65 protein-coding genes, 2 tRNA genes and 1 other RNA gene (2 of these 68 cut by a window edge) are annotated in these 53,978 nt (G+C 61.8%); 33 read left to right on the forward strand and 35 right to left on the reverse strand.

Annotated features, from left to right (window positions below; genetic code table 11):
- Together QMG46_RS13235 and QMG46_RS13240 are read left to right on the forward strand one after the other, a co-directional pair.
- Window positions 1-1,163: the 3' portion of a formylglycine-generating enzyme family protein gene (locus QMG46_RS13235; protein ID WP_281848297.1), read on the forward strand. The gene continues 781 nt to the left of window position 1, outside the view; 1,163 of the gene's 1,944 nt are visible here — the last part of the coding sequence; its start codon lies off the left edge, out of view; its stop codon occupies window positions 1,161-1,163.
- A gap of 182 nt (window positions 1,164-1,345) precedes the next feature.
- Window positions 1,346-1,573 (forward strand): hypothetical protein, encoded by a 228-nt coding sequence (locus QMG46_RS13240; RefSeq protein ID WP_281848298.1) that lies wholly within the window; start codon window positions 1,346-1,348, stop codon window positions 1,571-1,573.
- Window positions 1,574-1,799: 226 nt separating this feature from the next.
- On the opposite strand, the gene QMG46_RS13245 is transcribed toward QMG46_RS13240, so the two are convergent.
- From QMG46_RS13245 to QMG46_RS13270, 6 genes are all read right to left on the reverse strand, one after another.
- Complete coding sequence (locus tag QMG46_RS13245; protein WP_281848299.1) at window positions 1,800-2,099, reverse strand: putative quinol monooxygenase; 300 nt, start codon at window positions 2,097-2,099, stop codon at window positions 1,800-1,802.
- The gene (locus QMG46_RS13250) at window positions 2,096-2,815 is read right to left on the reverse strand and encodes a glutathione S-transferase family protein (protein ID WP_281848300.1); all 720 of its coding nucleotides are present in this window, start codon (window positions 2,813-2,815) and stop codon (window positions 2,096-2,098) included. Before QMG46_RS13250 ends, QMG46_RS13245 begins: the two co-directional genes overlap by 4 nt.
- A 53-nt stretch (window positions 2,816-2,868) precedes the next feature.
- Window positions 2,869-3,597, reverse strand: a complete 729-nt coding sequence (locus QMG46_RS13255; RefSeq protein ID WP_281848301.1) for a cytochrome c biogenesis CcdA family protein — start codon at window positions 3,595-3,597, stop codon at window positions 2,869-2,871.
- The gene (locus QMG46_RS13260; RefSeq protein ID WP_281848302.1) at window positions 3,597-3,983 is read right to left on the reverse strand and encodes a thioredoxin family protein; all 387 of its coding nucleotides are present in this window, start codon (window positions 3,981-3,983) and stop codon (window positions 3,597-3,599) included. Before QMG46_RS13260 ends, QMG46_RS13255 begins: the two co-directional genes overlap by 1 nt.
- A gap of 453 nt (window positions 3,984-4,436) precedes the next feature.
- Entirely contained in the window at window positions 4,437-4,892 is a 456-nt protein-coding gene (locus QMG46_RS13265) for a DUF3455 domain-containing protein (RefSeq protein WP_281848303.1), read from the reverse strand.
- Window positions 4,893-5,187: 295 nt separating this feature from the next.
- Entirely contained in the window at window positions 5,188-5,673 is a 486-nt protein-coding gene (locus QMG46_RS13270) for a hypothetical protein (protein ID WP_281848304.1), read from the reverse strand.
- Between the two features lie 367 nt (window positions 5,674-6,040).
- Between QMG46_RS13270 and QMG46_RS13275 the strand changes: the two genes are divergently transcribed.
- The 4 genes from QMG46_RS13275 to QMG46_RS13290 all read left to right on the forward strand — a co-directional run bounded on the left by QMG46_RS13275 (window position 6,041) and on the right by QMG46_RS13290 (window position 8,258).
- Entirely contained in the window at window positions 6,041-6,472 is a 432-nt protein-coding gene (locus tag QMG46_RS13275) for a P-loop NTPase family protein (protein ID WP_281848305.1), read from the forward strand.
- 473 nt (window positions 6,473-6,945) lie between these two features.
- Window positions 6,946-7,437 (forward strand): hypothetical protein, encoded by a 492-nt coding sequence (locus tag QMG46_RS13280; RefSeq protein ID WP_281848306.1) that lies wholly within the window; start codon window positions 6,946-6,948, stop codon window positions 7,435-7,437.
- A gap of 99 nt (window positions 7,438-7,536) precedes the next feature.
- Window positions 7,537-7,845 (forward strand): hypothetical protein, encoded by a 309-nt coding sequence (locus QMG46_RS13285; RefSeq protein ID WP_281848307.1) that lies wholly within the window; start codon window positions 7,537-7,539, stop codon window positions 7,843-7,845.
- A gap of 167 nt (window positions 7,846-8,012) precedes the next feature.
- Complete coding sequence (locus QMG46_RS13290) at window positions 8,013-8,258, forward strand: hypothetical protein (protein ID WP_281848308.1); 246 nt, start codon at window positions 8,013-8,015, stop codon at window positions 8,256-8,258.
- Window positions 8,259-8,276: 18 nt separating this feature from the next.
- Here QMG46_RS13290 and QMG46_RS13295 read toward each other — a convergent pair whose 3' ends face one another.
- The 24 genes from QMG46_RS13295 to QMG46_RS13415 all read right to left on the reverse strand — a co-directional run bounded on the left by QMG46_RS13295 (window position 8,277) and on the right by QMG46_RS13415 (window position 28,384).
- Window positions 8,277-8,504 carry a hypothetical protein gene (locus QMG46_RS13295; protein WP_281848309.1) on the reverse strand — a complete coding sequence of 76 codons (228 nt, stop codon included), beginning with the start codon at window positions 8,502-8,504 and terminating at the stop codon, window positions 8,277-8,279.
- A gap of 317 nt (window positions 8,505-8,821) precedes the next feature.
- Window positions 8,822-9,352: a hypothetical protein gene (locus tag QMG46_RS13300; RefSeq protein WP_281848310.1), complete on the reverse strand. Its 531-nt coding sequence runs from the start codon at window positions 9,350-9,352 to the stop codon at window positions 8,822-8,824.
- 184 nt (window positions 9,353-9,536) lie between these two features.
- Window positions 9,537-10,040, reverse strand: coding sequence for a hypothetical protein (locus QMG46_RS13305; protein WP_281848311.1), 504 nt, complete (start codon window positions 10,038-10,040; stop codon window positions 9,537-9,539).
- Window positions 10,037-10,300 (reverse strand): hypothetical protein, encoded by a 264-nt coding sequence (locus QMG46_RS13310; protein ID WP_281848312.1) that lies wholly within the window; start codon window positions 10,298-10,300, stop codon window positions 10,037-10,039. The genes QMG46_RS13305 and QMG46_RS13310 overlap by 4 nt, the downstream gene beginning before the upstream one ends.
- Window positions 10,301-10,941: 641 nt before the next feature.
- Window positions 10,942-11,027, reverse strand: a tRNA-Leu gene (locus tag QMG46_RS13320).
- Between the two features lie 25 nt (window positions 11,028-11,052).
- A complete protein-coding gene (locus tag QMG46_RS13325) occupies window positions 11,053-11,631 on the reverse strand; it encodes a cysteine dioxygenase family protein (RefSeq protein ID WP_281848313.1) in 579 nt (192 codons plus the stop codon).
- Between the two features lie 67 nt (window positions 11,632-11,698).
- Window positions 11,699-12,799, reverse strand: a complete 1,101-nt coding sequence (locus tag QMG46_RS13330; RefSeq protein WP_281848314.1) for a homoserine O-acetyltransferase MetX — start codon at window positions 12,797-12,799, stop codon at window positions 11,699-11,701.
- Window positions 12,799-13,833, reverse strand: a complete 1,035-nt coding sequence (locus QMG46_RS13335; protein ID WP_281848315.1) for a tetratricopeptide repeat protein — start codon at window positions 13,831-13,833, stop codon at window positions 12,799-12,801. The genes QMG46_RS13330 and QMG46_RS13335 overlap by 1 nt, the downstream gene beginning before the upstream one ends.
- Window positions 13,830-14,276 (reverse strand): cytochrome c-type biogenesis protein, encoded by a 447-nt coding sequence (locus tag QMG46_RS13340; RefSeq protein ID WP_281848316.1) that lies wholly within the window; start codon window positions 14,274-14,276, stop codon window positions 13,830-13,832. Before QMG46_RS13340 ends, QMG46_RS13335 begins: the two co-directional genes overlap by 4 nt.
- A complete protein-coding gene (locus QMG46_RS13345) occupies window positions 14,276-14,818 on the reverse strand; it encodes a DsbE family thiol:disulfide interchange protein (RefSeq protein WP_281848317.1) in 543 nt (180 codons plus the stop codon). The genes QMG46_RS13340 and QMG46_RS13345 overlap by 1 nt, the downstream gene beginning before the upstream one ends.
- Window positions 14,815-16,791, reverse strand: a complete 1,977-nt coding sequence (locus QMG46_RS13350) for a heme lyase CcmF/NrfE family subunit (RefSeq protein WP_281848318.1) — start codon at window positions 16,789-16,791, stop codon at window positions 14,815-14,817. The genes QMG46_RS13345 and QMG46_RS13350 overlap by 4 nt, the downstream gene beginning before the upstream one ends.
- Before the next feature lie 88 nt (window positions 16,792-16,879).
- Window positions 16,880-17,350 carry a cytochrome c maturation protein CcmE gene (gene ccmE, locus QMG46_RS13355; RefSeq protein ID WP_281848319.1) on the reverse strand — a complete coding sequence of 157 codons (471 nt, stop codon included), beginning with the start codon at window positions 17,348-17,350 and terminating at the stop codon, window positions 16,880-16,882.
- A gap of 24 nt (window positions 17,351-17,374) precedes the next feature.
- Window positions 17,375-17,572, reverse strand: coding sequence for a heme exporter protein CcmD (gene ccmD, locus QMG46_RS13360; protein ID WP_281848320.1), 198 nt, complete (start codon window positions 17,570-17,572; stop codon window positions 17,375-17,377).
- Window positions 17,569-18,327 carry a heme ABC transporter permease gene (locus tag QMG46_RS13365; protein ID WP_281848321.1) on the reverse strand — a complete coding sequence of 253 codons (759 nt, stop codon included), beginning with the start codon at window positions 18,325-18,327 and terminating at the stop codon, window positions 17,569-17,571. The genes ccmD and QMG46_RS13365 overlap by 4 nt, the downstream gene beginning before the upstream one ends.
- A gap of 4 nt (window positions 18,328-18,331) precedes the next feature.
- Window positions 18,332-19,018, reverse strand: coding sequence for a heme exporter protein CcmB (ccmB, locus tag QMG46_RS13370; RefSeq protein ID WP_281848322.1), 687 nt, complete (start codon window positions 19,016-19,018; stop codon window positions 18,332-18,334).
- Between the two features lie 165 nt (window positions 19,019-19,183).
- Window positions 19,184-19,810, reverse strand: coding sequence for a cytochrome c biogenesis heme-transporting ATPase CcmA (ccmA, locus tag QMG46_RS13375; protein WP_281848323.1), 627 nt, complete (start codon window positions 19,808-19,810; stop codon window positions 19,184-19,186).
- 53 nt (window positions 19,811-19,863) lie between these two features.
- The gene (locus QMG46_RS13380; RefSeq protein WP_281848324.1) at window positions 19,864-20,262 is read right to left on the reverse strand and encodes a DUF3293 domain-containing protein; all 399 of its coding nucleotides are present in this window, start codon (window positions 20,260-20,262) and stop codon (window positions 19,864-19,866) included.
- Window positions 20,255-21,658 carry an FAD-dependent oxidoreductase gene (locus QMG46_RS13385; protein WP_281848325.1) on the reverse strand — a complete coding sequence of 468 codons (1,404 nt, stop codon included), beginning with the start codon at window positions 21,656-21,658 and terminating at the stop codon, window positions 20,255-20,257. Before QMG46_RS13385 ends, QMG46_RS13380 begins: the two co-directional genes overlap by 8 nt.
- Window positions 21,659-21,833: 175 nt before the next feature.
- Complete coding sequence (gene phaR, locus QMG46_RS13390) at window positions 21,834-22,331, reverse strand: polyhydroxyalkanoate synthesis repressor PhaR (RefSeq protein ID WP_281848326.1); 498 nt, start codon at window positions 22,329-22,331, stop codon at window positions 21,834-21,836.
- A 101-nt stretch (window positions 22,332-22,432) separates the two neighbouring features.
- Window positions 22,433-23,986: a DHA2 family efflux MFS transporter permease subunit gene (locus QMG46_RS13395; RefSeq protein ID WP_281848327.1), complete on the reverse strand. Its 1,554-nt coding sequence runs from the start codon at window positions 23,984-23,986 to the stop codon at window positions 22,433-22,435.
- A 54-nt stretch (window positions 23,987-24,040) separates the two neighbouring features.
- Entirely contained in the window at window positions 24,041-25,249 is a 1,209-nt protein-coding gene (locus tag QMG46_RS13400; RefSeq protein ID WP_281848328.1) for an HlyD family secretion protein, read from the reverse strand.
- Window positions 25,236-26,768 carry an efflux transporter outer membrane subunit gene (locus tag QMG46_RS13405; RefSeq protein ID WP_281848329.1) on the reverse strand — a complete coding sequence of 511 codons (1,533 nt, stop codon included), beginning with the start codon at window positions 26,766-26,768 and terminating at the stop codon, window positions 25,236-25,238. Before QMG46_RS13405 ends, QMG46_RS13400 begins: the two co-directional genes overlap by 14 nt.
- A complete protein-coding gene (locus QMG46_RS13410; RefSeq protein ID WP_281848330.1) occupies window positions 26,765-27,289 on the reverse strand; it encodes a MarR family winged helix-turn-helix transcriptional regulator in 525 nt (174 codons plus the stop codon). The genes QMG46_RS13405 and QMG46_RS13410 overlap by 4 nt, the downstream gene beginning before the upstream one ends.
- Window positions 27,290-27,598: 309 nt before the next feature.
- Window positions 27,599-28,384 carry a TatD family hydrolase gene (locus QMG46_RS13415; RefSeq protein ID WP_281848331.1) on the reverse strand — a complete coding sequence of 262 codons (786 nt, stop codon included), beginning with the start codon at window positions 28,382-28,384 and terminating at the stop codon, window positions 27,599-27,601.
- Window positions 28,385-28,585: 201 nt separating this feature from the next.
- Between QMG46_RS13415 and QMG46_RS13420 the strand changes: the two genes are divergently transcribed.
- Together QMG46_RS13420 and QMG46_RS13425 are read left to right on the forward strand one after the other, a co-directional pair.
- A complete protein-coding gene (locus tag QMG46_RS13420; RefSeq protein ID WP_281848332.1) occupies window positions 28,586-29,152 on the forward strand; it encodes a glycine zipper 2TM domain-containing protein in 567 nt (188 codons plus the stop codon).
- A gap of 12 nt (window positions 29,153-29,164) precedes the next feature.
- Window positions 29,165-29,644, forward strand: a complete 480-nt coding sequence (locus tag QMG46_RS13425) for an outer membrane lipoprotein (RefSeq protein WP_281848333.1) — start codon at window positions 29,165-29,167, stop codon at window positions 29,642-29,644.
- 100 nt (window positions 29,645-29,744) lie between these two features.
- Here QMG46_RS13425 and QMG46_RS13430 read toward each other — a convergent pair whose 3' ends face one another.
- Both QMG46_RS13430 and QMG46_RS13435 read right to left on the reverse strand, forming a co-directional pair.
- On the reverse strand, window positions 29,745-30,188 hold the full coding sequence (locus tag QMG46_RS13430) for a cell wall hydrolase (protein ID WP_281848334.1): 444 nt from the start codon (window positions 30,186-30,188) through the stop codon (window positions 29,745-29,747).
- A gap of 461 nt (window positions 30,189-30,649) precedes the next feature.
- Window positions 30,650-31,447, reverse strand: a complete 798-nt coding sequence (locus QMG46_RS13435; RefSeq protein ID WP_281848335.1) for a CAF17-like 4Fe-4S cluster assembly/insertion protein YgfZ — start codon at window positions 31,445-31,447, stop codon at window positions 30,650-30,652.
- Between the two features lie 142 nt (window positions 31,448-31,589).
- On the opposite strand from QMG46_RS13435, the gene QMG46_RS13440 reads away from it, so the two are divergent.
- The 15 genes from QMG46_RS13440 (at window position 31,590) to QMG46_RS13510 (ending at window position 45,090) form a co-directional block, all read left to right on the forward strand.
- The gene (locus QMG46_RS13440) at window positions 31,590-31,757 is read left to right on the forward strand and encodes a DUF1674 domain-containing protein (RefSeq protein WP_281848336.1); all 168 of its coding nucleotides are present in this window, start codon (window positions 31,590-31,592) and stop codon (window positions 31,755-31,757) included.
- An 88-nt stretch (window positions 31,758-31,845) separates the two neighbouring features.
- Complete coding sequence (gene sdhC / locus QMG46_RS13445; protein ID WP_281848337.1) at window positions 31,846-32,241, forward strand: succinate dehydrogenase, cytochrome b556 subunit; 396 nt, start codon at window positions 31,846-31,848, stop codon at window positions 32,239-32,241.
- Window positions 32,238-32,648, forward strand: a complete 411-nt coding sequence (sdhD, locus tag QMG46_RS13450) for a succinate dehydrogenase, hydrophobic membrane anchor protein (protein ID WP_281848338.1) — start codon at window positions 32,238-32,240, stop codon at window positions 32,646-32,648. The genes sdhC and sdhD overlap by 4 nt, the downstream gene beginning before the upstream one ends.
- Before the next feature lie 6 nt (window positions 32,649-32,654).
- Entirely contained in the window at window positions 32,655-34,442 is a 1,788-nt protein-coding gene (gene sdhA, locus QMG46_RS13455; protein WP_281848339.1) for a succinate dehydrogenase flavoprotein subunit, read from the forward strand.
- Between the two features lie 75 nt (window positions 34,443-34,517).
- Complete coding sequence (locus QMG46_RS13460; protein ID WP_281848340.1) at window positions 34,518-35,303, forward strand: succinate dehydrogenase iron-sulfur subunit; 786 nt, start codon at window positions 34,518-34,520, stop codon at window positions 35,301-35,303.
- A gap of 61 nt (window positions 35,304-35,364) precedes the next feature.
- A complete protein-coding gene (locus QMG46_RS13465) occupies window positions 35,365-35,613 on the forward strand; it encodes an FAD assembly factor SdhE (protein ID WP_281848341.1) in 249 nt (82 codons plus the stop codon).
- A complete protein-coding gene (locus QMG46_RS13470; RefSeq protein ID WP_281848342.1) occupies window positions 35,585-36,121 on the forward strand; it encodes a protein YgfX in 537 nt (178 codons plus the stop codon). Before QMG46_RS13465 ends, QMG46_RS13470 begins: the two co-directional genes overlap by 29 nt.
- Window positions 36,122-36,281: 160 nt before the next feature.
- The gene (locus QMG46_RS13475) at window positions 36,282-37,526 is read left to right on the forward strand and encodes a lipoprotein-releasing ABC transporter permease subunit (RefSeq protein WP_281848343.1); all 1,245 of its coding nucleotides are present in this window, start codon (window positions 36,282-36,284) and stop codon (window positions 37,524-37,526) included.
- 4 nt (window positions 37,527-37,530) lie between these two features.
- Window positions 37,531-38,253, forward strand: a complete 723-nt coding sequence (lolD, locus tag QMG46_RS13480; RefSeq protein WP_281848344.1) for a lipoprotein-releasing ABC transporter ATP-binding protein LolD — start codon at window positions 37,531-37,533, stop codon at window positions 38,251-38,253.
- Window positions 38,254-38,330: 77 nt separating this feature from the next.
- Window positions 38,331-40,640, forward strand: a complete 2,310-nt coding sequence (locus QMG46_RS13485) for a DNA internalization-related competence protein ComEC/Rec2 (RefSeq protein WP_281848345.1) — start codon at window positions 38,331-38,333, stop codon at window positions 40,638-40,640.
- A 102-nt stretch (window positions 40,641-40,742) separates the two neighbouring features.
- On the forward strand, window positions 40,743-41,402 hold the full coding sequence (locus QMG46_RS13490) for a MotA/TolQ/ExbB proton channel family protein (protein WP_281848346.1): 660 nt from the start codon (window positions 40,743-40,745) through the stop codon (window positions 41,400-41,402).
- Between the two features lie 5 nt (window positions 41,403-41,407).
- Window positions 41,408-41,854: an ExbD/TolR family protein gene (locus QMG46_RS13495; protein ID WP_281848347.1), complete on the forward strand. Its 447-nt coding sequence runs from the start codon at window positions 41,408-41,410 to the stop codon at window positions 41,852-41,854.
- The gene (gene msbA, locus QMG46_RS13500) at window positions 41,851-43,623 is read left to right on the forward strand and encodes a lipid A export permease/ATP-binding protein MsbA (RefSeq protein WP_281848348.1); all 1,773 of its coding nucleotides are present in this window, start codon (window positions 41,851-41,853) and stop codon (window positions 43,621-43,623) included. Before QMG46_RS13495 ends, msbA begins: the two co-directional genes overlap by 4 nt.
- A 58-nt stretch (window positions 43,624-43,681) precedes the next feature.
- The gene (gene lpxK / locus QMG46_RS13505; protein ID WP_281848349.1) at window positions 43,682-44,614 is read left to right on the forward strand and encodes a tetraacyldisaccharide 4'-kinase; all 933 of its coding nucleotides are present in this window, start codon (window positions 43,682-43,684) and stop codon (window positions 44,612-44,614) included.
- Between the two features lie 77 nt (window positions 44,615-44,691).
- Window positions 44,692-45,090, forward strand: a complete 399-nt coding sequence (locus QMG46_RS13510; protein WP_281848350.1) for a DUF6165 family protein — start codon at window positions 44,692-44,694, stop codon at window positions 45,088-45,090.
- A 170-nt stretch (window positions 45,091-45,260) separates the two neighbouring features.
- Here the strand turns inward: QMG46_RS13510 and QMG46_RS13515 are convergent, their stop codons facing one another.
- Window positions 45,261-46,301, reverse strand: coding sequence for a glycosyltransferase family 9 protein (locus QMG46_RS13515; protein ID WP_281848351.1), 1,041 nt, complete (start codon window positions 46,299-46,301; stop codon window positions 45,261-45,263).
- 40 nt (window positions 46,302-46,341) lie between these two features.
- On the opposite strand from QMG46_RS13515, the gene QMG46_RS13520 reads away from it, so the two are divergent.
- From QMG46_RS13520 to QMG46_RS13565, 10 genes are all read left to right on the forward strand, one after another.
- Window positions 46,342-47,073: a 3-deoxy-D-manno-octulosonic acid kinase gene (locus QMG46_RS13520; protein ID WP_281848352.1), complete on the forward strand. Its 732-nt coding sequence runs from the start codon at window positions 46,342-46,344 to the stop codon at window positions 47,071-47,073.
- The gene (locus QMG46_RS13525; RefSeq protein WP_281848353.1) at window positions 47,070-47,828 is read left to right on the forward strand and encodes an MBL fold metallo-hydrolase; all 759 of its coding nucleotides are present in this window, start codon (window positions 47,070-47,072) and stop codon (window positions 47,826-47,828) included. Before QMG46_RS13520 ends, QMG46_RS13525 begins: the two co-directional genes overlap by 4 nt.
- A gap of 24 nt (window positions 47,829-47,852) precedes the next feature.
- Window positions 47,853-48,359: a DinB family protein gene (locus QMG46_RS13530; RefSeq protein WP_281848354.1), complete on the forward strand. Its 507-nt coding sequence runs from the start codon at window positions 47,853-47,855 to the stop codon at window positions 48,357-48,359.
- Window positions 48,360-48,449: 90 nt separating this feature from the next.
- Window positions 48,450-48,542: transfer RNA gene (locus QMG46_RS13535), tRNA-Ser, on the forward strand.
- Window positions 48,543-48,578: 36 nt separating this feature from the next.
- An RNA gene (gene ffs / locus QMG46_RS13540) (signal recognition particle sRNA small type) lies at window positions 48,579-48,675 on the forward strand.
- A gap of 87 nt (window positions 48,676-48,762) precedes the next feature.
- Window positions 48,763-50,436 (forward strand): DNA polymerase III subunit gamma/tau, encoded by a 1,674-nt coding sequence (dnaX, locus tag QMG46_RS13545; protein ID WP_281848355.1) that lies wholly within the window; start codon window positions 48,763-48,765, stop codon window positions 50,434-50,436.
- Window positions 50,437-50,476: 40 nt separating this feature from the next.
- Window positions 50,477-50,800, forward strand: coding sequence for a YbaB/EbfC family nucleoid-associated protein (locus QMG46_RS13550; RefSeq protein ID WP_281848356.1), 324 nt, complete (start codon window positions 50,477-50,479; stop codon window positions 50,798-50,800).
- Between the two features lie 105 nt (window positions 50,801-50,905).
- On the forward strand, window positions 50,906-51,508 hold the full coding sequence (recR, locus tag QMG46_RS13555; protein ID WP_281848357.1) for a recombination mediator RecR: 603 nt from the start codon (window positions 50,906-50,908) through the stop codon (window positions 51,506-51,508).
- Between the two features lie 2 nt (window positions 51,509-51,510).
- Window positions 51,511-51,912, forward strand: a complete 402-nt coding sequence (locus QMG46_RS13560; protein ID WP_281848358.1) for a GNAT family N-acetyltransferase — start codon at window positions 51,511-51,513, stop codon at window positions 51,910-51,912.
- Window positions 51,913-51,933: 21 nt separating this feature from the next.
- Window positions 51,934-52,278, forward strand: coding sequence for a histidine triad nucleotide-binding protein (locus QMG46_RS13565; RefSeq protein WP_281848359.1), 345 nt, complete (start codon window positions 51,934-51,936; stop codon window positions 52,276-52,278).
- Window positions 52,279-52,431: 153 nt separating this feature from the next.
- On the opposite strand, the gene QMG46_RS13570 is transcribed toward QMG46_RS13565, so the two are convergent.
- Entirely contained in the window at window positions 52,432-53,013 is a 582-nt protein-coding gene (locus QMG46_RS13570; RefSeq protein WP_281852892.1) for a Slp family lipoprotein, read from the reverse strand.
- A gap of 49 nt (window positions 53,014-53,062) precedes the next feature.
- Window positions 53,063-53,978, reverse strand: partial view of a transglutaminase TgpA family protein gene (locus tag QMG46_RS13575; RefSeq protein WP_281848360.1) — the final stretch only. It continues 1,055 nt past the right edge of the window; only the last 916 of its 1,971 coding nucleotides appear in the window; its start codon lies beyond the right edge, outside the window; it ends in the stop codon at window positions 53,063-53,065.

Here is a 53,978-nt window from a genome sequence, read left to right on the forward strand (position 1 = left end):
CGGCCGTGGCGCAGAACGATTTCAACGGCGCCGAGCAGGCCCTGACCCAGGCGGCCGATGTACAGCCCGATTCGCCGCAGCTGCGGGACGTGCAGGGGCGGGTGGACGGCATGCGCAAGCAGCGTGGCAGTACCTTGATGATCCAGGCGCGCTCTGCCCTCGATGCCGGCAACCTGAGCCTGGCCGAGCAATTGGCCGGCCAGGCGCAGGCCATCGGTGCCGATGCCGACGCGCTCAAGGACTTCAACGAGCGCCTGACCAACGCACGCCTTTACGCCAGCTTCAAGCCCGGCCAGACCTTTACCGATCGTTTTGCCGATATTCCCGGCCAGGCGCCGTCGATGGTGGTCGTGCCGACCGGCAATTTCGCCATGGGCGCTGCAGACAACGACGATGGCCGCAACGACAGCGAGACGCCCCAGCATGAGGTCGTGCTCGACAAGGGTTTTGCGATGGGCCGTACCGACGTCACGGTGGGCCAGTTTCGCGAATTCGTGAAGGCAAGCGGGTATCAGCCCGATTCGCAGCGTCTGGGTGGCGCCAGCGTCTATGACGAACGCAGCGGCTCGATGCGCGACGATACCGGCGCGAGCTGGCAATCGGACTACGCGGGGCACAATGCCGACGACAAGCTGCCCGTCGTGAACGTGTCCTGGAACGATGCCAGGGCTTACGCCGAATGGCTCAGCCAGCGCACCGGGAAAAAGTATCGCCTGCCCAGCGAGTCGGAGTTCGAGTACGCGCTGCGCGGTGGTACAACGACGAAATACTGGTGGGGCGACAGCATCCCCAAGAGCAGGGTCGAGAACCTTACCGGCGGCAACGACCGCTCCTCCAATGGTCGCCGCTGGAGCAACGCGTTCGCAGGTTACCGCGACGGTTTCTGGGGGCCGGCGCCGGTGATGAGCTTTGCGGCCAACCCGTTCGGTCTTTACGACATCAACGGCAACGTATCGGAATGGGTGCAGGACTGCTGGCACGACAACTACATTCGTGCCCCGCGCGACGGCAATGCCTGGCTTAATCCGGGCTGCAGCACACGGGTCATCCGTGGCGGTTCCTGGGGCAGTTCGCCTGACCAGGTACGTTCGGCGTATCGGCAAGGGGCGGACGCCTCGGTGCGAAGCGGGCGCGTAGGATTTCGCGTCGTACGCGAGCTCTAAACTGTCGAGTCAGCTTTAACCGGGCGTAAACGTGCAACGGAGTTACTATCCCGGTGTAACAAGGTTCTGCCAGACTGGCTCTGTCGCGTTTCCGCGAGATCGCCCCGAACACAAGGACCTCCCCGTCCACCCCTGTGGCTCGGCTTGGCCGTCTCTCCTCCAGACGTATTCGAGGTGGCGCCATGGTTCCGGAAAAAATACGGCTCTTCGTGCCTTTCACCGCCGACACCCCGTGGGTCGTCCGTGGCGAAGCCGCTCGCATGGGTACCTTCGCCAGCCGAGCGGAAGCGGTATCGGCGGCGATTGCGATGCGCTCGCGCCTGGTTCGCGCCCATGGCCGTGCGCATCCGCCGGTAAGAATCCAGGAAAGCGACGGCAGCTGGCGGGACGTGGTTGAAGCCGAGGCGTAAGGAACCGCGTCACGGCACCGCGTTACTTGCCTACATGCCACGTAGGGCAGTACCTACAGAAACCACTATCGATCCCGGGCTTAATGGATGTGCCTGCGGAGAGCTTTTCGAGGCGATTCCTCTCGAAGTTCCGCACGCGCCCCCCGGTGATCGCCCCCCGGTCACCCCTTAGGCGCTCTGGTTTTCAGAGCGCCTTTTTTGTGTTCGATGTTTATCCGACAACTGATCAAGGCAGCTTGTCGGCCAGCACCTGTGCCTTGCGGATATTCGGGGCTTCGGAAAGCAATTCGCTGGCGTTGGCCATCAAGGCCGCCGCCACGGCACCATTCAAATGTGCATCGCGCCCGCTTTCCTCGTCGAACGCATCGAAGATCGCAAACGTGTGCTGATCCAGGCGTATCGCGAACCAGGCCACCGTAGCGGGTTCGGCATTCACCAACGCCTGTGCGCTGGCGAGAAAGGCGGCAACGTCTTCTTCCTTGCCGGGCTTGGCTTTGAGTTCGACCGAGAGTGCATAACGTGTCATGGCGTCGATTCCTTAGAGAGGGCGGGTGGGTAGTTGGACGGAAAAAGCGCGCGCCGCGCTTCGTCGTCCATATCTTTCTTGAAGAGATGATCCCGAGCGACGCCACGTGCCCGCGCGGCCGCGGGACGGGCATCGATTTCTTCGAACCAGCGTTGGATATGCGGGAATGCGGCCAGGCCACCGCCGTCACCGGGCAACACGCGTGGTGCCCGGTCGATCCAGCCCCAGCCTGCGATATCCACGATCGAATAGGCGTCGCCGACGATATAACGCCGCTCGCGCAAGTGATCGTCGAGCACCTGATAGTGGCGTTCCGCTTCGCGGCGGTAACGATTGACCGCGTAGGCAGGTTTGTCCGGTGCACTGTGCTGGAAGTGCACGGCCTGACCGGAAAACGGGCCCAGACCACTAGCGATGAAAAACAGCCACGACAGCAACTCGCCACGATCGCCGGGCGTACCTATTAACTGTCCAGCTTTTTCGCCGAGATAAAGCAGGATCGCATTCGAATCGAAGACCCGTACCTCGCCGTCGACGCCATCGGTATCGACGATGGCCGGCAGCTTGCCGTTGGGGTTGATGGCGCGAAACGCGGGAGCGTGCTGCTCGCCCTTGCTGGTATCGACCGGTATGACTTCATAGGGGAGGCCAAGCTCTTCGAGCAGCAGGGCGACTTTGGCGGGGTTGGGCGTCGGGTGGTAATAAAAGCGGATCACGGCGTACGTCCTTCAGTCGTTGAACGATCCCGAGCAAGAACAACGTCGCTCGATCAGAGCGACGTCGTAAAGCGTGTCAGCCATTCCGGGCTGATCGACACCAGAAACGCTTCGAGATGTCGATCCAGGCCGGTCAGTATCAATACGCCAAACAGGATGAAGAAGGCGCCCATGGCGATCTTCACACCTTTGCCCCAATTCGCCAGCGAGCCGCGTACGCGCAACATGGTGGCGTTGGAAAGCGTACCCAGGACCAGTAGCGGCATGCCTGCGCCGAGGCCGAACAATGCCATCAGCAAGGCGACGTGGCCGAGGTCGCGTCCCTGTGCTGCCAGCGTGCTTGCAGCTCCCAGGGTCGGGCCGACGCAGGGGCTCCACACCAGGCCGAGCAACAAGCCGATCAGGAACTGGCTCCACGGGCCTTCGCCCTTGATATTGCCCAGCGCCTTCTGGCCGCCCGAACCCACGCCCGAAGTGATGCGCGCAAACCACTCCTGCAGACGCGGGATCACCATCACCAGACCAAAGGCCACCATCAGGGCGGCAGCCACGCGACGGAAGGTTTCCGAATCCAGGCCGATCGACACGCCGATCGTCGCGATAAAGATGCCGACGACGGAGAACGACAACGCAAGCCCGCCCGCGAGCGCCACCACGCCGAGCCGGCTTCGCGACAGGGCGGAGGCGATCAGGATGGGCAGGATCGGCAATACGCAGGGCGACAGCAGCGATGCGGCGCCGGCCAGAAAACCCAGCGCATAAGTGCCCGCAGTGAAATCCATTACAACGCCTCTTGCAGCGTCGCGCGGATCGCCGATTCCTGTGTCTGACCGGTGGAGCGGGTCACTTCATGGCCCTGCTTGAACACCACGAAGGTCGACTGCTGGGCGATGCGCAAGGATTTCTTCAGCGCGCTTTCCTTGTCGAAGTCGGCAACAAACACCGTCACCGGCTTGAACTGCGGCTCCTGCACCAGCCGATCCAGAATGGGCTTCTGCGCGCGGCAGGTCGGGCACCAGTCGGCATGCAGATACACCACGGTGGGCTTACCGGCAGCCACGGCCTGATCGAACTGCTGCTGATTGAACGGCACCTCGTCGGCGAGGACGTGGCCGGCGAAAGCCAGACCAATCAAAGCCAACAGCGTTCTGACGATGGGTTTATTCATGGTGGTGCTCCTTGCACGGTCATCGAGATATCGCGGGACAGGTCGTCCCGTGCAAGGAGTATTCGTGGGGATGGGCGGTTGGGTTACAGGCGGCGTCTGCCAAGCTTGGAACCTGGCCGGTTCTTGTGTCATGTGCCAGCTACTTTAAGGTCTTGCCGACCCCTTCCTACCCGTCATTCCGGCGCAGGCCGGAATCCACTCCTCAGCATGGACGCCTTGCCATAAGTCGTCTGACAAGCGAGGACTGAGGAATGGATCCCGGCCTCCGCCGGGATGACGACAGAACTGAGGTTGTCTGGCCCTTTAGCGAGGGGAGGGGGCCTCCAAAAAAACCTTCCTACTGTCGTCCCGGCGAACGCCGGGACCCAGCGCCTTACCCTTCAACGCACCAAAGACACTGGGCCCCGGCCTTCGCCGGGGCGACGATGAATACCGAGGTTTTTTGAGCTCGCTTTAGTGCCCAAAAAACAAATACGAAGCCTTATAAGGCACACGCACCTCCGCACCCACATGCGAAGCATCACACCCAGCAGCCGGCGCCACACCACCCTCAGTACGCGTGCGCACCACATAATCCACATTCGCCAACACACCATTCCCCGCATGCGACTTCGCATGCAGCACGATCCAGGGAATCGCACCGGCCTGCGGCGAAGGCGACACACTCACCGGCTCACCCACCACCGAACTACCATCCGTCCACTGCCAGGTCGGCCCAGCAAAATGATGCACAACAGCCTGACCTTGCGCATCGCGCAGCGTCGCATCCGGCGCCTTTAGCACCCAACTGACACCCGTGTCAGTTTGCTTGCAGGTATAGATCTGTACACCTTCAGCGGAAAGCTCAATAGCAGACGGCTTTGCCGCTGAGCCTTCGGCATGAATGCCGGCGCACAGACCAAAAAACATCACTGCCGATCCGATCCACTTCGTTTGCATGAGTGCGTGCCTGGGCATTGGGGAAAACGTATTAACACCAAATTCCACCCATCCGTCCAATCCAAATTTCGGATCGATGCGATAGCTGCTTGCTATGTGCGACGCAAGAAATGACTGGCCTGTGTCAATGCAACGATAGCTGCCAATTAACGTTGCATTCCAGGTGCGATCCGCTGCTGCTGAAATTACTGCTGTTGTTGCTGGGTGTTTTCCTGATGCTGTTGGAACCGCTGCATCGCCTGCGGCCCATTCTCTGCCGGACTCTCTATCTATTGAAGTACTTCTTTTTCAGGACAGCTCCTGAAGAATCGAAGATGTAGGTCACGGCCATCTTGTCGCCGGGCACAGAATACGGAGGGATATCTCCAACATAGTCGGGGGCGAGCGTAACCTCAATGGTGCTCTCGCGGCTGACGATGCCCAAGTGAAACTTCTGCACTTTTGGCATATCAGCTCGATACATCTGCGTTGCCGACGTAATTGCAGAAAGCTGTTCCCGAGACAGCACACACCCCTTTTTGGAACAATCGACAGTCTCCGGAAGCGTATCCAGGGGAACACCCGTAACCGGCGGAAGGTTCATAGCTGCAACCTGATCTTGAGTCGCCACGCACAACTTTTTGGAGCAATCCACGGGCGCAGGTGTCGTTGAAGGCTGCGCCTTATTCGGCGGTGGAGTCTGGGCATCGGCAAAACAGCCTGATCCACAAATCGCAAACGCGAAGATGCCTCGCCACAGATATGTATTCACTTCATGCCCCTATCGAAAAGACCAGTACGTTCAGATCACTCACTCTGCCAACTGTTGCGCTTTTGGTTGCGATTCGTCCGGGTACTGATGAGACGTGGGAGTTTTCCAGGGGCGGCCGCTTAACTTAACTACCCTCGCCCCCTTTGCGGGCAGGAGTAGGGGCATAACATTGCTGTCCGGCAACGTTCTGGTCAAACTGGAGACGACCATTTTCATCCCGATAGCGGGTAAAAAGGGCGTCGATTGGATATCGATATATAGGAGGTGAACGTGCTGCTGTCAGAGCTGGGGGCACGCATTTGCATCCTGGGGCCGTCGAACAGCGGCAAATCGACACTCGCCGTGGCCAATTGCACGAAAACATGGCATGAAAGTGGTTCATCTCGACCAGCTTCACCACATGCCCGACACGGACTGGCAGCCGCGTCCGGCCGACGAGTTTCGCGTCTTGCATGATGATGCGATCGCCGGCGAACAATGGGTCATGGAGGGGAATTACTCCGCGTACATGCCGCAACGATTCTTGCGCGCAACGGGAGTGATCCTGCTGGACTTGTCCACGCCAGTCAGCCTGTTTAGGTATATGCGGCGCACGCTGTTTGAAGCCAATAGAGCAGGTGCGCTGGAAGGAGGTCACGACAGCATCAAGTGGAGCATGCTCCATTACATCGCAGTGACCACTCCAAAGAATCGCCGACGCTATGCAGATATTTATCGCCAAATCAGCTTGCCAAAATTATACCTGCCGTCTACGGATGCGATCCGTAGGTGCTATCAAGAATGGAATTTGGAGCGATGATCTATCGGTATTTTGATCATCATCCAGTGATGAGTAGTATTTTCGCGAAAGTTTTCCAGGAGTGACTGCGTCGCTTAACTACCTCCGTCCCCTTAGAGTTGCTCTTCGAACGCAAAAGGGGGCGGGCTTCGTACTGTTGGGACGTGAGCGTTTTCCTGGGCGACTGCGTAATTTAACTACCCCCGTCCCCTTATCGCCCAGTCCCCTTATCGCCCTTATCGCCGGAGCTCGCGGCTCACACTCGAGATGTCCATGCCTAGGATTGGATACTGGTGATGGTGCTGCAGAGCGAGTATTTTCTACTTGGCCAGCCTGTCGAATCGAAGCGGCAGAAGCTTGCGAGGATAGGCACTGAAGTGGGTGGCAATTCAAAATACTCCCAGATTCTCAAAGTTGCCCGCGTATATGTTGCTGGCCATTTGAGGGTGTCATTCAGTACCGAATTGGAACTGGCGCAATAAAGGGGAATTGCAATGTCTCATCATAAAAGCGTCCGGCTGCTGTCGGATGCGTCGTTTCGTAATCTTTCGGATTGCTTGGGTTTTGCCCTAAATTCCGAGGGCAATCTGATGCTTTGTGGCACTTTCGCCCACAACGACAGCAAGGTTAGCCGGATAGCACTTTCGCTCTCTGGTGCGCGCGAATGGGAAGTGCAGTGGACGTTGGAATCATATGGGCTCGGATTGCAGGTTGAGATAGACCAGTTGTTTATCGAGCCCGAAGGATTGTTCTACGATGTAGACCCTAAACCAGGCAGTTTGATCGTCAATGACCTAGGTTTCTTTGTATCGGTGAAGCACGGTAGGCAGGATGTCATTGAGGCTTTGTCTGTGCATGACGGATCTGCTGGGCGGCTGGGTGCTCAACACAAGCGATATACGGACAAGTGGTCGGTGTATGGCTACAAGGGCGGTGTGCTGGTTTTGGAGCACCATGTGGATGTGACGCCAAAAACAGTGGCTTGATTTATCAACATTCTACGTATCTAATCTGCACACTCAAAGTAACCGCTCAATCAAGCCGCGCTCGCGAGAGTAGCGGCTTTTTGTTGCCCGGAGCACGGCATGTCAACCATCCAAACCGGCGCCGCCATCGTCGAGCAGACCATGGTGCACTTGCTGCCGTCCAAGTTCGACAGCTTCAGAGCCTCTGCACTATGGTCCTTGGGGCAAAAGCTGCGTGAAGCGATCGATGAACGCATGGCCGCTGGGCGCGGTGAGTGGGGTGATGTCAGCCTCCGTCTTGAGCGATTAAAGCCTCAGCTGCTGCGCGGCCAGCAACCTTGGCATCGTCAAGGGCCTCACCGGCGATACTTCGCTCAATCGGACATTCGCCGTCATCTACAGGTTCGCCCGAGACCGATGGGTCGGTGACGGACCATCTACCGCTGTATCCAAGGCCTTTGGGTCCAGATGAAATGAACTCCCATGCCCTGACCTCATACTTACCGATCTTGAAGAAGCTCATGCGTGATCCCTATCCGGTTCAGTGGTGCCATGGTGATAGCGCCCGGGGCCTAATCGCAACCGGGGTGCATGACATGAGTAACGATATCGAGCAGCCCCTAGCCTTGATAGCTACGTTAGTAGCCGGCGATCGCTGGTTGTCGGCGGACGCATGCGCAGTCTTCATGGGTATGGTTACGCCTGAAGGCAAGCCGAATCGCCGCGGCTTCCTTGAGCGTGTCGCGTGCCGGCCGGACTTTCCCAAGGCCAATCCGGTGACGCGGTCGTGGAAGAAGTCAGAGGTGGACGACTGGGCGAATGAGCAGCGTCGCCATATTTGACTGGAGCGAAAGAAGGCATCAGGTAGAGATGCTCTCACACGCTTTCTCATGCCCGGCAGTAAACGCCTCTTCTGCGGAGTTATAGCGTGCGCCTTCTCGTATTTTGATTGGCGGCAGACCATCGATCGCCACCTCTTCAAGGCTAAACTTGGTAGCGTCATTGCTTACATATACGGTGAGCATGTAGACGATGCCGTTGTGTCGGCCCTCACGAACAAGTATGCGTACGTCTCGATAGTCGATCATGCGTGAACTCCCTAATGTTTGGTGTGCCGATCACGTATCCGCTTTAGAGCTTCGGCCCCATGGTCTTTGGATCGAAGGCTGCGCCAGCCGCCAACCATAGCCGACACCAAGGCGACTACTCCAAATGCAAAGAACACTAGCTGCAAGCAGCCCGGTGTCGGCGCGCTGTGCCGACGAAGCAGCATGGTTAGGCCGATCATTCCAAGGCGGTCCATGGCGGAATCCTTGTTCGATAGCATCGTGTTGCTAACGTCAGGGCCTAGTCGCAACTGGAGGCTAGGCTGCCATCTGGGCGTTCATACAATGCCCCATGCAACTCAGCAGCCCCAATTGCCTAAAACTTGCTCCGCTGGACTAGGCGGGACATGCCACCACCACGCGATAATTTTCCAAATCGCGTAGACCCACACCCCGCCGATCAGGCTCCAAAACTGTAGCCGAGAGAACCACTTCGCGACTTCGGCATTCGCACGTGTCCGCTCTGTCAAATTTGGCCTTTTAATTTCGCGCAGCCCAGCCACGATAGGGTTTACAAGCGATGCTGCGGTTAGTTCAATTTGCGCATGATTTGCAGACAAGATCCGGTGGATCCGAGTGATCGATAAACAACCGAGCAAGATGCTGATCGCCCAGAGGATAATTGCAACTACCGCCATCGAGTTGAGTGCAGTTCGCGGCAAGCTGTCCAGTTTCTGCAGGGCATATCCTATCGACGCGCCTGCAGCGGCCATTAGGAAGTAGGTGTACTTCGATTTGCTTTCGTTATAAAAAGTTGCCAGCGCGTCCGCGCGGCGGATCAAATCTGCGTGTATCGCCCGATTGACAGCTTCAGCGTCTTCCAAAGCCATGTTATCCCCCTAGCTGCGGCTCGCCGGTTTTGGTCGGTCTCGCCACGAGTCACTAGTTCATGCTCGAAATGCTTGTTTGCGTAATCGTTAACCTGTAACAGTTCATTCCTTCGAATGGGCGTTTGCGATGCGCATAGACTGCCGAACTTTGCTTGCTCGTCGATATGACGTGATGCCGGCTGGTTCAGCCGCTGTGATGCTGTTGACGAGAGGTCGTTTTAAGCGGCTGCGCCGGCTCTTGCGCCGGGACCTGGACAGTGCCAACAGGCGGGGCTGATGGCTCTGCGAGGGGAGCGGTGAGTTTGGAATCTGGCGGTCCGAAATGAATCCAAGGCCCGACATAGTGCCAAACGGCGGCGCTACCAGTCAGAAGCGCGCCGACGGCTAGGCCAACGCCCGCAATGCGGTGTCGCCATTTGACGAGATCGTCAACTTTTTTACCGAGATCGGTGACCTGGGCGCCTAACGTGGTCATCTGGCTGATCGACGTATCGATTTTTCCCTCGACCTTACCTGCGGAGGCTATCTGGTGTCCCACGCGTTCTTCCAGGGAGGCCAGTTTCTCAATCACCCTTGTGAGCATCTCAAGGTTGATGTGTCCGTTCATCATCCCTGCGAAGGATGCCCCCGGTGTTTGCGCTGTTTGATCGAGCGAAGGTCGAACCGCTTCAGGCTCTTGCTCGGTCATACGCTTTCCCAATTTAGCTTGAGCCACTCCCAGATATCGTTAGGAGCACGCCCATAGTAACCCGATAGCGCTGCTACTAAGGCATTATCGGCGGATCCATCTGAAATGCTGAGCCTGTCCGAAAGGTCCTTACTTGTCCCTGTGAACTTAACTAGGTATTCACCACGCGGCAGCTTGTAAAATTGACCGGGCATGACTTCTGCCAGCTTTGCAGCAAGCGCGTCTGCTTTACCTGTAGGCACTACCAAAAAAGTCGCCATGTAGACCCTGCTTCCTATGCTCCCCCCGCACCCGGCGAAGTATGGTGATTGGTAACCGCGTTATCAATGACCTTGCGGTAATGGACCCCGCTGAATTGGGGGCCAAATTGGACGCCCCTCGCCTTGACCTATCTCGGGCTCCACGTGGATACCCTATCCCCATAACCGGCTCCGAAGCCCACCAGCTCTTCTCCCCATCGCCGAGGTGGCATGACGCTCCCGTTCGCGCGCCACGTGTCCTTTCAGGCAGACCGTGGCGCTTGATGGCTACGCCCTATCACGCTTGATGGCCACTATCCGGCTACCTGCCCGTAATCCATCCAGGTAGTCTGCCCACGCCTGCATCATGCGCTTGCGCTCGTCCAGGTACTGGGCAGCATGGGTGTACGCCTCACGGACTTTGTTTGGGCAAAAGGGACGGGGGTAGTTAACTGGCTCACGCCTCTGAGGCCATTGAGTAGTTATCTCGTGACACCCGCCCATTTTACGAGCAGGCAGAGAATAAGCCTGGTTTTTACAAACAACTCATTCCAACGGGTTTCATTGGGGATATTCGCGTCATCTAGACATAAAAAAACCTGCCGCGCGGCAGGTTTTTTCTAGTTCTTGAGGATCGCCTTTGGCGTCCTCGAACCCTTACGTGGTACCGGTGATAGGACTCGAACCTACACGACATCGCTGCCAGTGGATTTTGAGTCCACCGCGTCTACCATTCCGCCACACCGGCACGTAAGCCGCACATTATGCATAGTTCAGTGGACGGGGTCGAGCCCCAATTTGCGCTCCTGGCGCTCGTAGTGCTGATCGGCGTCGACCGGCTTGAAGACGGCGCAGCGGGTCATCTGGCCGGAGTAGATATGCAGGCTGACGGCCACTTCGTCGGTGGGGTTGCGGATGGTGTGGTACTCGTGCGGTGGGATCAGGCTGCCGGCGGAGCCGGGGCCGGCCTGGATCGAGCCGACCGGCTGGAAGCGCCAGTGGCCTTCTTCGTTGGCCAGGCGCTCGTACTGCACTACCTCCAGCGCGCCGCTCCAGACACCCTCGACGCACCACATGCCGTCGTGGTCGTGGATCGGGGTGCCCTGGCCGGGGCCCCAGGTCATCGCCACGACGCAGTAGCCGTGCTCCTCGCTGCAATAGAGCTCGCGGCGGGCGTAGCGACCTTCGGCGGTTTCGAACACGCACTCGGGGAGCTTTACTTCCTTGCCGCGGATGAGCTGGCACAAGCTGTTGCGCAGGCTGTCGGTGATGGCCGGGGTCGTGTCCTTGACCACGGCGGCGTCGATCGCATCGATGAGTTTGCGACAGCCTGGAAATTCCATAGTAAGCATGGTGGTTCTCGGGGGACGACGGATGCGGTGGCAGTTTACCAGTCTGCGGAAAAGCCTGCGTTAGGCCTTAAAGCTGAGCCAGAAACCCGCCCATCGCCCGACTGTAGTTCTCGATATCGACCAGGAAGGCGTCGTGGCCCTGGGGGGAGTCCAGCGCGACGAATTCGACCCGCGCTCCGGCCGTTTCCAGCCCCTGGGCGATCTGCTCCTGCTGCTCCAGCGGGAACAGGATGTCCGTGCTGACGCCGATCACCATCGCCTGCTCGATACGGATGCGCTTGAGGCCGTCCTGCACGTTACCGTTGCCGTACTCTGCCATGTCAAACCAGTCGCTGGCGCGCGACAGGTAGAGGTAGCTGTTCGGGTCGAAGGTGTGCACGAAACGGCGTGCATGGCCTTCGAGATAGGACTCCACCTCGAACTCCAGGCCGAACGGATCGTCGTCGCGCTCTTCTGCGTTCAGCCGGATGCGGGCGAAGCGGCCGTTCCACTCCATCGCCGAGCGATAGGTGATGACGCCGAGCTTGCGCGCGATCGCCATGCCGGTGTCGGGATAGCGTTCGTCGGTGTAGAGCCCTTCGTTCCAGTTCGGATCGAGTCGGATCGCTTCGCGTTGCAGCGAGCGGATCGCGATGGCGAAGGGCTGTGCCTGCGGCGCCGTATCGACGCTGATGTGCGCACGTACGCTGCCCGGATGCAGCAGCATGTAGGCCAGCGCGCTCATGCCGCCCATCGAGCAGCCGATCAGGCAGGCCAGTTTTTCGATGCCCAGGCCGCTTACCGCTGCATGTGCTGCGTTGGCGACGTCTTCCAGCGACAGCTCGGGAAAGCTCAGGCGATAGGCGCTACCGGTAGCCGGATCGATCGACGCCGGGCAGGTCGAGCCCTTGTCGCTGCCCAGCGAATTGACGCAGATGACGAACCAGCGATTCGTATCGATGGCCTTGCCTGGGCCGATCATCGCTTCCCACCAGCCGGGCGAGGGGTCTTGATCGTTCGATGCGGCATGCGCACTGGGCGAGAGGCCGGTGAGGATCAATACAGCATTGTCGGCGGCAGCGCTGAGTTTGCCCCAGGTTTCAAAAGCGACCTGCGCGCCATGCAACTCGCCGCCGCGCTTCATGGCAAAAGGCGAGGGCAGTTTGTGGTAGCGGCGCGCGTCGTTCATCAATGAACCTTGTCGATGGTGATCTTGATCGGAGTCTTGCTGGCCACGTCGACCACGCCGGCATCGCCTTCGAGGTCGCCGCTCTGCGCGATCGCCTGGCCGCTCTTGCTGATGCGGGCGCCGACGAACACACGGCTGGCGGTGGACAGGCGCAGCTGCGGGGCCATCGCCATGGCGTCCGTCAGTGTGACATGCATTGGCCAGGCGGCCGGCGCGAGTTTGGCGACGGCCAGCGGCATGGGCGGGCCTTGTTCGGCACGCGCATAGACGAACAGCGCGTCGCCCGGCGCCAGTTTGTTTTTCAATGCGGGCGAGAGGCTGACTTCGACTTGCAGCGCAGGGCCGTTGGCAGCGGCGGTCGATGCCGAAGCGGGCTGGGGGCCGGCGCGCGATTCGGCGGCGACAATCTGTTGGGCTACGGCCTGCGCCACTTTCGAGCTGGGATCCAGCAGCGGTTGCAGCTTGCGCCAGGTGGCCGCGGCCTCGGCGAATTGATCGTGCTGAAACTGGCTGATACCAAGCAGCCACAGACCGCGTTGATTGTCGGGTTCCAACTGCACCACGTGTTGCAGCAGTTCCAACGAGCGGCCGTCGATCAGGTGGTCGCTGCGCTGAATCGAATCGGCCTCGGCCCAGCCAACCATGGCGGCGGTGTTGTTGGCATCGAGGTCGAGCACCTTGCCGTAGGCATCGCGCGCTTCGCTACCCTTATGCATCGCACTATAGGTCTGCCCAAGCAACAGCCAGCCCTGTACGTCGTCCGGCTTTTGCACCAGATGCTGCTGCAGCTCGGCCACGGCCTGATCGATATTGAGTGGCGCCTCCTTGGGCACGCCGTTGAGCGCGACAGGCGTGCCGACCACGAGATACAAACCGACGGCAGCCAGCGGCAGCAGCAGGGTAATGACCAACGCCAGCACGAAAATCCGGCGAGGATAGCCTTCGCCGCGAGCGCGGCGAATCATCGGAACCAGAACAAGTGCCAGCGCCACGACAACCATCGCAGTGGCGATGGCATAGAAACCGAATATCACCAGTCGTCCCCTTGGTCGATCGTAGCCGTGTCGATCGGCGTGCCGGCGCGACTGCGCTTGCGCACGGTAAACACCACCACGCCCGCACCTGCCAGCAGTATCGCCAGCGGCCCGAACCACAGCAGCAAGGTGCTTGCCTTGACCGGTGGGTCGTACAGCACGAAGTCGGAATAACGGTCGACCAGATATTGCTTGATCTGCGCGTCGCTCTTGCCGGCCTGCATCTGCTCGAACACTTCGTGGCGCAGGTCGCGCGCGAGATCCGCGTTGGAATCGGCCAGATTCTCGTTCTGGCAGACCAGGCAACGCAATTCGCTGGTCAGTTTCTGGAAGCGCACTTCTTCGGCGTGATCCTTGAACGGCAGCGGATCGATCGCCTGCGCGGCAAGCGTGCCGCACATCAGCAACAAGGCAGCGCAAACGATATGACGCAAGGCGCGCATCACGGCTGCTCCTTCGCCAATGCGGCGATCGCCGGCTTGAGTTCCTTGGCGATCACATCCGGCGTCAACGGGCCGATGTGCTTGTAGCGGATAACGCCCTTGCCATCGACCAGAAAGCTTTCCGGCGCGCCATACACGCCGAAGTCGATCGCCGTGCGGCCTTCGCGGTCGACGATGATCAGGTCGTACGGATTGCCATGCTGGGTGAGCCACGCCTTGGCGTCTTCCGGTGCATCCTTGTAGTTGTAGCCGATCAATGGCACGCCGATGTTCTTGCCGTCGGCCATCAACACCGGATGTTCTTCACCGCAGGCGACGCACCAGCTGCCGAAGACATTGATCAGATAAGGCTTGCCCAGCAGCGTGTCGCGGCTGACGGTTTGCGCGGGATCGTCCAGCTTGGGCAATGCGAAAGCAGGCGCCGGCTTGTTGATCAGCGGCGACGGCACTTCGCGCTGGTCGTGCTGCGTGTTCCACCAGATGCCGAAGCCGAACAGCACCACCAGCAGCAGGAAGCCGAAGAAGGGAATCAGCCGACTCATGCCTTGGATTCCTGCAACGGCGATGCCTTGGTGGTCTTGGCGGGTGCCTCCGCACGGCTGGCGCGGAAACGGCGCTCGCCAGCACTGACAAAGCCACCCAGCATCATGAACAGGCCACCGAGCCAGATCCAGCGTATGAAGGGCTTGTGATAAAGCCGCAAAGCCCACGCGCCTTCGATGCTGTTCGGATCCATAGGCTCGCCGAGCGCCACATACAGGTCGCGGGTAATGCCCGGATCGATCGCCGACTCGGTCTGAATCTGCCCGCGCGAATACATGCGTTTCTGCGGATGCATCACGGTGATCGGCGTACCGCTGCGCGACACGGTGACCGTGCCCTGGTCGGCTTTCCAGTTCGGGCCTTCGGTTTCGCGCACGCCATCGAAACGGAATTCGTAGCCGCCGATTACCTGCGTCTCACCAGGCGCCATGCGCACATCGCGCTCGACGCTCAAGGATTCGGACAGCAACACGCCGGCCAGGAAAATACCCACGCCAAAATGCGCCAGCAACATGCCGGCCATTTCGGCTGGGTAGCGGCGGCCACGCGGCATCTCGCGCCAACGCTTGAACACATAAAGCAGCGTGCCGACACCGGTCCACACCGCCGCGGCAACGCCTGCCGTAGCCTTCGCGTTGCCGTCGGTAACGAGCGCGGCAACGATGGCGCAGGCGATCGCGGCAAGGCCCGCACGCCACAACACCTTCTTGAGCGTGGGCATGTCGCTCTTGCCCCAGCGCAGATACGGGCCGAACGGCAACAGAAGCACGACCGGCAGCATCAGCAGGGTAAACAGGAAGCCGAAGTAGGGCGGCCCGACCGAGATCTTGCCCAGGTTCAAGGCGTCGCCGATCAACGGAAACAGCGTGCCCAGCAGCACCATCGCCGCGGCGACGGTCAGCATGAGGTTGCCGATCAGCATCGCGGTTTCGCGCGAGACCAGGGCAAATGCCTTGCCACCGGCGACCTTGGGCGCGCGCAGCGCATACAGCAGTAGCGAGCCACCGACGACGACAATCAGGAAACAAAGGATGAAAAGCCCGCGGCGCGGATCGGACGCAAACGCATGCACCGAGGTCAACACGCCCGAGCGCACCAGGAAGGTGCCGAGCAGGGACAGCGAGAACGCAAAGATCGATAGCAGGATGGTCCACGCACGCAAGGTGCCGCGCTTCTCCGTGATCGCCTGCGCGTGCACCAGCGCCGCGCCGACCAGCCAGGGCATGAAGCTGGCGTTTTCGACCGGATCCCAGAACCACCAGCCACCCCAGCCCAACTCGGCATACGCCCACCAGCTACCGGCGACGATGCCGGCCGATAGGAAGCCCCAGGCGATATTGGTCCACGGTCTTGCCCAACGTACCCACGCCAGTTCGAGCTCGCCGCCGAGCAGGGCCGCAATCGAGAATGCGAACGCCACCGAGAAACCGACGTAGCCCATGTAGAGCACCGGCGGATGGAACGTCATACCGGGGTCTTGCAGCACGGGATTGAGATCGCCACCGTCCGCCGGCATCGGCAACATGCGCAGGAACGGGTTGGACGTGAACACGATAAAGGCGAGGAAGCCGACCGCCACCAGACCAAGCACGCCGAGCACGCGTGCGACGAATACCTCAGGGAGATGACGGCTCAATGCCGCCAACGCCACCGTCCACAGGTTGAGGATAAAAATCCACAACAGCAGCGAACCTTCGTGCGCACCCCAGACGGCGGCAATGCGGTAATACCAGGGCAGGGCCAGGTTCGAATTGTCGGCCACATAGCGCACCGAGAAATCGAAATGCAGGAAGGCGCTGACCAGGATGAAAAACGCTGCGGCCACGAACACGGCTTGCCCCGCAGCTGCGGGACGCGCCACAGCAATCAGCGCGCGATTGCCGCGCCAGGCGCCGATCAGCGGCAGCACGCCCTGCGCCAGGGCGAGCAGCATGGCGAGGATAAGCGCGAGTTGGCCGAGTTCTGGGGTCATGATTACCGGGACTTGAAGGAGGAAAAACGCATGACGGAAGGGAAAAGCTCAACCATGTGAATTCCGTTCGTGAGCAGGTCGGTTCATGCTATTCGCCTTCGGGTCGCGCCGCGTTGCCACCCAAGCCGGGCTTGCCCTGATGGGCCTTGGCCATGGCGTCCTTCAGTTCCTTGGGCATATAGGTTTCGTCGTGCTTGGCGAGCACTTCGTTGGCGATAAAGCGCGCGTTATCCATATGGCCGGTCGCGATCACTGACTGGTTGTCGCGAAACAGATCCGGCAGGATGCCGGTGTATTCGACCGGCATGTTGCCGCCGGCATCGACCACCGTGAAGGTGACCTTGAGCGAATCAGGGCTGCGCTGGATCGAGCCCGCCTTCACCATGCCGCCCAGGCGGAACGTCTTGTAACGGGTGGCTTCGCCCGACTGAACCTGGCTCGGCGTAAACAGGTAATTCATGTTCTGCTGCAGGGCGAACACGATCAGGGCGACCGCGACCGTTGCCGCGGCGACGACGAGAAGCACGATGATAAGCCGACGTTTGCGAGTGGGATTCATGGAGCGCTCGTTGGGGGCTTCGCGTTACGACGAAGCCGATGGAGTACGGGGCGTGCGTTCCTGCCGCGCAGCCTGACGCGCAAGGCGCGCACGCAGTTCGCGCAGGTTGCGGCGGCGGCGCAGGGCGGGAGCGATGAAGTCCGCGATCAGCACGATAAAAAACACGGCATAGGCCGGCCAGACATACGCGGCGTAACCGCCCATGGCGAAGAACGCATTCATGCGCGCGCCTCGCTCTCGGCGATCTGGCGTACCCAGTCCTTGCCGCTTTCCATCGCCAGCAGATCGGTGCGTGCGCGGCCGAACAGGCTGGCGATGTAATAGAGCTTGGTCGCGGCCATCATCGTCAGCAGCGGCCACAGCATGCTGCCGACCATCTTCGATGGGCCGAGCAGGCGCACGGTGGAGCCCTGATGCAATGTGTTCCACCAGTTCACCGAGAAGTGCACGATCGGTACGTTGATCACGCCGATGATCGCCAGGAACGCGGCAGCGCGTGCGCCTTGGCGGCGATCTTCGAAGGCGTGATACAGGCCGATGACGCCCAGGTACAGGAACAGCAGCACCAGCTCGGAGGTGAGTCGCGCGTCCCAGGTCCACCAGGTGCCCCACATCGGCTTGCCCCAGAGCGAACCGGTGACCAGGGTGATAAAGGTGAACGCGGCGCCGATCGGCGCGGACTCCATCGCCACGACCTCGGCCAGCTTGACGCGCCAGACCAGGGCGATGAATGACGCTATCGCCATTACAAAATAAATAAAGAGACTCATCCAGGCGCACGGCACGTGGATGAAGATGATCCGGTAGGCATCGCCTTGCTGATAGTCGGCTGGCGCAAGCACCAGGCCGCCATAGAGCGCCAGCGCGGCCAGCACGACTGCCAGGGCGATGGCCCAGGGGCGCACGATGCCGGCGAAGCGATAGAAGATCGGTGGCGAACCGAGCTTATGTACCCAGAGCGGGATCCATTTGGCCATACGGTCAGGCGTCCAAGGCTATGCGGAGTGCAATGGCACAAGCCAATGGAGCCAGTACCAGCGCCAGAACCAGTCCGGCACCCAGCCAAGCAATCGGCGCTAACCACGGCAGCCCTTGTTGTGCCGCGGCGACAGCACCGGCGGCAAAGATCACCACCGGCACGCAAAGCGGCAGCAGCATCAAGGCCAGCAGCATACCAGAGCGCCGCGTACCGGCCGTCAGCGCCACCAGCACCGCGCCGAGCAGGCTGAGCAGGGGCGTTGCCAGCAATAACGCCAGCATCAAGACCGGGATGACAGCGTTCGGCAGATGCAGCATGCCGGCCAGCAGCGGCGAGATTACGATCAGCGGCAGCGCCGTGGTCAGCCAGTGCGCAAGAATTTTCATGCCGAGCATCAGCGCCAGCGGTTGTGGCGCGACGACCAGTTGCTCCAGCGAACCGTCTTCGATATCGCTGCGGAACATGGCGTCGAGCGCCAGCAGCATGGCCAGCAGCACGGTGACCAGCACCACGCCGCCGGCAATGCGTTGCAGCAGCGTGTCTTCCGGGCCGAGGGCGAACGGAAACAGCGTGGCGACGATCAGCGCGTAGAGCACCGGCATGGCGATGTCACCGCGGCGACGCCAGGCGAGGGTGAGATCGCGGCGCAGGATGGCCGAGCAGGCGGCGGTCAGGGAGGGGCGGGTCATGAGAGCGCCTGGGCGAAGAGCGCCCCTTCACCCAACCCTCTCCCCCGGCAAAGCCAGGGGAGAGGGCTCAAATAGGCGAAACCTCGAATCTTGCCCAACGCTGCTCCCTCTCCCCTGGCTTTGCCGGGGGAGAGGGTTGGGGTGAGGGGGGCTCTCGCACGCAACTCACCCATGCAACCGAATCCGCTTGGGCTCGCCACCCACAAAACTCACCGCACCATGACTGGTCACCAACACCGCACCACCTTGAGCCACCTGCTGCTCGATCAACCGATTGACCAGTTCGATGCCGTGACGGTCGAGATTGGCGTAGGGCTCATCCAGCAGCCACACAGTTGCCGGCACGATCAGCAGTCGAGCGAGCGCAGCACGCTTCTTTTGCCCCGCGGACAAACGTCGGGTCGGCTCGTCTTCATAACCTGACAAACCCACGGTGGCGAGCGCGGTTTCTGCCTGCATCCCGTCGCGGCATCCATACAGGCCCACCGCTGCGGCGAGATTTTCGCGTGCGCTCAAATCAGCCTTGAGACCCAGCTGGTGCCCTAGAAAAAGCACCTCGCCCGCACAAAGATCCCGGTGCCAGGGCGCGTCTCGCCAACGCAGCTCGCCTTCATCGATATGCAGCAAACCGGCCAGCACGCGCAGCAACGTCGTCTTGCCGCTGCCATTGTCGCCTTCGACCAGGGCGACTTCTCCCGCGTGCAGGCTGAAGTCGAGCGGGCCGAATACAGGCTCGTCCTGCCGATAAAACGACAGGGCGCGTGCTTCGAGCAATGGAGTGGCAGTGGTCATTCCGTCGATTGTCCGCAATGGCTGGCGCGCTTGTCCATGCGGCGAGCTGCCGCTCAAAGGATGCGCAGCATGGCGGGGCCAGCGGCTTTGCCATGGACATAAGCATTCTGCCGATAGCGACGGGCGTAGGTATCCATCGTTGTCGTGTCCGGACCGGTCGCGAACAGGCTCGCCTCACGCCAGGAGCTACCCACACCTTCAGCCGCGACGATGGCCTCGCAGCAGGTTTTCAGCTCACTCAGCAGGCGATGCTGCGCATCACGATTGTCCGCCCGCGATCGGAGTTCGGAGTGCGGGTTCCAGGCGGTCAGCACGCTCCAGCAATCCGTGCCGACCAGGGCGAGCAGTTCTGACGGCAGCGGCGCATCGATGTGGATGGCTGCCCAGCCGCCACGCGCCAGGCGCACCCGATACGTGGTGGCCCGGTACGCGGCGAGCAGGGTTTCATCCATGCCGCAATTCGGGCAGTGGAGGCAGGGTGGCGAGCAAGGTCGACACTGCAGCATCCAGATTGACGCTGGCCGCTTCGGTCGAGCCGCGCAGCAATTGCTGCAGCAATTGATCCTGGGCGCGGCCGCGCTCGAACGCGTAGGCGTAGGGCAGATGGGTAAAGGTGACCATGCGATAGCGCGCCATGAAATGCTGCGGCGCGCGTTCGGCCAGTAAGGCGCCGAGTTCGCGCTTGGCCAGATAGTGCGGATCGGCGACCGAGTCGCGCATCTCCACGTAATTCTCCACCGCCATCGCGGCAATCGCGTTGGCGTTGGGCTGGCGAATGCGCTGGAACTGGCCGAAGACACCGGCGGTGTCGTGTGGCTGCTCGGCCAGCAGGTCGGCCAGGACCACCGTGTCTTCGAAGCCGCAGTTCATGCCCTGGCCGTGGAACGGCACGATGGCGTGGGCGGCGTCGCCGATCAGCAGGGCGCGGCCGTCGATATGCCAGCGGTCCAGATAGAGCGTCGACAGGCTGCCGACCGGATGACTGTCATAGTCCTCGGCGAAATCCGGGATCAGGGGCAGCAGGTCGGGAAAGTCATCGCGGAAAAACGCTTCCGCTTCCGTGGCGGTCGGCAAGGTGGCAAAGCTGGGGTGCGGCCCCTGGGCGGGCAGGAACAGCGTGACCGTAAAGCTGCCCTCGGTATTGGGCAACGCAATGCACATATAGCCACCGCGCGGCCAGATGTGCAGGGCGTGCGGCTCCAGTGCGAACTGGTCGTGACCGCCGGCTTCGCGCAGCAAATCGGCCGACAGTTTTGAGCCGGGCGGGATTTCCAGTTCCTTGTACGCGTGGCCGAGTGCTTCGACGCGTTCGCCCAATGGCGAGTAAGCATTCATGGCCATGCGCAGCGCGGAGCCCGCGCCGTCGGCGCCGATCACGATCGGCGCATCGATGTCGCGCTGTGCGCCCTGTTCGTTGATCAGGCGAATACGGCCGGTGTCGAAATCGGCGTCATGCAGCGATTGCCCGAAATGCAGCCGCACACCAGCCGCTTCCGCAGCATCGAGCAACAGCATGTTCAAAGCGCCGCGCGATACCGACCAGATGACCTCGCTGTCGTCCACGCCATAGCGCTGCAGGCCCGAACGGCCATCGCGCGTATGCACCATGCGACCGCGCATCATCACGGCGCGTTGCATGACCTGATCGGCAAGGCCGGCGGTGCGCAGTGCCTGCAGGCCGCGTTCGGCCAGGGCCAGGTTGATCGAGCGCCCGCCGATAAAGCCAGCTTTGCGCGGGTCGGGGCGTTTTTCGAAGACATCGACCGTGAAGCCACGGCGCGCCAGTTGCTGGGCCAGCAGAGCGCCGACGAGGCCGCCGCCGATAAGAGTGATCGATGCTTGCGCCATGCTGCGACCCGTCAGGAGAATCCGTCCACTTTGTGCAAGGCGAGGCCGTTACGCAAGAGGTTGCATTTGCAAGTAATCGGGCCTTATTGCCAGATAAGGCAAGCGCGATGCCGCGAAGCAGCACGTGTTGTGCTGCAACGGTCTGTTACAGGTATCGCGACCCGTGTAGCGGCGATCAGCCGGGCTTCTTGGGACCGGGGCGGTTGGCGGGGTTGGCCGGATTGGTCTGCGTCGCCACGTCCAGGAAGCCGCGCTGCATCGATTTCCAGGCATCCATGTTGCGCTCGGTCAGCTCGTTGAGCATCGACCACGGGGTCTGCCCAAGCAGGCTATTGAGCTGGGTGCGGAATTGCTGCTGCTGGTCCAGGAACACCTGCAGACTGCGCTCCAGATAGGGGCCCATGAAGCCCTGCAGCGAATCGCCGTAGAAACGGATGATCTGGCTGAGGAGCTGGGGCGACAGCATCGGCTGCCCCTTTTCCTCATGCTCGGAGATGATCTGCAGCAAGACCGAGCGGGTCAGATCCTCGCCGCTCTTGGCGTCGCGGACTTCAAAGGTTTCACCGTCCAGAACCAGCTGACGGACTTCTTCCAGCGTGATGTAGCTGGAGATTTCCGTGTCGTAGAGCCGGCGGTTCGGATACTTCTTGATGGTGCGAATTGTTTGTGCCATGCGTCACAACCTAACAGAAGGTATTGCGGCGCACCAGTCGCTTACATGAAATTTTTGCTGCACCCGGAGGTGCAGCAAACCTGTATACAGCAAGTGGTATTTCAGTGGCCTACGGCACCGCCGGCGCTGCCAAAAGGCGGCTTCGCCAGCCAAAGCAGCGGAATCAGCGCCAGGAACAGCACGGCGCACACCCAGAACACATCGTTGACCGCCAGCGTGAGGGCCTCGCGTGTGACCAATTGGTCGACCAGTGCCAGTCCGGTTTTTCCTGTCGCGCCCATCTGGGAAAGCTGCTGCAGAAAGCTGGTTGCGCCCGTCGAGGCGGGGTTGACGCTTTCGGTCAGCACGGCGTGGTGGAATTCGCCGCGGTGCTGCCACAGCGTCACCGAGGCCGCGGTCGACACGCTCGAGCCCATGGTGCGGCAGAAGTTGGCCAGGCCCGAGGCGCTGGCGATGTCTTCTCCGGGCAGGCCGGACAGGTAGATCTGGTTGAGCGGGATAAAGAAGCAGGCAATACCGGCGCCCATCACGAAGCGCGGCAGCACCAGCGTGGCGAACGAGGCGGAGCTATCGAAGCTGGCAAACCAGTAAGAGGTACCCGCGAAAATCATGAAGGCCAGGGTGACCACGGCGCGCAGTTCGAGCCGGTTGATATTGGCGCCGATCACCGGCGCCATCAGGAAGGCGAGAATGCCCACCGGTGCGGTGGCCAGACCGGCCCAGGTCGCGGTGTAGTTCAACGTGGTCTGCAGCCACAGCGGAAACACCACGTTGATGCCGAAGAACGCCATCATCCCAAGCGATAGCGCGGTAACGCCGACAGTGAAGTTGCGTCGCTTGAACAACGACAGGTCCACCACCGGATGCTTGGCATGAATCTCCCACACAATCAGGAAGGTCAGGCAGACCAGCGCCGTGATGCCCAGCGCCAAGATCATCGGTGAGGCGAACCAGTCGTTGTCGTTGCCGTTGTCCAGCATGAATTGCAACGAGCCCACGCCGACCACCAGCAGGAGCAGGCCGATGGCGTCGATCGGCGTGCGCGACGTCTTGGTTTCCCGCTTGCGCAGCAGGGCCCAGGTGATCACTGCGGCGAGCAGGCCGACCGGCACGTTGATGTAGAAAATCCACGGCCAGGAGAAGTTGTCGGTCAGCCAGCCGCCCAGGATCGGGCCGAAGATCGGCGCCACCACCACGGTCATTGCCCATAGCGCCAGCGCAATGCCTTGCTTGGCTTTCGGATAACTCGACAGCAGCAAGGTCAGCGACAACGCCACCATCGGACCGGAACCGGCGCCCTGCAGCAGACGGCAGATCACCAGCATCGGCATGCTGCTGGCCAGGCCGCACAGCATCGAGAACACCACGAACAACAGCACCGAGGCGACGAAGGTCTTCACTTCACCGAAGCGCTTGGCCAGCCAGCCGGTCAGCGGCTGCATGATCGCGCTGGCCAGCGCGTAGGAGCTGATGGTCCAGGTACCTTCGCTGGAGCTGACACCGAGGCTGCCGGCGATATGCGGTACGGCGACGTTGACGATCGTCATGTCCAGCACCTCCATGAAGGTGCTGAAAGCCACGGCGATCGTCAGCAGCACCAGCGGACCGCCATGCAGCGGTTTCAGTGGAGCGGCTTCGTTAGGCGTTGAGGACATGATCGAGTGCCGTCAGGGAAGGGGACGAAGGAATGGCGAGACGGGGTGGTTACCTCAGTTCGCGCTTGCTGCCTTGCCCAGATTGGCTTGAATGACCTGATCGGCCTCCGCGTCCGCCTTGCTTGCCATCTGATCGTAGACCGAGGTCTGCGCCAACGGCTTGTCGGACGGGGCTTGCGCCAGGGCCGCGCCGTGGTCGTCGGTGATGTCGATGGTGACTTCGGTCGACAGGCCCACGCGCAGCGGATGCTTGTCCAGGTCCTGATCGTTCAACGCGATGCGTACCGGCACGCGCTGCACGACCTTGATCCAGTTGCCGGTGGCGTTCTGCGCCGGCAGCAGCGAGAACGCGCTGCCCGTGCCGGCGCCCAGGCCGATCACCTTGCCGTGGTATTCGACACTGCTGCCGTAGACGTCGGAGACGATCTTCGCCGGCTGGCCGATGCGGATGTGGCGCAGCTGGCCTTCCTTGAAATTCGCATCCACCCATAGATCGTGCAGTGGCACCACGGTCATCAACTGCTGGCCGGGTTGCACGCTATTGCCCAGCTGTACGCTGCGCTGCGCGACATAACCGCTGACCGGCGCATAGATGTCGTTGCGCTGGGCCGCCACCCAGGCAGCACGAAAATTCGCGCGCGCCTGTTCCACGGCCGGGTTGTTGACGACCTGGGTGCCTTCGATCGACGCGTGCGCGGCCGAGGCCTGGGCCTGCGCGGTGACCAGCGAGGCGCGTGCCTGATCGACGGCGTCGCGCAGATGTTGAATGTTTTCCGGCGCTTCGGCCTGTTCGGCGATCAGCGGCAGGCGACGCTTGAGATCCGCCTCGGCCTTCTTCAGGTTGATCTGCGCGGTGACGACTTGCGCGTCTGCGCTGCTGGCCGAATCGGTCTGCTGACGGACCTGGCGCACCGCCTGGGCCAACTGGCTGCGCGCTTGGCGCAGGCGTACGTCGGCATCGGTGCTGTCGAGTTTTACCAGCACCTGGCCAGCTTCGACACGCTGTGTGTCGTCGGCAAAGATGGCCACTACGGTGCCTGGCACCTGGGTGGACAACGCGACCTGATTACCACCGACATAGGCGTCGTCCGTGGTTTCGCGCTTGGAGAACACAAACAGCCACAGCAACAGCCACGTGAGCGCGGCAAGGATAAAGACCAGGGCGACGATCAGCAGCGCGCGACGGCGCTTGCCCGGATCCTTGGCAGCCAGGCCGCTGTCGTTATCGTCCGTGGGCTTGGCGGTGGATTCACTGGCGCTCATGGGCGGCGTCTCCGGAAGAGGTGGAAGGCGTGGAAGTGGAGGCTGTCGTGTCGGATGTCTGGCGATAACCGCCACCGAGTGCCTTGATCAGGCTCAGATCGGTGGACAGTGCCTGCGCATGCAGGCTGACGGCATCGTCCTGTTGCTGCAGTAGCTGGGCTGTCGCGGCGAGTTGTTCGCGTGCGTCGCGCACACCTTGTCGGGCGCGCGCTTGTGCTGTGCCGACCAGACGCTGGTTGGAGTCGATCTGTTTGGTCTTTTCCTGGCGACGCGCGGCCAGTTGTTCCGCACCGAGCGCCTGGGTGGCGACGTCGCGTGCCGCATCGGTCACCGTGCTGTTGTACTGCGCGATCGCTGCATCCAACTGTGCACGACTTACGCCGTAGGCGGCTTGCAGGCGGCCACCTTCGAAGATCGGTAGGTGCAGGGCGGGGGTCAGGCCGAAGACGCGACTGCCACGCGAGAAGATATTGCCGAGATCGCCGCTGCCGCCACTGGCCAGGCCCGGGATATTCGGACCGCCCTGGTTGGTGCTGGACAGGCCGACCATCGCGCTCACGCTGACGTCGGGATAGAACTGCGCGCGTGCTTCATCGGTCTGCTTGAGCGCCGACTCGACCTGCCAGCGACTGGCCGCGATATCGGGGCGACGCGCGACCAGATCCAGGCGGGCGTCATCGGGCAGGCCGCTCTTGATTTCAGGTAAGGGCCGCGGCGAAAGCGCCGGCAGTTCCGCCTGTGAGACGCCGAGCAGGGCGGCCAGTGCAGCGAGACGAATCTTGCCGGAGCCGTCGAGCGCAACCCGCATCTGGCGCGTGGCCGAGAGCTGGCTTTCCGACTGTTGCACGGTATCGGACAGGTCCACGCCCTGGCGTACGCGCAGCTGCGCGATGCGCAACAGACGCTCCTGCGTGCTTATCGCCTGATCGGCGAGCTGCAGGCGCGCGTGATCGGCCAGCCAACCGAAGTAAGTATCGGCAACGGCATTTTGAATCGTCAGTGCGGCGGCACTACGTTGCGCTTCGGCGGCGTGCGCCTGATCCAGCGCGGCCTCGATGGCGGATTTTTTCTTGCCCCACCAGTCGAAATCGTAGTCGAACTGCACGCCGAGATCGGCCTGGTTGTACCAGGTGAAACCGAGGAACTGCGGCGGAATCATGCCGTGTTCGCTCAGGCGTTGACGCGTGACTTGTGCGCTGCCGTTGATGGTCAGTCCCGCTTGCGCGGCCGCGACGCGCACGTTCTGTTCGGCGTTCTGTACACGGGAATGCGCCTGCGCCAGATCGGGCGATTGTTTCATCGCCAGTTCGATCAGGTTGTCCAGCTGCGGGTCGTTATAGACCTTCCACCACTGCGCATCGGGCCAGCCGGCACGATTCGTGGTCTGCAGGCCGGCCAGTGGCACGTCGTCGCGTAGCGTCGGATGCGAGATCTTGGCCGGTATCGCACAGCCGGCTAACAAGGCGGTCAGCGCGGCGGCGAGTATCCAGCGCGTGGATGTCGTCGGAGCTTGCTTCATGATTGGGCGTCCGCGTCCAGATGATCGAGATTGACCGCCAGTTTGCGTAGCAGGCGGCTGAAACTGCGTTTTTCGGTGTCGCTGAAACCGACGAAGACTTCCATCAGCTGGGGGAACATCGGCGGCAGCATCTTGCGTACGAATTGTCGCCCCGCCGGGGTGATGCGGATGGTGACGCGGCGTCGATCTTCCTTGCTGTTCTGCCGGGTGATCAGGCCGCGCTTGACCAGCGCATTGGCGATGCGTGTCATGTTGGTCGGCCCCTGCGAAGTGAATTCGCACAGTTCACCCGGTGTCGACGTTCCATCGGGTCGACTGAACAGGATATTGAGCGTCATGAACTCGCTGTCGTTGAGCTTGTGTGGCTTCAGCTTGCGAGCGAGCTCTTCTTCGACACGCGCGCCGACCAGCCGTATCAGCCGCGCGATGGTGGCTTCACAGGCGGGCAGGTCGGGGATGTTTTCTTTGATCTGCGAAATGCCCTCGTCGAGCATCAGGATGCAGGGGTTCAACTTGGTCATTTCATCAGAGCATAGTTCACCGGTGAAATAAAACGATAGCAACAGGTGTCGCTGGAGGGCAAGTGCCGGTGGCTTGGCTACCTTGTAGGAACGGCTTCAGTCGCGATCCGCGGTTCATCACGGTTGGTCGCGGCTGAAGGAACCTTGAAAAACCTCAGTTTTTGTCGTCATCCCGGCGAAGGCCGGGATCCATTCCTCAGTCGTCGTTTGTCAGGTGGCTCGTGGCAAGCATTTGCGCTGAGGGGTGGATTCCGGCCTCCGCCGGAATGACGAATAGGGAAGCTTTTTAGAGGTTTCCTGAAGTCGCTCCTACAAGAAGCTAGGGGCTTGCGGGATGTTGAACAGTTTTGTTGCGTTGGCCGAGGTCGCGGCAGCTACGCTCTCAGCGCTTTCACCGCGCAATTGCGCCACGGTCTCCAGCACTTCAACGAGAAAAGCAGGCTCATTGCGCTGCCCACGATGCGTCGCCAGCGGCTGGTCCGGCGAGTCGGTTTCCAGCAGCAGATACTCGATCGGCATCTCCGCGACGACACGACGCAGGCGTTGCGCCCGCTCATAGGTAATCGGACCGCCGATGCCGATGCAGAAATCCAGCTCGAACAACTGACGCGCCTGTTCGATGCTGCCCGAGAAGCTGTGCACCACGCCGCGCAATCCGCCGCTGCGTCGCAAAGCCAGTGTCACTTCCTCCAGTGCCTTGCGGGCATGCAGGATCACCGGCAGCTGCATGTCTCGTGCAATGTCCAGCTGGCGATGAAAGTAGAAGCGCTGATCATCGGCAGAGAGACCCTCGACAAAGAAATCCAGGCCGATCTCGCCGACCGCCACCGCGCCGCCGTCGGCCAGCCAGCCGGGTAGGGCATCCAGATGTTCGGGACGATGTTGTGCCAGGAACATGGGGTGCAGGCCATAAGCGGGGTGCAGACCGGGGTGGCTGTCGCAGAGCTGTCGGATCTTCTCCCAACTGGGCGCGTCGACACCGGGAATGATCTGCGTGTTGACACCGGCGTTGCGGGCACGCGCGATGGAAGCGTCACGGTCGCTATCGAAACTGACGTCGTCCAGGTGTACGTGCGTATCGACCAGGGCATGCATAGGTGCGTTCGTTTGGCAATCGTTCAAATGGAAATAGCGGATTCGTATCACGTTCTGTCAACGGCAGCTGGCTGTTAATGTCGCGTGTCGGTTCGGTCTAGCCCGTATTCAGTTAACGAGCGGTATCAATGCCGCCGCTGGTCCGCGCTTTGGGGGCGCATGGCGTCGACGCGACCAGGAACACTTATGAGGAGAGTCACCATGAACAGGTTGATAGTCAATGCGCTTTATGTGGGGATGTCGGCTGCGCTGGCACTAAGCCTGTCTGCCTGCGACCGCGATGCCAATGCCGACCCGGGTACTACCGCCGGTGCGGCAGGGGATAACGGGGCCAAATTCGGCCGTGTAGTCAGTGTCGACCCGGTGCACGACACGGCGCCGCAGCGCGTCTGTCATGACGAGGTCGTCACGCATACCGCGCCGCCGAAAGATCAGCATCAGATCGCCGGCATGGCCATCGGTGCCGTGGCGGGTGGCTTGCTCGGTAACCAGGTCGGCAGCGGCAAAGGACGCACGTTGGCCACGGTGGCCGGCGCGGTCGGCGGCGGTTATGCCGGCAAGCGCATCGAGGAAAGCCACCAGCATGGCCAGGTCACCCAGCAGGTCGAACACCGTTGCTCGACGACCGCCGGCGACCCGAACAAGATTGTGGCGTACGATGTTCGCTACGAGTACAAGGGTGTGACTCGCACGATACGCATGGACCATGATCCGGGCGATCGCGTACAGGTTCAGGAAGGTGTGGTTGCCGTTTCAGACGCTCGCTAAGGAGGCGACATCATGCTTATGTCAAACAACAAGTGGATCGCAGGTGTGTTGGTCGCTGCCAGCGTCAGTCTGGCCGGTTGCCAGCCGTACGACACCCGTCCGCGCTACAGCGATCGTCCGCCGCCGCCGCCCGTGCAGCAGGGGCGCTACGGTTGCCAGTGCGGCGTGGTGCAGAACATCCAGCAGGTCAATACCGGCGGCGGTGGCAATGGCGGCACGCTGGGCGCTGTGATTGGTGCCGTGGCAGGCGGTGTGCTGGGCAGCACCATCGGCAAGGGCGATGGCCGTACGGCCGCTACCGTGGTCGGTGCGGTGGGCGGTGGCGTGGTCGGTAACCAGATCGGCAAGAACAGCGATGGCGGCGGTTACGCGTTCCAGATCAACATTCGCATGGACGATGGTCGCTACGCCACGGTGACGCAGCGCGAAGATCCGCAGCTTCGCCCTGGCGACTATGTGGAAATTCGCGGCGATCACGTTTATCCGCGTTGATTTGTTTGGACGTCTAGACGTTTAAACGATGAAAAAGAAAAGGCCCTCGAATGAGGGCCTTTTTTTATGCCTTGAAAAAGGCTGCAGGGTGTTCTGAGTTTTAGTTGACGCGATAGAACGTGTGTTCGCCGATGGTGCTGACGGCTTTGCCGTTATTGTTGCGCGACCAAAGCGGCGATACGGCTACAGTGGCGAAGTGATCTGCATGAGGAACAAGCAGGCGACGTTCCGCAAGCGGCAGCGCCCAGTTGTTGATCGATTCGCCGGCAATCTTCCATGCTTTGTTGAATGCATCGAGATTGCTGACGTCGAACGTTGCTGGTGTGGTGGCGGTCGCAAATTGATGCGGCGATTTCACCACTTCACATACAGTGTTGCCCCACTGGCCGCGTTCACGCCGGCGCAGTGCTACTTCAGCCACGGCGAACTGCCCGTTCGTCGGCTCACTGCGGGCTTCGAGATACACCGTCGTTGCCAGGCAGGTCTGGTCAGCGAGGGGTTGAGGCAGCACGGACGCTAACCACAACAACATAGAAAGTTTCATTTCTGCCTCCAACGTGCTGTACGCGCGAAGTCAAAAAACAACTTCGAGCGCCGTTGCGGTGGACGGGCGGGCAGGCCGTTCCACCTGGATTACTCGTTCATGCCGAAACTTGTGGCCGAACGCTTTGCCGCGGGATTGCGGCTTACTTGAGTGGCTGTCCGGGAGCCGCTCGCGTATTCATTGCTGACACAACAAGACGCAGTGCCCTCAAAGAGCACTACATACCTGCAACAGCTGATCCGCACGATGGCGGTTGTCTACGCCGGCATCTTCAGCCGGGTCGCGCCGATCCGGACCCCTCCGGTTCGTCGCGTAATTGGACACCTCCGTTTGGAGGCATCTCTCATTTGACCGGCGGAGCCTAAAGGTCGATTGCTGAACTGGCAAGTGCCGTAACTATCAAATTCACGTGGCGCTCACGTTTATGTTTTTGCGATACACATTCAACTGCGATCTATCTCTCAGTTTGGCCAGCGTTCGCTGAAAGTTACGCAAACTTTTTCATGAACGATCTCTAACGTGTTGTCGTGCAAGCCTTCGAGCAGTTCGTCGGCGACGACAGCAAGCGCGTTGTATTGATTGTTTTGCTCGACAACATCGAGCAAACGCAACGTCTCGCGCTCATCGCTGCGCCATACGGTGCCTGCGTCAACTTGTCGCGACAATACGACACTGTGCATATGCCGCTTGTTCCCGCCGCGATAGTGCAGACGCGCAACGATTTCCTGTCCCGGATAGCAACCCTTGTCGATCGATACCGCATGCAGGTGATGCAATGAAATCATCGGTGGTAACAGTTGATTCAATGCATCGTCCGGCAGCCATGGCCAACCCATGTGCAGTTGCGGCAAACGCCATGCGTTGTCGCTTGCTTCGCCGATCACCAGACTGTGCGTATCGCAACCAAGCGATGTGCGTGCATCGTCATGTTCGACAGCGTGCATGTTCATCGCTGCACTTGTCGAAAGCGTGCGCGGAGCAAACGCAGTCAACGTGACTTTCGAACGAAACACGAAACGCTTCATTGCATCGACGATGTCTTGCGCGCGACCGCCGCGCAACAGCAACAGCAGGCGATCGTCGGCGATGCGCGCTACATGAAACAGCGCGATCACGCGCCCTTTCGCATCGAGCCAGGCGCTGAAGCGCCATTGCCCTGTCGGGATATCGTCGATGCGGCTGCTCAGCTGGGCCTGCGCGAAAGCGATGGCGTCGGGGCCTTCGATCGCAAGAGTTTCGGCGAGATAGGGTGAAGTCATAGACCATCGAACCTGGGGGCGGGCGGTACCAAGCTCAAGTGTCCGGAGGCTTGTGACGGCATGTGTCTTGCAGGTCTGGCGGCGTCCGTCAAGGTTGTGCTGTATTGCCGCAAGTATTACGCTTCCGCGGCTTTATAAAACCATGTCCGATACCTCCTCTCAAACCGAAACCAAGCCCGTGCCCGCTCCTGCGGGGCCTGCCGCCGTGCCTGTCACGCCGGCCACGGACAAGGCACCGGTCGAGCGGCCGGCGCCCGATCCCACCCGCTACGGCGATTGGGAAAAGAACGGTCGCTGTATCGACTTCTGACTAGGTCTGCGCCGGCGTTGGCGTCGGCTTGGGTTTGGACAGGGGTGGGCGGTAAGGGCATCAGCGATTCCAAACCAGGATAGCCGCCATGGCAGACACCCGACGACCGCTCTCTCCCCATCTACAGATATATAAGTGGCAAGTGCAGATGGTGACCTCCATCGTGCATCGCGCCACCGGCATTGCTTTGGCCGTCGGTACCTTGATGGTGCTGTGGGGCTTGCTGGCGCTGGCCGGCGGCGAGTCGACGTTCAACCAGTTCAAGACCTGCACGGGCAGCCCGATCGGGTTGGTGCTCCTGTTTGGCTGGACCTGGGCCCTGTTCTACCACCTGTGCAACGGCATCCGACACCTGATCCAGGACGTTGGCGCTGGCTACCAGATTGCGCAGTTCGTGCGTTCAAGCTGGGCCTCGATCATCGTCAGCGTCGTGCTGACCGTGGCCGTGTGGGCCTACGTGCTCTCCGCCGGAGGTGCCGCATGAGCGCCAACGACAGCAGCAAGGTCGCCAAGGATTTCCGCAATCCGCTCAAGCGCGCTCGCGGCCTGGGTTCGGCCCAGTCGGGCGTTGGCCACTGGTGGACGCAGCGCTTGACCGCCGCCGCGCTGGTGGTGCTGGTGCTGTGGTTCGTCGCCACCGTGCTCGGCCTGCTGCATGCCGACTACGCCACCGCACGCGCCACCGTGGCCAAGCCATGGAACGCCGTGTTGCTGGCCGCTTTCATCATCACCGTGTTCTGGCATGCCGTGCTGGGCCTGCAGGTGGTGATCGAAGATTACGTGCACACCCGCTGGAAAGAAGTTTCCTCGATGGTGTTGATCAGGTTCCTCGCGGTGTTGGGCACGCTCGCTGGCGTGCTGGCCGTGCTGCGCATCGCTCTGGGGGCATAAGAGCCAATGGAAAGCTACAAGATTCAACAACATAAGTATGACGTGATCGTGGTCGGCGCCGGTGGCGCGGGCCTGCGTGCCACGTTCGGCCTGGCCGAGAAGGGCCTCAAGGCGGCCTGCATCACCAAGGTGTTCCCGACCCGTTCGCATACGGTCGCGGCCCAGGGTGGTATTTCCGCCGCGCTCGGCAACATGGGCGAAGACGACTGGCGCTTCCACTTCTACGACACCATCAAGGGGTCGGATTGGCTGGGCGACCAGGACGCGATCGAATACATGTGCCGCGAGGCCATTCCCTCGATCATCGAGCTGGAACATTACGGCGTGCCGTTCTCGCGTACCGAGGAAGGCAAGATCTACCAGCGTCCGTTCGGCGGCATGACCACGCACTACGGCAAGGGCACCGCGCAGCGCACCTGTGCCGCGGCCGACCGTACCGGCCACGCGATCCTGCATACGCTGTATCAGCAGGCGCTGGCGCACGACGCCACGTTCTTTATCGAATACTTCGCCATCGACCTGGTCTTTGACGAAGAGGGCGTCTGCCGCGGCGTGCTCGCGCTGGACATGAACGAAGGCACCTTGCACTTCTTCCGCGGTCACGCGGTGGTGCTGGCGACCGGCGGCTACGGCCGTGCCTACTTCAGCGCCACCTCGGCGCATACCTGCACCGGCGACGGTGGCGGCATGGTGCTGCGCGCGGGTCTCGCGCTGCAGGACATGGAGTTCGTGCAGTTCCATCCGACCGGCATCTACGGTTCGGGCTGCCTGATCACCGAAGGCGTGCGTGGCGAAGGCGGTTACCTGACCAACTCCAACGGCGAGCGCTTCATGGAGCGCTATGCGCCCAACGCGAAGGATCTGGCCTCGCGCGACGTTGTCAGTCGTGCGATGACCATGGAAATCCGCGAAGGCCGCGGCGTGGGCGAGCACAAGGACCACATCCACATCAACTTGATGCACCTGGGCAAGGACGTGATTCATGAGCGTCTGCCGGGTATCGCCGAGTCGGCGCGCATCTTTGCCGGTGTGGACGTGACGAAAGAACCGATCCCGGTGATCCCGACCGTCCACTACAACATGGGCGGTATCCCGACCAACTATCACGGCGAAGTCGTGCAGAAGCGCGGCGATAACGTCGATGCAGTGGTGCCGGGCCTGTTCGCCATCGGCGAAGCGGCCTGCGTGTCGGTGCATGGCGCTAACCGCCTGGGCTCGAACTCGCTGCTCGATCTGGTGGTGTTCGGCCGTGCGGTGGCCCATCGTTGCGCCGAGATCATCAAGCCCAATACGTCGCACAAGGATCTGCCGGCCAGCGTGCTGGACAAGGCCCTGGGTCGTTTCGACGGTCTGCGTCACGCCAAGGGCAGCCTGCCGACGGCGAAGATCCGCGCCGAAATGCAACGCACCATGCAGTCGGACGCCGCGGTATTCCGTACCGACGAGTCGCTCAAGGAAGGCTGCCGGAAGATCACCGCCGCTTACGACTCCTTCAAGGATGTCGGCGTCAGTGATCGTTCGATGGTGTGGAACTCCGACCTGATCGAAACGCTGGAACTGTCGAACCTGCTGGGTCAGGCCGTGGCCACGATGTATTCGGCCGAGCAGCGTCCGGAAAGTCGCGGTGCGCATGCACGCGAGGATTTCCCGGACCGCAACGATCACGAGTGGCAGAAGCACACGCTGGTGTCGGTGGACGACAACGGCAAGGCGTCGTTCGACTTCCGCCCGGTGCATATGTACACGATGACCAGCGACGTCGAAGTGGTGCCGCCGAAGAAGCGCGTTTACTAAGCGCGCGTCTTTTCTCGAATGCTGTAAGGCGCCCGCCTAGGCGGGCTGTCAGCCAAGTAAAACAGTGAGGCAATCGTGGCCGAGTTCACGCTACCCAAAAATTCAAAGGTCCAGCAGGGCCAGCACTTTCCGGCCAAGGACGCGAAAAAACCGCGTACGTTCCGGATCTATCGCTGGACGCCGGACGACGGCAAGAATCCGCGCATCGACAGCTACGAGGTCGACCTGGCCGCATGCGGCCCGATGGTTCTGGACGCGTTGCTGAAGATCAAGAACGAAATCGATCCGACGCTGACGCTGCGCCGCTCCTGCCGTGAAGGCATCTGCGGTTCCTGCGCCATGAACATCGACGGCACCAACACCCTGGCGTGCACCCGCGCGATCGAAGATTGCGCCTCGGGCGACGTCAAGATCTATCCGCTGCCGCATATGCCGGTGGTGAAGGATCTGGTGCCGGACCTGACCCACTTCTACGCCCAGTTCGCCTCGATCAAGCCCTGGCTGCGCACGCAGAGCCCGGCGCCGGCCGACAAGGAGCGCCTGCAGTCGCCCGAAGACCGCAAGAAGCTCGACGGTCTGTACGAGTGCATTCTGTGCGCCTGCTGCTCGACCAGCTGCCCGAGCTACTGGTGGAACGGCGACAAGTACCTGGGTCCGGCGATCCTGTTGCAGGCCTACCGCTGGATCGTCGACAGCCGCGACGAAGACACCGGTGCGCGCCTGGACGATCTGGAAGATCCGTTCAAGCTGTATCGCTGCCACACCATCATGAACTGCGCCCGCACCTGCCCGAAGGGTCTGAACCCGGCCAAGGCGATTGCGGAGATCAAGAAGCTGATCGTCGAGCGCCGCGCGCCCTGACGGCGATGGCCGGCGGGAACCGATCCCTGCCGGCCTTATCGCGGTTTACGGTCTGAACGCTATGGACGAAGCCCGCATCAAGCGCCTGCGCTGGCGCACCCGCCGTGGTACCCGGGAGCTCGACGCCCTGTTCGGCGGCTGGCTGGAAGATCATTTTGCCGGTGCCGATGAAGCCACCCGGCAGGCATTCGACGAATTGCTCGACGTGCAGGACCCGGATCTCTGGGACTGGGTCATGGGCCACGCCCAGCCCGAACGCGCAGACTGGAAGCGCATCATCGATGACATCCGAGCCCGGCATTCGCTTTGAGTATCGGCCTTCGCGGCTGCCTTTGTACCTGGCGTCGAGTGGCCTGTGCCTGGTGTTGCTGGCGCTGTTCGCCGCCGATATCCCGCTGATTTTGCAGTTCTCGATAGCGATCGCGGCGCTGGTACTGGCGTTCTATCGACAGCGCCGTGCGGCAGATCGCGCTGTACGCCGAGTCCAGTGGGCCTCCGATGGAACCTGGACCGTTGATCTGGCGACGGGTCACGAAGTCGCGATGGAGCTGGACACGTTCCGCACGTTCGGCTCGCACATCGTGCTGAATCTGCGCTCTGGCGATGCGGTAGGGCCGATCCTTTGGTTGGCCGGCGACAACACCGATGAGGCGACACGTCGGCGATTGCGCATGCGTTTGGCCAAGGCCGCATCGGCGGAGCTGCCGGAGACCCTCCCTGATCCGTCATCCTGGCGAACGCCGGGATCCAGTGCCTTGCGCTCCAACGTGCGAAAGACGCTGGGCCCCGGCGTTCGCCGGGGCGACGATGGGAAGTGAGATTGTTTGAAGCTTCCATCAATCGCCGGGGCGCCGAACCCATGAAAACTTGCCGCATTTCCCCATATCGGGCACTTTAACCGCCGCAACGCGGTCATATGCCCGATAATGCCTGCTCTGGGCGGCCATAGCCCTGCGACTCCTAATAAGCGACCCATTCATGTTTCGACCGCTAGAGCTTTTCATCGGCTTGCGCTACACCCGCGCCAAACGGCGCAATCAGTTCATCTCGTTTATCTCAGCGGTTTCGATTATCTGCATTGCAATCAGCGTGACCGCGCTGATCGCCGTGTTGTCGGTGATGAACGGCTTCGATAGCGAATTGCGCTCGCGCATCCTCGGCGCGATTTCGCATGCGACCGTCTCCGGGCTGCCGGGCGAGAGCGTGCAGGATTGGCACAAGGCGGTGCAGGTGGCCGATGCCAACGCGCACGTCAAAGGCGCGGCGCCGTATGTGGAAGCGCAGGCGATGCTGCTTGGCCGGCGTTCGAGTGGCGCGATAGTGCGTGGCATCGAGCCCGATCAGGAGCCGAAGGTTTCCGATATCAACACGCATATGGTGGAGGGCACGCTCGACGGCCTGACACCGCGCAGCTGGAATATCGTGCTGGGCAAGGAGCTGGCGCTGCAGTTGGGCGTCAACACCGGCGATACGGTGATCATGGTGGTGCCGCAGTTTCGCGGTACGCCGATGGGTTCGGTGCCGCGCCAGCGCGCCTTCAAGGTCAGTGGCGTGTTCGAACTGGGTATGCAGGAGTTCGACTCGGGCCTGGCGCTGGTCAATATGACCGATGCCGAAGTGCTCAATGATCTGAACGGCCCTACAGGCGTTCGCCTGAAGCTCGACGATCTGTTCAACGCCCGCCCCGTAGCGCGCGAACTGGCCGACGCGCTGGGCCAGACCTATCGCGTCGAAACCTGGATGGACAGCCACGCCAATTTCTTCTCCGCCATTTCAATGGAGAAGAAAGTCATGTTCATCATCCTGTCGCTGATCATCCTGGTCGCCGTGATCAACCTGATCTCGATGCTGATGATGCTGGTTACCGACAAGCAGGCGGATATCGCGATCCTGCGCACGCTTGGCGCAACGCCGCTGAGCATCATGGGCACCTTCATGGTGCAAGGCGTGTTGGTGGGTTTTGTCGGCATCGGTGTCGGTGTCGGCCTGGGTTCGTTGCTGTCGTGGAAGCTGCCGGTCATCGTCAAATGGATCGAGCACACCTTCCATGTGACCTTCCTGTCGCCGGACGTCTACTACATCAGCGAATTGCCCAGCCAGTTGCTGGCCTCGGACGTGGGCTGGGTGACGCTGATCACCTTCGGCTTCTCGTTGTTGGCCACCTTGTATCCCGCGTGGCGCGCCTCGCGCACGCAGCCGGCGCAGGCGCTGCGCTATGAGTGATTTCATGAATCAGACTGCTCCAGACCAGCCCGTTGTGACCCAGCCCATCGTGCTGCGCGCCAGGAATATCGCCAAGACGTACGAAGAGGGCGGTTTGAATACCCAGGTGCTGAGCAATGTCAGCTTCGAGCTTCGTCGCGGCGAGACCTTGGCTATTGTCGGTGCATCGGGCTCGGGCAAGAGCACACTGCTGCATATCATCGGCGGCCTGGACACGCTCACCGCCGGCGAGGTCGAGGTGGAAGGGCGCCTGCTCTCCAAACTCTCCGACGCCGAGCGTGGTCGCGTGCGCAATCGCTCGCTGGGTTTCATCTATCAGTTCCATCATTTGTTGCCCGAGTTCACCGCGCTGGAGAACGTCTGCATGCCGTTGCTGATTCGCGGCGTAGCCATTGCGCAGGCGGAAAAAGAGGCGAAAGCGCTACTCGATCGCGTGGGCTTGAGCAAGCGCATCGAACACAAGCCGGGAGAGCTTTCCGGCGGTGAACGCCAGCGTTGCGCGGTCGCGCGCGCCTTGGTGACCCGGCCGGCCTGCGTGCTGGGCGACGAGCCCACCGGCAACCTGGACGAAGGCAATGCCGCGCAGGTCTATGAGCTGATGTTGGAGCTCAATCGCGAAATCGGTACCAGCTTCATCCTGGTCACGCACGATAGTCGCCTTGCCGGGCGCATGGACCGAACCCTGGAACTGCACAACGGCAGTTTGATGGAGCGCCAGCGCGCCTGATTTTCACGCGCAAAGCCTACGAGGCTTTCGGCCTGGAACGGGACGCGCATCGGCCGGGCTGACTTCATCCTTGCGGGATGATCGGTCTGTCGCGATTTACCGGCGTAGTGCCGCTGAGCCTGAGCATGCTCGGCGGTGCCCTCACTGTCGCCTGTCTGCCGAACTTGTTATCGCGCTATGGCGCTGCCGCGATGGCATTGGTCTTGCTCGCGGTGGCTTGCCGTTGGCGTGGGTGTCGATTACCGGCGTTTTTTATGCTGGGCTTTGCCTGGGCAACGATTCACGGCTCGCTGGCAATGGAAGCCCGCTTGCCAGATACCTTGTACGGCAAGAACGTACTTGTGACGGGACACATCGATGGCCTTCCGGTGGCACGATCGGACGCAACCCGTTTCATGCTGCGTATCGAACAGGCCGAGCTGGATGGCCAGCCACTCGACTTGCGCGGCAAGCTTCGTCTTTCCTGGCACAGGCCTCGCCTCCCTTTGCCGGCCTGCTCGCGCTGGCGATTGATGCTGCGGCTGAAGCGTCCGCGCGGCCTGGTCAATCCAGGCGGCATCGACAGCGAACGCGTCGCGCTGACCAATCGCATCGTAGCGACCGGCTATGTGCGCGAAGACGCCGCGAACACGATGCTCGCCGATTCAGGCACGTGTGTGGATGGCTGGCGAGAGACCTTGAGCCAGCGCATTGCCGAGCGAGTGGCGGACCGCCGCGACGCGGCTTCGTTGCGTGCGTTTGCCGTAGGCGATACGCGGGGGCTCGATAACCGCGATTGGGAAATCGCGCGGGCGAATGGCATTCCGCACCTGATCGCCATCTCCGGTTTTCACGTCGGCGTTGCGGCGATCGGCGGCGTATGGCTGGTGCAACTGTTTTATCTGCTATGGCCGGCGCTGGGGTTACGTATACCTGCGCCGATCGCAAAGGCCGTCATGGCACTACTGGTCGCCGCTGGCTACGGCGTATTGGCCGGGCTTGGCGTGGCGACGGTTCGAACGTTATTGATGATTGCAGTCATCGCGTGGGCTCGCTGCCTTCGGCGACAGCCCGATGCGGCAGTCTCACTCGCCATCGCGTTGATCGCGATGCTGTTGCTCGATCCGCTTTCGGTGCTGACGGCCGGATTCTGGTTGTCGTTCGTCGGTGTAGCTTTGCTGATGTTCTGCCCCAAGACGCGGCGGGGTGGCTGGCGCGGTTTCATACGCGAGTTGTGTTCGGCTCAGTGGCTGATGACGGTCTCGCTGCTGCCGTTGACGATGTGGTTTTTCGGCGAGGCTTCTCTGATTGGCGCACTGTCCAATCTGTTCGCCATCCCCGTAGTGAGCTTGCTCGTCGTGCCAGGGGTCTTGTTGAGTATGGTCTTGCTCATGCTCTGTGCACCTTTGGCGACGCCGCTTCTGTGGCTGCTTGCCGGGCTGATGCATGGGCAATGGTGGCTATTCGAACAACTGGCGCGCTTGCCGGGGGCGCATTGGTATCTGCCGCAGGTTCGGCTATGGGCTTTGCTGTGCGCGCTGATCGGTGCCGTATGGATGTTCTCCCCGCGAGGCGTGCCTCTGCGCATACTCGGCGCGTTGCTGTTTCTGCCTCTGTTGTTTCCGCCGCTATCGCGCCCCAAGCAAGGGGCCTTTGAAATGTGGATGCTGGATGTCGGGCAGGGGCTGGCGATCCTGCTGCGCACACAACATCACACGCTGGTGTATGACACCGGCGCGGGGTATTCCGCCGATTTCACTATGGGCGATGCCGTGGTGTTGCCCTCGATGCGGGCGTTGGGCTGGCGCCGGCTCGACCGACTCATCGTCAGTCATGCGGATAACGATCACGCCGGTGGCGCGCAGGCGGTGATGCGTGCATTTCCCGGGGCCATCGCAACCACGGGTGAGCCGGAGCGCCTGCCTGATCTTGCTCGATGCGAATCGGGCGAAAACTGGATATGGGATGACGTGCGCTTCAGCTTGATCCAGCCGCCCAGTGATCCGGGTGCTTCAAATAACGATCGATCCTGTGTGCTGCTGGTGGAGGGGCGAGGCGGCAGTCTTGTCATCGGTGGCGATATCTCGGCGAAGGTCGAAGCCAGGTTGCTGGACCGCTTTCCGCTGTCCTCGCCCACCGTATTGCTGGCACCGCATCACGGCAGCCGCCATTCATCCAGTGAGCGTTTTATTGCCGCGGTCCAGCCATCGCTGGCGCTGGTCTCCGCAGGCTGGCGCAGCCGCTTCGGTCATCCGCATCCGCTGGTGGTCGAGCGTTACGGCGCGGCCGGCGTTCCCTTGCTGAATACGGCCGATACGGGGGCGGTTCGCGTCGACTTTCCCACCGACGCCGCGCCGCATGTTGCAGCACGATGGCGTCAGGTTCGGCGCCCATACTGGCGCGAATAGCCCAAAAGGCGGGTCACCCCCGGGAACGGGCGCGATTGCACGGAAACGAACGACGGCGCTGCTATGATTCGCGCTTCGTTAACGTTTGGGAGCGCAGGGCTCGTGCTGGATATCCTGATGGCTGGCGGTTGGGCGATGTTGCCCATCCTGATCTGTTCGGCGATCGCACTGGCGATCGTGCTTGAGCGCTGTTGGACCCTGCGCCGTTCCGCGGTGCTACCGGCAGGTCTGGGCGACGAGGTGCGCAATTGGGCGCGTTCCGGTCAGCTCGATCCCGCCCACTTGCAGACGCTGGCCAACGGCTCGCCGTTGGGCGAGCTCCTGGCCGCCGCGCTCGCGGTGCGCAATCGCCCGCGCGAATTGATCAAGGAACGCATCGAGGACACCGGCCGCCATGTCGTGCACAACATGGAGCGTTACCTCAATAGCCTGGGTACGATCGCACTGATCGGCCCGCTGCTTGGCTTGCTTGGTACGGTGATCGGCCTGATCCGCATGTTCATGGAAGTGATGCGCGGCGGTGTCGGCGACCCGATGAAGATGGCCGGCGGTATCGGCGAGGCGCTGATCTGCACCGCGTCGGGTCTGGTCGTGGCGATTCCCGCCTATGTGCTGCACCGCTATTTCCGTTCCAAGGTCGCCGGCCATGTCGTCGAGATGGAAAAGCAGGCGACGGCCTTGCTGGACGAACTGACCCCGGCGCCCCCGGCACCGCGCACGCGTCGTAGCAGCGCGGCCAGCGCCGAATCGAGCGCGGGCTGACACGCATGCGTATCGGCAATGATCGCCGGCAGGACGATTTCGAGATCAACGTGATTTCGCTGATCGACGTGCTGCTGACCCTACTGATGTTTTTCGTGCTGACTACCACGTTTATCCAGCATTCGCGGATGCAGGTGACCCTGCCCAAGGCGAGCGCGGAAGAGCGCGACATGCAGGCGCCCGCGGTCACTGTCGTGGTCGACCGCGACGGGCATTTCTTCGTGGGCAGCGATGAAGTGCATGGTGAGGGCATCGAACCGCTCAAGCAGGCGATCGCACAGGCCGCCGGTGACGATCGCGAACGCCAGGTCACGATCCGGGCCGATGCGATGACGGCGCATCAGAACGTGGTCATCGCGATGGATGCGCTCGGGCAATTGGGCTTTACCAAGCTGTCGATCGCGACGACGCCGAGCGAAGCCGCGCCGACCGACGCAGGCAGCGCCAAGTGAGCAAGAAAACCGGTTCTGTCTGGGGCAGCGACTCCTGGCAGACGTACAAGCGCCTGCTTGGTTATCTCAAGCCGTATCGCGCCATCGGTGCGATATCGCTGCTCGGCATGGCGATTGAAAGCGGCTGCCTGGCCGCTTTCGTCAAATTGCTGCGTCCGCTCATCGACCAGTTGCTGGCCGAGAAGGACCCGTATCTGATTTTCTGGATGCCGATCTGGATCATCGGCATTTTTCTGTTGCGTGGCGCAGGAATATTCATCAACGACTACGGCATTTCGTATATCGGCCGTAACATCGTGCAGACCATGCGACGCGATGTGTTTTCCGCCTACCTGCGCTTGCCAGCACGTTTTTTTGGCGACGAGCATTCCGGCCAACAGGTTTCGCGCATCACCTACACCAGTGAGCAGGTCGCGTCCGCGTCGACCGACGCGGTGAAGGTTGCGGTCACCGAAAGCCTGACCGTGCTCGGCATGCTCTACGTCATGCTGAGCAACAGCGCCTACCTGACCATGGCCTTGTTCGTGATGGTGCCGGCCATTGTCTTGATCGTGACTGTGGTGAGCCGTCGCTATCGGAATATCAGCCGGCGTATCCAGGGCACCATGGGCGCGGTGACCGGCACGGTGGAAGAGTCGGTCGGCGCGCATCGCGAAGTGCGCATCTATGGCGGCCAGGAACACGAGTCCAAGCGATTCGAGGAAGTCACCAACTACAGTCGTCGCCTGAACCTGAAAGTATCCGCGACCAGCGCGATGTCCAGCGCCACCGTGCAGACCGCCGCGGCGTTTGCGCTGGCGCTGCTGGTCTACCTGGGTACGCGCCCCGGTGAGATCGACAAGATCTCGCCCGGCGTGTTTATTTCCGTGCTTACCGCGATGGGCGGCATGATGCCGTCGCTGAAGCGATTGACCAATGTGCAATCGAACGTGCAGCGCGGTCTGGCCGCATGCGACGACCTGTTCGAGATCATCGACATGCCGCCGGAGATGGATCACGGCACGCGCGTGCTCGAACGTACGCAGGGCGATATCGCATTCAAGGACGTCCGGCTGGTGTATCCACGCAACCAGTTCGAAGCGCTGCGCGGCATCGATCTGCAATGTCGCCCCGGTACGGTGACGGCCCTGGTCGGCCGTTCGGGCAGCGGCAAGAGCAGTCTGGTCAGCCTGTTGCCGCGTTTCTATGAGCCCAGCGGCGGCACGATTACCGTCGACGGCGAGGACTATCAAGGCTATACGCTTGCCTCGCTGCGCCGGCAGATTGCCTGGGTAGGGCAGAGCGTGGTGCTGTTCGACGGTACGGTCGCCGACAATATTGCTTACGGCGAACTCGCCGGTTCCAGCGACGCGGCGATCGTTGCCGCGGCGGAGGCCGCCAATGCGATGGAGTTCATCGCCAAGCTGCCCAACGGCATCCACACGCCGATCGGTCAGGGCGGCAACATGCTTTCCGGCGGTCAACGCCAGCGCATCGCCATCGCACGCGCCATTCTGAAGAACGCGCCGATCCTGGTGCTGGACGAAGCGACCAGCGCCCTGGATACCGAGTCGGAACGGCTGATCCAGCAGGCGCTGCAGCGCCTGATGCGCGATCGCACCACCTTGGTCATCGCGCATCGTTTGTCCACTATCGAAGGTGCCGACCAGATCGCCGTGATGGACCAGGGCCGCATCGTCGAGCGTGGTACCCACGACCAGTTGTTGGCGATGAGCGGCCACTATGCCGCCTTGCATCGCATGCAGTTCCACGAGAAGCCGAGCGACTGAGGCGCCCACGACGGTGCTGGCCGATACGCTTCAATCCGCCTGGTATGGGAAGGGACGCGTGCCCTGGTGGGCCTGGCCGCTGAGTGCGCTTTATGGCGGCCTGATCCGCCTGCGTCGTGCGCTTTATCGCGCCGACACCTTCAGCAGCGAGCGCTTGCCCGTTCCGGTCATCGTCATCGGCAATATCAGCGTGGGCGGGACCGGCAAGACGCCGCTGACCATCGCGGTTGCCGAAGCGCTGCAGCATTACGGCTTGCGTCCTGGCGTGGTCAGTCGGGGGTATGGCGGCACGCAACGTGAGCCGATGCTGCTGGGCGCGGCACCAGACCCTGCGCAGGTGGGCGACGAGCCCTGCCTGATCCGTGCGAGCGGGGTCGAAGTGGCAATCGGGCGCGATCGTCCGGCTGCCGCGCGACTGTTGCTGGAGGCCGGCTGCGATGTCGTGATCGCCGATGACGGGTTGCAGCACTACCGCCTGGCCCGCGATATCGAAATCTGTGTCATCGACGGTCAGCGTCGCTTCGGCAATGGCCGTCTGCTTCCGGCAGGCCCGTTGCGCGAGCCGATGGCGCGGCTGGCATCGACCGATTTTCGGGTTTGCAACGGTGGTCGGCCCGAGGCCGGCGAAGTGCCGATGACGCTTGCCGGCGGCCAGGCACGCGCGCTGCTGGACGGGCATGCCCAGGCCCTGGCTGAATTCGCCGGGCAGCGGGTACGCGCTATCGCGGCGATCGGTAACCCCGGGCGTTTCTTCGACAGCTTGCGCAGCTACGGGCTGGATGTGGTGGAGCAGGCCTTTCCCGATCACCATGCCTATACCGCGGTCGAACTGGATTTCCACGACAGCTTGCCCCTGCTGATGACCGAGAAAGACGCGGTCAAATGCGCGCCGTTCGCCCAGCCGCACTGGTGGGCGGTACCGGTTCGGGCGGAGCTGCCTGCGTCGTTTCTGGCGGCCCTTATTCAGCGCGTCGGCGCCCTGAAGCGCTGAGCCCGGCCGGGGCTGGTTTATCATGGGTGTCCGGGCTATCCCGCACATCCATTCTGCAAGCGCTTTTCGGAGACGTCATGAGCCTTATCCAAACGCCGGTGTCCTACGGCGAACTGATCGACAAGATCACCATTCTCGAAATCAAGTCGCGTCAGATTACCGACCCGGCCAAGCTGGCCAATGTGCGCAACGAGCTGGACCTGCTCAATGCGACCTGGGCCAATGACGCCGCTTCGAAGACGGATATTTCCCGTGAGCGTGCCGATCTGCTCAAGGTCAATGAAACCTTGTGGGATATCGAAGACCGTATTCGCCTGAAGGAAAAGGCGCAGGCATTCGATCAGGAATTTATCGAGCTGGCTCGCGCGGTGTATTTCCGCAATGACGAGCGCGCTGCGTTCAAGCGCGAGATCAATCTCAAGCTTGGTTCGCAGTTGGTGGAAGAGAAGTCGTATCAGGATTATCGCGCGTCTTGAAACTGAGGGCTTAGAGCCCCCCTCACTCTAACCCTCTCCCCCGGCATAGCCAGGGGAGAGGGAATCGACTGAGGCAAGTCTTCAAGGTTTCGTGCTTTTGCTCCCTCTCCCGTGGCTATGCCGAGGGAGAGGGTTGGGGTGAGGGGGCCGGGTGCTCGCGGAACCCTTTACTACTTCTTCAAAAACGCCGCACACGCCTCAAACCGCTCGATCACCGCATCCACCGAAATCAAATCCATCACCCCGGGCTTTTCGATCTTCGTGCCCCACGGGATTTCATGCGCCGGCTTGCCCAGATATTTGCGCGCCGCCGCGTCATACATGTTCACGCACCAGCGTCGATCCGAGTAAGGACCGGAACGATCCGGGTTGCTCGCGGCATGCAAACCCAGCACCTTGCAGCCGACCGAATTTGCCATATGCATCGGCCCCGAATCGGGCGTCAGCAGCATCGGTGCACGGGCGAGCATCGCCATCAACTGCTTGAGGGTGTCCTTGCCGGTCAGGTCGAGTGGCTTGTGGCGTGTCGTGGCGAGAATCGTGTCGGCCATGCTGCGCTCAAGCGCCGACGGTCCGCCGACCAGTACCACGCGCCAGCCCTTGGCGGCGGCATGGTCCATGACCTGGGCGTAGCGCGCCGGCTCCCAGTTGCGTAGCGCATGGCTCGATGTCGGGCTGACCAGCAACGTCGGCGTATCGCCGGGAAGCTTTTCCGCTGCCCAGGCATGCGCCTCATCGGGAATCGGGATATCCCAACGCACTTCACGTTGTTTCAGTCCCAGCGGCTCGCAGAAGCTGCCGATGGCGTCGAGCACATGCTCGCCGGTTCGTGCGGGAATACGTTCGTTGATCACCAGGCCGTGCAGATCCTTGGCGCGCGCGTGGTCGTAACCGATGCGGCGTTTCGCGCGAATCCCCAGGCTGAGGAGATTCGAACGCATGGCCACCTGCATCTGCAGCAAGGCGTCAAACCGCTGATTTCGCAAACTTTCGCGTACGGCGCGCATGCCGCCCCAGCCGGCGCCCTTGTCGAAGGTGACGAACTCCACGCCAGGAAGGTCGCCAACCAGCTTGCGCTCGAGTTTGCCGACGATCCAGGTCAGCCGCGTTTGCGGCCAGGCCTGCTGCAGGGTCCGGACCAGCGGGACGACGTGTGTGACATCGCCGATGGCCGAGGTGCGCAACAGGCAGATCGAGGTGGGAGCGGACATAAGGCCTTCGGTTAGAATGGTCGAACGAGTTGAACCGGGCATGATGATGCAAGAGCAAGTCCGTGAGGACGCCGGTGGAGCGATTTTGTTCGACGCCGCCGCATCGCCACAAGTCGACGGTAACTGGTTCGCGCCGGCCTACTGGAGCGAACGGGGTGCCTTGCGCACCCAGGCGGGCGGGCGCGGCGGCATCGCGATCGTCGATACACCCGCGGGCGAATGCGTGCTGAAGCACTATCGGCGCGGTGGCATGGTGGCCGCGTTGATGGGCGATCGCTATCTGTGGAGCGGCCGCGATCGTACGCGAGGCTTTCAGGAGCTGCGCCTGCTTGGCGTGATCGCCGAGCTCGGATTGCCCGGCCCCAGGCCCGTGGCAACGCGATATATCCGTCATGGCCTGTTCTATAGCGCCGATCTGCTGACCGGTCGTATTCAAGACGCCTCGACGCTGGCCGAGTATCTTGCCCAGGGGCGCCTGGACGACACGCTGGCCGTTGCCGTCGGCGATGTGATCGCGCGGTTTCATCGTGCCGGCATCTGGCATGCCGATCTCAATGCACACAACGTGCTGATCGCCGATACCGGTTTGTACCTGATCGACTTCGATCGCGGCGAACGGCGCACGCCGGAACGGGCCTGGCAGCAAGCCAACCTGCAGCGGCTGCGTCGATCGCTGCTCAAGCTTGGCGCTGCGGGGCAGGGCGAGGCGGCGTTCGACGCAACGATCTGGACGTCCCTGATCGAACGCTACGAGCGTACCCTTACCTTATGAACTGGACTCTGCATTTTCTCGGTGTCGGTGCGGCACATGCGGTCGAGCTGGGCTCGTCCGCTGCGGTGCTCGAATGCGACGGCAAACCGGTACTGTTGATCGATTGCGGTCCGGACACGCTCGAACGTTATATGGCCGCCTATGGCGAGCCGCCGCGTGCCTTGTACATCACGCATACGCATATGGATCATGTGGCCGGCCTGGAGCGGACGTTCTTCCGCCTGTGGTTCGACGAAACCTTGCGTGGCCAGACGCGCTTGTTCGCGCACGCCGGTTTGATCCCCTGGCTGCAGGCGCGTGTCGCGGATTATCCGGGCGTACTCGCCGAGGGCGGGGTGAATTTCTGGGAGGCGTTCCGGCTGGTGCCTTGCAGTCGCGGCTTCTGGCTCAATGGCCTCTGGTTCGATGTGTTCGCCACGCGTCACCATATGCCCGGTACCTCTTATGGCGTTGCCTTGGGTGGCAGCTTTGCCTATACCGGCGACACGCGCCCGATACCGGAGATGCTCACCCGCTACGCCGGTGGCAATGAAATCATCGCGCATGATTGCGGCATAGCTAGCAACCCATCCCATACCGGCGTGGACGATGTCGAGCGCGAGTACCCCGCCGAATGGCGCGAGCGTTTGCGGCTTTATCACTACGGTAGCCACGCCGATGGCGCGACCTTGCAATCGCGTGGTTTCCAGATCGCCAGGGCCGGCGATCGCATCGCCTTGCCCACGCCGCCGCCGCCACGTGCGGATGCCGGCTGATCCCTTTAGAACGAGAATCGAAGCATGAGTACGCAATCGCTGCGCCGTTTCGCCCGCTACAAGGCCTGGGCCGACCGGATGATTTTCGAGGCCGCCGCCAAGTTGCCGGAAGAGGAGCTGTTGCGGCCGCGCCAGGTGGTTTTCGGCAGCATGCTGGCGATGCTCACCCACGTGTACACGATCGACAAGGTTTTTCAGGCCCATCTCGAAGGCCGCGAGCATGGATTTACCGCTCGTATCACTAGCGAAAAGATCGCGCTGGACGAGCTGGCGCGGCGTCAGTTCGAACTGGACGAGTGGTATGTCGCCTGGGCCGATGGGCTTGGCGAGGCGGACGTCGACGAGACCGTGCAGTTCGGCTTTATCGGTGGCGGCGAGGGCGCCATGACCAAGGCCGAAATCCTGCTGCACCTGGTCAGCCACACCAACTACCACCGCGGGTTTGTCGCCGATATGTTCTACGGAGCCGGTGCGAGGCCGCCGACCACCGATTTCCCGGTCTTCCTGCGCGATGTGGCCCAGGTCGCCTGAGACATGTCTCTTGTCACTGGTCCCGCCGCCCGCTATCCTTTCGCCTCTTTGCCGGGCCAATAGGCCCCGCAGCGCAGGTTTCACCACCGCGGAGAGGTGTCCGAGTGGTTGAAGGAGCACGCCTGGAAAGTGTGTATACGGCTTATCCCCGTATCGCGGGTTCGAATCCCGCCCTCTCCGCCAGTGAGTGAACCCTCGCAATAAAGTCTATGGTGGCCCTGTCGGTCCCCCCGCGACGATAGTTCGTAAACTCCGCCAGGTCCGGAAGGAAGCAACGGTAGCGAACGATTCGGGTGCCGGGGTGTGGCTGGCAGGGCCGCCGCCTTTCTGGGCCGCGTAGCGGCCGGGCTGCAAAGCAGCGCGCACCTTGGCACAATCGTCCTTCGCCCCAAGGTAATAGCGAATGTCCTATCAAGTCCTAGCCCGCAAATGGCGTCCCCGTAAATTCGCCGAACTGGTCGGGCAGGAGCACGTGGTACGTGCGCTTACCAATGCGCTCGACACCGGGCGCATGCACCATGCCTACCTGTTTACCGGCACGCGTGGCGTCGGCAAGACCACGATCGCGCGTATTTTCGCCAAGTCGCTCAATTGCGAGCGCGGCGAGTCGGCCGATCCCTGCGGCGAGTGCGCGGTCTGCACGGCAGTCGATGCGGGACGCTTTGTCGACCTATTGGAAATCGATGCAGCCAGTAACACCGGCGTGGACGACGTGCGCGAGGTGATCGAGAACGCGCAGTACGCTCCGGCCCGCGGCCGCTTCAAGGTGTACCTGGTCGACGAGGTGCACATGCTCTCCAAGCCGGCTTTCAACGCCTTGCTCAAGACGTTGGAAGAGCCGCCGCCGCATGTGAAGTTCCTGCTCGCCACCACCGACCCGCAGAAGTTGCCGGTGACGGTGCTGTCGCGCTGCCTGAAGTTCAATCTCAAGCGCCTGCTGCCGGATCAGATTTCCGGGCAGATGCGCCATATCCTCGGTGCCGAGAATATCCAGTACGAAGACAGCGCCATTGTCGAGCTGGCTCGCGCCGCCGACGGTTCGCTGCGCGATGGGCTGTCCTTGCTCGATCAGGCCATCGCCTATGGTGGTGGTGCGCTGCAGGCCGATGACGTGCGCGCCATGCTCGGTAGCGTGGCGCGCGGACAGGTACTTGGTCTGCTGGAGGCGTTGGCTGTCGGTGACGGCCAGCAGCTGTTGAACGAATGCACACGCATTGCCTCGTTCTCGCCGGATTTCGGTGGCGTCCTGGACGATCTGGCCGCCGTGCTGCACCGTCTGCAACTGATTCAACTGGTGCCGGGCTATCGGCCCGAAGGTGGCGATGCCGACGACAGCGCGCTTGTTGCGCTGGCCGAGCGACTGATGCCCGAGGACGTGCAGCTTTATTACCAGATCGCCACGGCGGGTCGCCGCGACCTGGCGATTGCCCCCGATGCGCGTACCGGTTTTGAAATGGCGATGCTGCGCATGTTGGCCTTCCGTCCGGCCGATGGCGGCGAAGCGCCGCGCCGTGAACGTCCTGCCGCTGCTCCCGTGGCGCGTCAGGCCGAACCGCCTGCACCGCGCGCGGCACCGCCGGCACCGGTGGAACGACAAGCCGCTCCACCGATGGCTCGACCCGAGCCGGTGGCTGCGGCGCCGGTACCTACGCAAGCGCCGGCACCACGTGAGGTGCCGCGCGATGCGCGTGGGCTGCCGGTGTGGGAGGCCTTGATCGAACAGGCGGGCTTGCGCGGACCGCTGGGCCAGTTGGCCCAGAATGCACATTTGCGCGAGCGCGATGGTCAGACGCTGGTCATGGGGCTGCAGTCGGCGCATATGCATTTGGCGGTGGAGCCGATGGTCAGCCAGATGGAAGAACGCATCAGCAACGCGCTGGGCGAGCGCATTCGGTTGCGTTTCGTCAACGATCAGAGCGTTGCCGCGCATACGCCGGCCGCACGCGCGGCCAACGCGCGCGAAGAGGCGCAGTCGGCCGCCGAGGCATCCATCGACAGCGATCCGCTGGTGCAATCCTTGAAGCGCGAGTTCGGCGCCAAGGTGGTGCCGCAATCGATCAAACCCTTCGAGCCGTAAGCGCTCGTTACCGATAAAACCTGAGTCACCGGAGAAGATCATGAGAGGACAAATCGGCCAGCTGATGCAGCAGGCGCAGCGCATGCAGGAAGACATGAAGCGCGCGCAGGAAGAAATCGCCAAGCTCGAAGTCACCGGCAGCGCCGGCGGCGGCCTGGTCACGGTGGTCATGAGCGGTGCGCACGAAGTCCGCCGCGTCACCATCGACCGCAAGCTGTTCGCCGACGACCCGGAAATGGCTGAAGACCTGGTAGCTGCTGCGATGAACGATGCGGTTAACAAGGTTGCCGAAGCGAGCAAGTCGAAGCTGGGCGGTGTCACGGCGGGCATGAATTTGCCGGCCGGGTTCAAGATGCCGTTCTAAGAGCAGGAGTAAGTGAAGAGGAGTGAGGAGTGAGTAGAAGCTCGCTAGCCCTCACGGTCTCGCTTTCACTCACTTCTCACTCCTGATCACTCTCAACTGATTCTTATGTCGTCTAGTTCACCACTTCTTGCCGATCTCATCGAAGCGCTTCGTTGTTTGCCCGGCGTGGGCGGCAAGAGTGCGCAGCGAATGGCGTTTCATCTGCTGGAACGCGAGCGCGAGCGTGGCCTGAAATTGGCCGGCGCGCTGGAACAGGCGATGCGGCGTATCGGCAATTGCAGTCGCTGCCGCAATTTCAGCGAGGATCCGGTCTGCAGCCTGTGTGCGAGCGCCAGCCGTGATCGCCATACGCTGTGCGTGGTCGAGTCGCCGACGGATCTGGCGGCGATCGAGCAGGCGACCGGTTTTCGCGGACAGTATTTCGTCTTGCTCGGACGTTTGTCGCCACTGGACGGCTTAGGTCCGGAAGAGCTGGGCCTGGCTCAATTGAACGAGCGGTTGGCCGAAGGCGAGGTCGCGGAATTGATCATCGCAACCAACCCCACCGTGGAAGGCGAGGCGACCGCGCATTACCTTGCGCAACTGGCGCACCAGGCCAAGGTACGGCCCAGCCGGCTTGCGCATGGCGTACCGCTGGGCGGCGAACTGGAATACGTCGATCGCGGCACGTTGGCGCATGCCTTCGGCAGCCGGCAGAACGTGGACTGACGATGCCCGTACTGACGTTGGAAATCCCAGGGTCCGATGAATACCGCGCGCTGCGTGTGGCGGCGCGTCTGAGCGCCAAGAGCGCCGAAGCCGCCGACGCCGGGCTCAAGAACAGCTGGGCTTCGGTATGCGTGCGCGACAACGGCGAACTGATCGGTATGGGGCGTATCGTCGGCGATGGCGGTCTTTTTCTGCTGGTGGTCGATATCGCGGTAGCGCCTGCCTGGCAGCGCAAGGGTTGGGGCGCGAAGATCATGCAGGCCTTGATGGATGAGCTGCACGCGCGGGCTCCCAAGAGCGCACATGTCGCCTTGATCGCCGACGGCACCGCGTCCCAGCTTTACCAGCGTTTCGGCTTTGCGATGTCGGCGCCAGGTGCGCATGGCATGCAGATGCGCCTGTAAAAATCATTGAAGGAGCAGCTTGTGGGCGACACCATTTTCGGCAAGATCATCCGCCGCGAAATTCCCGCGGACATCGTTTACGAAGACGATGACGTACTGGCGTTCCGCGATCTCAATCCACAGGCACCGGTGCACGTGCTGTTTATTCCCAAGCGCGCGATCGCCACGCTGGATCAGGCCACGGCAGCGGATGCGGAGCTGCTGGGCAAATTGTTGCTTGCCGCGGCGGCGTACGCGCGTAGCGAAAACCTGGCCGAGCAGGGTTATCGCACGGTAATCAACTGCAATGAGCACGGCGGGCAGACGGTGTTTCATCTGCATGTACATCTGCTGGGCGGGCGACAGATGCATTGGCCGCCGGGCTAGAGCCAGGAGTGAGTGAAGAGAAGTGAGGAGTGAGAGAAAGGCACGCTGCTCTTACTCGCTCCTCACTCCTCTTCACTCACTTCTGGTTTTTCTTCACTCACTCCTAAAAAGAAACGCCGGCTCTGGGCCGGCGTTTCTTTGATCGCATGTCGCTTACTTGGATGGCCCGCGCGGTACCACGATCACCCGGGTCGGGCGATAGTAACCGCCGCCCCAGTACGGGCCCCACGGACCACCCCAATACGGGCCCCAGCCCGGACCCCAGAACGGGTCGTAATAGGGGTAAGGGGCGACCGCTACGCGCTTGGGCCACAGATAGACCACATCGGCTTCGACGCGCGGGTAGGCATAGTCGTATTCGCCTACCTTTTGCGACACGGTGCCGTGCAGCGTACCGGTGACGGTCACTTCACGACCTCGCGAGAAGACCTCCGGGTCGTAGAAGCCCGCACGACAGGCGACAAAACGCCCGCCGCCTTCGGACTGACTACGCCCTTCAGGACGGGCTTCGCTGTCGAGCGGACGCGACATCAGGTAGAAGCAGGTCTCTTGCGGACCCGGTTCCGTCTTGATGATCTCGCCGCCCCAGCGGACCTTGCTGCCACCAGCGCCGCCCTGCTGGGCCTGCGAGGTGGATATATCGGTATATGTGCCTTGCAACGGTTGGGGAATCGTTGCGCAGGCGGCCAGCGTGGCAGTCATGGCTGCCAGGGCCATCGTCTTGTACATGGGCATGATGGCTTTCTCCTTTGGGGCCGGAAGCATGCTTATCCTCCTAACACCTTCATTTGACCACGCGGCGTGGTCGAAAATCCCGTACGGCTCGCCGAAAGGCGCGCAGCGATTCAGGGGGCGGTTCGTCATGGGCGTAGCGCAGGTCGAGATAGCTCCTCATCAGCTGTTCCAGCCTATCGCGCTGATGGGGCAGGGCCCTGGCAGCACGACTCAGGTAATGCTGCGGTCCCTCGCTGTGACGGCGTATGACATCAACGCGGGCCAATTTGTGCTCCAGACGCGCCATGGCCGCTCGAAGCGGATCGGTTTCGCGCTGCCGCCACAAGGCCCATACAAGACCGATCATGGCAAACAGCACGCAACCGATGGCCAGCAGCAACCCAAGTTTCTCGGCATCGGTTTCGGCAATGCCCAGTGGCGACAGCAGGCCGCGCTGACGTAGCGCGCTGAAGCCGATAACGCCTTGGTTCCACCAACGGTTGACGACGTCCCAATGGTTGCGTGCATCACGTAACCATTCGCTACCAAACCAGTTTCCCTGATCGCCTGCAACAGCGGCGGCACCCAGGCTGACGCGATCGGGTCGTACCGCGGCGGTGGGATCGACACGCACCCAGCCGCGTTCGGCGATCCACACTTCGCCCCAGGCATGTGCGTCCGATTGCCGCACCAGTAGATAGTTACCCAGGCCGTTCCAGTAGCCGCCCTGGTAGCCGGTGACCACGCGTGCCGGAATGCCGGCAGCGCGCATCAGTATCGTAAAAGCTGACGCATAGTGTTCGCAGAAACCTTCGTGCGTGGAAAACAGGAAGTCGTCCATCGCATCGCGCCCCAACGGCGAGGGCGCCAGCGTGTAACGGAACACGCCGTTGTGGAACAGGGTCAATGCTTCGCGCACGATGGCGTTGGTGTCATCGCCATGACGCTGACGCCAGCTCTGCGCCAAGGCGATCGTCTTGGGATTG

Source organism: Dyella sp. GSA-30 (genome assembly GCF_027924605.1).
Lineage (GTDB): Bacteria > Pseudomonadota > Gammaproteobacteria > Xanthomonadales > Rhodanobacteraceae > GSA-30.

Excerpts from the sequence above, each read along its gene's own strand:
- QMG46_RS13475 (WP_281848343.1), top strand. The coding sequence starts at position 36,282 with ATGTTTCGACCGCTAGAGCTTTTCATCGGCTTGCGCTACACCCGCGCC.
- QMG46_RS13280 (WP_281848306.1), top strand. The coding sequence starts at position 6,946 with ATGTCTCATCATAAAAGCGTCCGGCTGCTGTCGGATGCGTCGTTTCGT.
- sdhD (WP_281848338.1), top strand. The coding sequence starts at position 32,238 with ATGAGCGCCAACGACAGCAGCAAGGTCGCCAAGGATTTCCGCAATCCG.
- QMG46_RS13350 (WP_281848318.1), bottom strand. The coding sequence starts at position 16,791 with ATGACCCCAGAACTCGGCCAACTCGCGCTTATCCTCGCCATGCTGCTC.
- ccmE (WP_281848319.1), bottom strand. The coding sequence starts at position 17,350 with ATGAATCCCACTCGCAAACGTCGGCTTATCATCGTGCTTCTCGTCGTC.
- QMG46_RS13405 (WP_281848329.1), bottom strand. The coding sequence starts at position 26,768 with ATGAAGCAAGCTCCGACGACATCCACGCGCTGGATACTCGCCGCCGCG.
- QMG46_RS13365 (WP_281848321.1), bottom strand. The coding sequence starts at position 18,327 with ATGGCCAAATGGATCCCGCTCTGGGTACATAAGCTCGGTTCGCCACCG.
- ccmD (WP_281848320.1), bottom strand. The coding sequence starts at position 17,572 with ATGAATGCGTTCTTCGCCATGGGCGGTTACGCCGCGTATGTCTGGCCG.
- QMG46_RS13245 (WP_281848299.1), bottom strand. The coding sequence starts at position 2,099 with ATGACACGTTATGCACTCTCGGTCGAACTCAAAGCCAAGCCCGGCAAG.
- sdhC (WP_281848337.1), top strand. The coding sequence starts at position 31,846 with ATGGCAGACACCCGACGACCGCTCTCTCCCCATCTACAGATATATAAG.
- sdhA (WP_281848339.1), top strand. The coding sequence starts at position 32,655 with ATGGAAAGCTACAAGATTCAACAACATAAGTATGACGTGATCGTGGTC.
- ccmA (WP_281848323.1), bottom strand. The coding sequence starts at position 19,810 with ATGACCACTGCCACTCCATTGCTCGAAGCACGCGCCCTGTCGTTTTAT.
- QMG46_RS13310 (WP_281848312.1), bottom strand. The coding sequence starts at position 10,300 with ATGGCGACTTTTTTGGTAGTGCCTACAGGTAAAGCAGACGCGCTTGCT.
- QMG46_RS13265 (WP_281848303.1), bottom strand. The coding sequence starts at position 4,892 with ATGTTTTTTGGTCTGTGCGCCGGCATTCATGCCGAAGGCTCAGCGGCA.
- QMG46_RS13305 (WP_281848311.1), bottom strand. The coding sequence starts at position 10,040 with ATGACCGAGCAAGAGCCTGAAGCGGTTCGACCTTCGCTCGATCAAACA.
- QMG46_RS13380 (WP_281848324.1), bottom strand. The coding sequence starts at position 20,262 with ATGGATGAAACCCTGCTCGCCGCGTACCGGGCCACCACGTATCGGGTG.
- QMG46_RS13495 (WP_281848347.1), top strand. The coding sequence starts at position 41,408 with ATGCGTATCGGCAATGATCGCCGGCAGGACGATTTCGAGATCAACGTG.
- QMG46_RS13570 (WP_281852892.1), bottom strand. The coding sequence starts at position 53,013 with ATGCCCATGTACAAGACGATGGCCCTGGCAGCCATGACTGCCACGCTG.
- QMG46_RS13400 (WP_281848328.1), bottom strand. The coding sequence starts at position 25,249 with ATGAGCGCCAGTGAATCCACCGCCAAGCCCACGGACGATAACGACAGC.
- QMG46_RS13410 (WP_281848330.1), bottom strand. The coding sequence starts at position 27,289 with ATGACCAAGTTGAACCCCTGCATCCTGATGCTCGACGAGGGCATTTCG.
- QMG46_RS13385 (WP_281848325.1), bottom strand. The coding sequence starts at position 21,658 with ATGGCGCAAGCATCGATCACTCTTATCGGCGGCGGCCTCGTCGGCGCT.
- QMG46_RS13440 (WP_281848336.1), top strand. The coding sequence starts at position 31,590 with ATGTCCGATACCTCCTCTCAAACCGAAACCAAGCCCGTGCCCGCTCCT.
- QMG46_RS13435 (WP_281848335.1), bottom strand. The coding sequence starts at position 31,447 with ATGACTTCACCCTATCTCGCCGAAACTCTTGCGATCGAAGGCCCCGAC.
- QMG46_RS13340 (WP_281848316.1), bottom strand. The coding sequence starts at position 14,276 with ATGCGCGCCTTGCGTCATATCGTTTGCGCTGCCTTGTTGCTGATGTGC.
- QMG46_RS13260 (WP_281848302.1), bottom strand. The coding sequence starts at position 3,983 with ATGAATAAACCCATCGTCAGAACGCTGTTGGCTTTGATTGGTCTGGCT.
- QMG46_RS13285 (WP_281848307.1), top strand. The coding sequence starts at position 7,537 with ATGTCAACCATCCAAACCGGCGCCGCCATCGTCGAGCAGACCATGGTG.
- QMG46_RS13520 (WP_281848352.1), top strand. The coding sequence starts at position 46,342 with ATGATGATGCAAGAGCAAGTCCGTGAGGACGCCGGTGGAGCGATTTTG.
- QMG46_RS13430 (WP_281848334.1), bottom strand. The coding sequence starts at position 30,188 with ATGAAACTTTCTATGTTGTTGTGGTTAGCGTCCGTGCTGCCTCAACCC.
- lolD (WP_281848344.1), top strand. The coding sequence starts at position 37,531 with ATGAATCAGACTGCTCCAGACCAGCCCGTTGTGACCCAGCCCATCGTG.
- QMG46_RS13240 (WP_281848298.1), top strand. The coding sequence starts at position 1,346 with ATGGTTCCGGAAAAAATACGGCTCTTCGTGCCTTTCACCGCCGACACC.
- QMG46_RS13420 (WP_281848332.1), top strand. The coding sequence starts at position 28,586 with ATGAACAGGTTGATAGTCAATGCGCTTTATGTGGGGATGTCGGCTGCG.
- QMG46_RS13465 (WP_281848341.1), top strand. The coding sequence starts at position 35,365 with ATGGACGAAGCCCGCATCAAGCGCCTGCGCTGGCGCACCCGCCGTGGT.
- QMG46_RS13510 (WP_281848350.1), top strand. The coding sequence starts at position 44,692 with ATGAGCCTTATCCAAACGCCGGTGTCCTACGGCGAACTGATCGACAAG.
- QMG46_RS13290 (WP_281848308.1), top strand. The coding sequence starts at position 8,013 with ATGAGTAACGATATCGAGCAGCCCCTAGCCTTGATAGCTACGTTAGTA.
- QMG46_RS13550 (WP_281848356.1), top strand. The coding sequence starts at position 50,477 with ATGAGAGGACAAATCGGCCAGCTGATGCAGCAGGCGCAGCGCATGCAG.
- QMG46_RS13295 (WP_281848309.1), bottom strand. The coding sequence starts at position 8,504 with ATGATCGACTATCGAGACGTACGCATACTTGTTCGTGAGGGCCGACAC.
- dnaX (WP_281848355.1), top strand. The coding sequence starts at position 48,763 with ATGTCCTATCAAGTCCTAGCCCGCAAATGGCGTCCCCGTAAATTCGCC.
- phaR (WP_281848326.1), bottom strand. The coding sequence starts at position 22,331 with ATGGCACAAACAATTCGCACCATCAAGAAGTATCCGAACCGCCGGCTC.
- QMG46_RS13515 (WP_281848351.1), bottom strand. The coding sequence starts at position 46,301 with ATGTCCGCTCCCACCTCGATCTGCCTGTTGCGCACCTCGGCCATCGGC.
- QMG46_RS13395 (WP_281848327.1), bottom strand. The coding sequence starts at position 23,986 with ATGTCCTCAACGCCTAACGAAGCCGCTCCACTGAAACCGCTGCATGGC.
- QMG46_RS13485 (WP_281848345.1), top strand. The coding sequence starts at position 38,331 with ATGATCGGTCTGTCGCGATTTACCGGCGTAGTGCCGCTGAGCCTGAGC.
- QMG46_RS13325 (WP_281848313.1), bottom strand. The coding sequence starts at position 11,631 with ATGCTTACTATGGAATTTCCAGGCTGTCGCAAACTCATCGATGCGATC.
- QMG46_RS13525 (WP_281848353.1), top strand. The coding sequence starts at position 47,070 with ATGAACTGGACTCTGCATTTTCTCGGTGTCGGTGCGGCACATGCGGTC.
- QMG46_RS13530 (WP_281848354.1), top strand. The coding sequence starts at position 47,853 with ATGAGTACGCAATCGCTGCGCCGTTTCGCCCGCTACAAGGCCTGGGCC.
- QMG46_RS13560 (WP_281848358.1), top strand. The coding sequence starts at position 51,511 with ATGCCCGTACTGACGTTGGAAATCCCAGGGTCCGATGAATACCGCGCG.
- QMG46_RS13470 (WP_281848342.1), top strand. The coding sequence starts at position 35,585 with ATGACATCCGAGCCCGGCATTCGCTTTGAGTATCGGCCTTCGCGGCTG.
- ccmB (WP_281848322.1), bottom strand. The coding sequence starts at position 19,018 with ATGACCCGCCCCTCCCTGACCGCCGCCTGCTCGGCCATCCTGCGCCGC.
- QMG46_RS13425 (WP_281848333.1), top strand. The coding sequence starts at position 29,165 with ATGCTTATGTCAAACAACAAGTGGATCGCAGGTGTGTTGGTCGCTGCC.
- QMG46_RS13415 (WP_281848331.1), bottom strand. The coding sequence starts at position 28,384 with ATGCATGCCCTGGTCGATACGCACGTACACCTGGACGACGTCAGTTTC.
- recR (WP_281848357.1), top strand. The coding sequence starts at position 50,906 with ATGTCGTCTAGTTCACCACTTCTTGCCGATCTCATCGAAGCGCTTCGT.
- QMG46_RS13255 (WP_281848301.1), bottom strand. The coding sequence starts at position 3,597 with ATGGATTTCACTGCGGGCACTTATGCGCTGGGTTTTCTGGCCGGCGCC.
- QMG46_RS13330 (WP_281848314.1), bottom strand. The coding sequence starts at position 12,799 with ATGAACGACGCGCGCCGCTACCACAAACTGCCCTCGCCTTTTGCCATG.
- QMG46_RS13345 (WP_281848317.1), bottom strand. The coding sequence starts at position 14,818 with ATGAGTCGGCTGATTCCCTTCTTCGGCTTCCTGCTGCTGGTGGTGCTG.
- QMG46_RS13300 (WP_281848310.1), bottom strand. The coding sequence starts at position 9,352 with ATGGCTTTGGAAGACGCTGAAGCTGTCAATCGGGCGATACACGCAGAT.
- QMG46_RS13275 (WP_281848305.1), top strand. The coding sequence starts at position 6,041 with ATGAAAGTGGTTCATCTCGACCAGCTTCACCACATGCCCGACACGGAC.